General features: G+C 66.1%; 57 protein-coding genes, 1 tRNA gene and 1 riboswitch (1 of these 59 only partly in view). Of the genes, 36 read left to right on the top strand and 22 right to left on the bottom strand.

Translation table 11 applies throughout. The annotated features are described in order from the left end of the window. The 3 genes in view from C8J45_RS16380 to phbB are tightly spaced (at most 30 nt apart) and all read left to right on the top strand, a layout consistent with a single transcriptional unit that may run on beyond the window. Window positions 1–1,598: the 3' portion of a xanthine dehydrogenase family protein molybdopterin-binding subunit gene (locus C8J45_RS16380; RefSeq protein ID WP_107964190.1), read on the top strand. Its footprint begins 589 nt before the window's first position; only the last 1,598 of its 2,187 coding nucleotides appear in the window; its start codon lies off the left edge, out of view; its stop codon occupies window positions 1,596–1,598. After that, window positions 1,595–2,602: a ferrochelatase gene (hemH, locus tag C8J45_RS16375; RefSeq protein ID WP_107954106.1), complete on the top strand. Its 1,008-nt coding sequence runs from the start codon at window positions 1,595–1,597 to the stop codon at window positions 2,600–2,602. The genes C8J45_RS16380 and hemH overlap by 4 nt, the downstream gene beginning before the upstream one ends. Window positions 2,603–2,632: 30 nt before the next feature. Beyond that, window positions 2,633–3,355, top strand: coding sequence for an acetoacetyl-CoA reductase (phbB, locus tag C8J45_RS16370; protein ID WP_056066403.1), 723 nt, complete (start codon window positions 2,633–2,635; stop codon window positions 3,353–3,355). A 403-nt stretch (window positions 3,356–3,758) separates the two neighbouring features. Here phbB and murA read toward each other — a convergent pair whose 3' ends face one another. Further along, window positions 3,759–5,042 (bottom strand): UDP-N-acetylglucosamine 1-carboxyvinyltransferase, encoded by a 1,284-nt coding sequence (murA, locus tag C8J45_RS16365; protein WP_056053418.1) that lies wholly within the window; start codon window positions 5,040–5,042, stop codon window positions 3,759–3,761. 251 nt (window positions 5,043–5,293) lie between these two features. Here murA and C8J45_RS16360 point away from each other — a divergent pair, with 251 nt between their 5' ends. Next, window positions 5,294–5,977, top strand: a complete 684-nt coding sequence (locus C8J45_RS16360) for a Crp/Fnr family transcriptional regulator (RefSeq protein WP_243643303.1) — start codon at window positions 5,294–5,296, stop codon at window positions 5,975–5,977. A gap of 151 nt (window positions 5,978–6,128) precedes the next feature. On the opposite strand, the gene clpS is transcribed toward C8J45_RS16360, so the two are convergent. From clpS to C8J45_RS16345, 3 genes are all read right to left on the bottom strand, one after another. After that, entirely contained in the window at window positions 6,129–6,467 is a 339-nt protein-coding gene (gene clpS / locus C8J45_RS16355; RefSeq protein WP_107964222.1) for an ATP-dependent Clp protease adapter ClpS, read from the bottom strand. Window positions 6,468–6,660: 193 nt separating this feature from the next. Beyond that, a complete protein-coding gene (locus C8J45_RS16350) occupies window positions 6,661–7,377 on the bottom strand; it encodes a phasin family protein (RefSeq protein ID WP_107964188.1) in 717 nt (238 codons plus the stop codon). Window positions 7,378–7,479: 102 nt separating this feature from the next. Further along, window positions 7,480–9,198, bottom strand: coding sequence for an alpha/beta hydrolase (locus tag C8J45_RS16345; protein WP_107964187.1), 1,719 nt, complete (start codon window positions 9,196–9,198; stop codon window positions 7,480–7,482). Window positions 9,199–9,527: 329 nt separating this feature from the next. On the opposite strand from C8J45_RS16345, the gene C8J45_RS16340 reads away from it, so the two are divergent. From C8J45_RS16340 to C8J45_RS16330, 3 genes are read left to right on the top strand one after another with little or no spacing between them, the layout of a single operon-like run. Further along, a complete protein-coding gene (locus tag C8J45_RS16340) occupies window positions 9,528–10,736 on the top strand; it encodes an LL-diaminopimelate aminotransferase (RefSeq protein ID WP_093398371.1) in 1,209 nt (402 codons plus the stop codon). Between the two features lie 9 nt (window positions 10,737–10,745). Beyond that, window positions 10,746–11,522, top strand: coding sequence for a sulfite exporter TauE/SafE family protein (locus tag C8J45_RS16335; RefSeq protein ID WP_107964186.1), 777 nt, complete (start codon window positions 10,746–10,748; stop codon window positions 11,520–11,522). Between the two features lie 17 nt (window positions 11,523–11,539). Further along, window positions 11,540–11,965 carry a thioesterase family protein gene (locus C8J45_RS16330; RefSeq protein WP_107964185.1) on the top strand — a complete coding sequence of 142 codons (426 nt, stop codon included), beginning with the start codon at window positions 11,540–11,542 and terminating at the stop codon, window positions 11,963–11,965. A gap of 149 nt (window positions 11,966–12,114) precedes the next feature. Here C8J45_RS16330 and C8J45_RS16325 read toward each other — a convergent pair whose 3' ends face one another. Continuing rightward, a complete protein-coding gene (locus tag C8J45_RS16325) occupies window positions 12,115–12,537 on the bottom strand; it encodes a helix-turn-helix domain-containing protein (protein WP_107964221.1) in 423 nt (140 codons plus the stop codon). 182 nt (window positions 12,538–12,719) lie between these two features. Between C8J45_RS16325 and C8J45_RS16320 the strand changes: the two genes are divergently transcribed. Genes C8J45_RS16320 through C8J45_RS16310 form a run of 3 tightly spaced genes read left to right on the top strand, consistent with a single transcriptional unit; the run spans window position 12,720 to window position 16,272 of the window. Next, on the top strand, window positions 12,720–13,049 hold the full coding sequence (locus C8J45_RS16320; protein ID WP_107964184.1) for a hypothetical protein: 330 nt from the start codon (window positions 12,720–12,722) through the stop codon (window positions 13,047–13,049). A 47-nt stretch (window positions 13,050–13,096) separates the two neighbouring features. Then, window positions 13,097–15,202: a bifunctional (p)ppGpp synthetase/guanosine-3',5'-bis(diphosphate) 3'-pyrophosphohydrolase gene (locus tag C8J45_RS16315; protein ID WP_107964183.1), complete on the top strand. Its 2,106-nt coding sequence runs from the start codon at window positions 13,097–13,099 to the stop codon at window positions 15,200–15,202. A gap of 47 nt (window positions 15,203–15,249) precedes the next feature. Next, window positions 15,250–16,272 carry a glycosyltransferase family 2 protein gene (locus tag C8J45_RS16310; protein WP_107964182.1) on the top strand — a complete coding sequence of 341 codons (1,023 nt, stop codon included), beginning with the start codon at window positions 15,250–15,252 and terminating at the stop codon, window positions 16,270–16,272. Between the two features lie 360 nt (window positions 16,273–16,632). On the opposite strand, the gene C8J45_RS16305 is transcribed toward C8J45_RS16310, so the two are convergent. Further along, window positions 16,633–17,361 carry a bifunctional 2-polyprenyl-6-hydroxyphenol methylase/3-demethylubiquinol 3-O-methyltransferase UbiG gene (locus C8J45_RS16305; RefSeq protein WP_107964181.1) on the bottom strand — a complete coding sequence of 243 codons (729 nt, stop codon included), beginning with the start codon at window positions 17,359–17,361 and terminating at the stop codon, window positions 16,633–16,635. 28 nt (window positions 17,362–17,389) lie between these two features. Continuing rightward, window positions 17,390–17,815: a GtrA family protein gene (locus tag C8J45_RS16300; protein WP_181321246.1), complete on the bottom strand. Its 426-nt coding sequence runs from the start codon at window positions 17,813–17,815 to the stop codon at window positions 17,390–17,392. Window positions 17,816–17,939: 124 nt separating this feature from the next. Here C8J45_RS16300 and C8J45_RS16295 point away from each other — a divergent pair, with 124 nt between their 5' ends. Further along, window positions 17,940–19,742: a hypothetical protein gene (locus C8J45_RS16295; RefSeq protein WP_107964180.1), complete on the top strand. Its 1,803-nt coding sequence runs from the start codon at window positions 17,940–17,942 to the stop codon at window positions 19,740–19,742. A gap of 42 nt (window positions 19,743–19,784) precedes the next feature. Here the strand turns inward: C8J45_RS16295 and C8J45_RS16290 are convergent, their stop codons facing one another. The 3 genes from C8J45_RS16290 to C8J45_RS16280 form a co-directional block, all read right to left on the bottom strand. Continuing rightward, complete coding sequence (locus C8J45_RS16290) at window positions 19,785–20,405, bottom strand: MarC family protein (protein WP_107964179.1); 621 nt, start codon at window positions 20,403–20,405, stop codon at window positions 19,785–19,787. After that, window positions 20,402–21,292, bottom strand: coding sequence for a bifunctional methylenetetrahydrofolate dehydrogenase/methenyltetrahydrofolate cyclohydrolase FolD (folD, locus tag C8J45_RS16285; protein WP_107964219.1), 891 nt, complete (start codon window positions 21,290–21,292; stop codon window positions 20,402–20,404). Before folD ends, C8J45_RS16290 begins: the two co-directional genes overlap by 4 nt. 117 nt (window positions 21,293–21,409) lie before the next feature. Continuing rightward, a complete protein-coding gene (locus tag C8J45_RS16280; protein ID WP_107964178.1) occupies window positions 21,410–21,589 on the bottom strand; it encodes a hypothetical protein in 180 nt (59 codons plus the stop codon). A gap of 177 nt (window positions 21,590–21,766) precedes the next feature. On the opposite strand from C8J45_RS16280, the gene C8J45_RS16275 reads away from it, so the two are divergent. Then, window positions 21,767–22,069, top strand: a complete 303-nt coding sequence (locus C8J45_RS16275; RefSeq protein WP_107964177.1) for a hypothetical protein — start codon at window positions 21,767–21,769, stop codon at window positions 22,067–22,069. 81 nt (window positions 22,070–22,150) lie between these two features. Here the strand turns inward: C8J45_RS16275 and C8J45_RS16270 are convergent, their stop codons facing one another. Further along, window positions 22,151–22,741 (bottom strand): hypothetical protein, encoded by a 591-nt coding sequence (locus C8J45_RS16270; protein WP_107964176.1) that lies wholly within the window; start codon window positions 22,739–22,741, stop codon window positions 22,151–22,153. 75 nt (window positions 22,742–22,816) lie between these two features. On the opposite strand from C8J45_RS16270, the gene C8J45_RS16265 reads away from it, so the two are divergent. From C8J45_RS16265 to C8J45_RS16230, 8 genes are all read left to right on the top strand, one after another. Then, window positions 22,817–23,629, top strand: a complete 813-nt coding sequence (locus C8J45_RS16265) for a sterol desaturase family protein (protein ID WP_107964175.1) — start codon at window positions 22,817–22,819, stop codon at window positions 23,627–23,629. After that, the gene (locus C8J45_RS16260) at window positions 23,595–23,984 is read left to right on the top strand and encodes a DUF2141 domain-containing protein (protein WP_107964218.1); all 390 of its coding nucleotides are present in this window, start codon (window positions 23,595–23,597) and stop codon (window positions 23,982–23,984) included. Before C8J45_RS16265 ends, C8J45_RS16260 begins: the two co-directional genes overlap by 35 nt. 69 nt (window positions 23,985–24,053) lie before the next feature. Beyond that, window positions 24,054–24,917, top strand: a complete 864-nt coding sequence (locus C8J45_RS16255; RefSeq protein WP_107964174.1) for a MipA/OmpV family protein — start codon at window positions 24,054–24,056, stop codon at window positions 24,915–24,917. A gap of 205 nt (window positions 24,918–25,122) precedes the next feature. Then, complete coding sequence (locus C8J45_RS16250; protein ID WP_107964173.1) at window positions 25,123–26,142, top strand: ferritin-like domain-containing protein; 1,020 nt, start codon at window positions 25,123–25,125, stop codon at window positions 26,140–26,142. 61 nt (window positions 26,143–26,203) lie between these two features. Beyond that, window positions 26,204–27,217 carry a ferritin-like domain-containing protein gene (locus C8J45_RS16245; protein WP_107964172.1) on the top strand — a complete coding sequence of 338 codons (1,014 nt, stop codon included), beginning with the start codon at window positions 26,204–26,206 and terminating at the stop codon, window positions 27,215–27,217. A 78-nt stretch (window positions 27,218–27,295) separates the two neighbouring features. Continuing rightward, the gene (locus C8J45_RS16240; RefSeq protein WP_107964217.1) at window positions 27,296–28,174 is read left to right on the top strand and encodes an outer membrane protein; all 879 of its coding nucleotides are present in this window, start codon (window positions 27,296–27,298) and stop codon (window positions 28,172–28,174) included. A 398-nt stretch (window positions 28,175–28,572) separates the two neighbouring features. Continuing rightward, window positions 28,573–28,682, top strand: a riboswitch (TPP riboswitch). Between the two features lie 39 nt (window positions 28,683–28,721). After that, entirely contained in the window at window positions 28,722–30,653 is a 1,932-nt protein-coding gene (gene thiC, locus C8J45_RS16235) for a phosphomethylpyrimidine synthase ThiC (RefSeq protein ID WP_107964171.1), read from the top strand. A 238-nt stretch (window positions 30,654–30,891) separates the two neighbouring features. After that, window positions 30,892–31,422: a hypothetical protein gene (locus C8J45_RS16230; protein ID WP_107964170.1), complete on the top strand. Its 531-nt coding sequence runs from the start codon at window positions 30,892–30,894 to the stop codon at window positions 31,420–31,422. A 69-nt stretch (window positions 31,423–31,491) separates the two neighbouring features. Here C8J45_RS16230 and C8J45_RS16225 read toward each other — a convergent pair whose 3' ends face one another. Together C8J45_RS16225 and ung are read right to left on the bottom strand one after the other, a co-directional pair. Next, window positions 31,492–31,791 carry an alkylphosphonate utilization protein gene (locus C8J45_RS16225; protein ID WP_107964169.1) on the bottom strand — a complete coding sequence of 100 codons (300 nt, stop codon included), beginning with the start codon at window positions 31,789–31,791 and terminating at the stop codon, window positions 31,492–31,494. Further along, complete coding sequence (gene ung, locus C8J45_RS16220) at window positions 31,788–32,486, bottom strand: uracil-DNA glycosylase (RefSeq protein ID WP_107964168.1); 699 nt, start codon at window positions 32,484–32,486, stop codon at window positions 31,788–31,790. Before ung ends, C8J45_RS16225 begins: the two co-directional genes overlap by 4 nt. 173 nt (window positions 32,487–32,659) lie before the next feature. Here ung and aguB point away from each other — a divergent pair, with 173 nt between their 5' ends. Then, window positions 32,660–33,508: an N-carbamoylputrescine amidase gene (gene aguB / locus C8J45_RS16215; RefSeq protein ID WP_107964167.1), complete on the top strand. Its 849-nt coding sequence runs from the start codon at window positions 32,660–32,662 to the stop codon at window positions 33,506–33,508. Between the two features lie 31 nt (window positions 33,509–33,539). Here aguB and C8J45_RS16210 read toward each other — a convergent pair whose 3' ends face one another. Next, a complete protein-coding gene (locus C8J45_RS16210) occupies window positions 33,540–34,115 on the bottom strand; it encodes a DUF4337 domain-containing protein (RefSeq protein ID WP_107964166.1) in 576 nt (191 codons plus the stop codon). Window positions 34,116–34,183: 68 nt separating this feature from the next. Between C8J45_RS16210 and C8J45_RS16205 the strand changes: the two genes are divergently transcribed. Further along, a complete protein-coding gene (locus tag C8J45_RS16205) occupies window positions 34,184–35,221 on the top strand; it encodes an MBL fold metallo-hydrolase (RefSeq protein WP_107964165.1) in 1,038 nt (345 codons plus the stop codon). A gap of 113 nt (window positions 35,222–35,334) precedes the next feature. On the opposite strand, the gene C8J45_RS16200 is transcribed toward C8J45_RS16205, so the two are convergent. Next, a complete protein-coding gene (locus C8J45_RS16200; protein ID WP_107964164.1) occupies window positions 35,335–36,069 on the bottom strand; it encodes a uracil-DNA glycosylase in 735 nt (244 codons plus the stop codon). A gap of 22 nt (window positions 36,070–36,091) precedes the next feature. On the opposite strand from C8J45_RS16200, the gene folK reads away from it, so the two are divergent. The 3 genes from folK (at window position 36,092) to C8J45_RS16185 (ending at window position 37,423) form a co-directional block, all read left to right on the top strand. Beyond that, entirely contained in the window at window positions 36,092–36,601 is a 510-nt protein-coding gene (gene folK, locus C8J45_RS16195; RefSeq protein WP_107964163.1) for a 2-amino-4-hydroxy-6-hydroxymethyldihydropteridine diphosphokinase, read from the top strand. Window positions 36,602–36,622: 21 nt separating this feature from the next. Further along, window positions 36,623–36,698 (top strand) — tRNA-Lys (locus C8J45_RS16190). 227 nt (window positions 36,699–36,925) lie between these two features. Further along, on the top strand, window positions 36,926–37,423 hold the full coding sequence (locus C8J45_RS16185) for a phosphatase PAP2 family protein (RefSeq protein ID WP_181321245.1): 498 nt from the start codon (window positions 36,926–36,928) through the stop codon (window positions 37,421–37,423). On the opposite strand, the gene galE is transcribed toward C8J45_RS16185, so the two are convergent. Then, complete coding sequence (galE, locus tag C8J45_RS16180; protein WP_107964161.1) at window positions 37,420–38,433, bottom strand: UDP-glucose 4-epimerase GalE; 1,014 nt, start codon at window positions 38,431–38,433, stop codon at window positions 37,420–37,422. The two genes, C8J45_RS16185 and galE, sit on opposite strands and share 4 nt — an antisense overlap. 59 nt (window positions 38,434–38,492) lie before the next feature. Here galE and msrA point away from each other — a divergent pair, with 59 nt between their 5' ends. Beyond that, complete coding sequence (gene msrA, locus C8J45_RS16175) at window positions 38,493–39,035, top strand: peptide-methionine (S)-S-oxide reductase MsrA (RefSeq protein ID WP_107964160.1); 543 nt, start codon at window positions 38,493–38,495, stop codon at window positions 39,033–39,035. Between the two features lie 124 nt (window positions 39,036–39,159). On the opposite strand, the gene C8J45_RS16170 is transcribed toward msrA, so the two are convergent. After that, window positions 39,160–40,179 carry an L-threonylcarbamoyladenylate synthase gene (locus tag C8J45_RS16170; protein ID WP_107964159.1) on the bottom strand — a complete coding sequence of 340 codons (1,020 nt, stop codon included), beginning with the start codon at window positions 40,177–40,179 and terminating at the stop codon, window positions 39,160–39,162. A 46-nt stretch (window positions 40,180–40,225) separates the two neighbouring features. On the opposite strand from C8J45_RS16170, the gene C8J45_RS16165 reads away from it, so the two are divergent. Next, entirely contained in the window at window positions 40,226–41,938 is a 1,713-nt protein-coding gene (locus C8J45_RS16165) for an acyl-CoA dehydrogenase (RefSeq protein WP_107964158.1), read from the top strand. Between the two features lie 608 nt (window positions 41,939–42,546). Then, the gene (locus tag C8J45_RS16160; RefSeq protein WP_107964157.1) at window positions 42,547–43,362 is read left to right on the top strand and encodes an arylamine N-acetyltransferase; all 816 of its coding nucleotides are present in this window, start codon (window positions 42,547–42,549) and stop codon (window positions 43,360–43,362) included. 223 nt (window positions 43,363–43,585) lie between these two features. On the opposite strand, the gene C8J45_RS16155 is transcribed toward C8J45_RS16160, so the two are convergent. Both C8J45_RS16155 and C8J45_RS16150 read right to left on the bottom strand, forming a co-directional pair. Then, on the bottom strand, window positions 43,586–43,942 hold the full coding sequence (locus C8J45_RS16155; RefSeq protein ID WP_056053547.1) for a GntR family transcriptional regulator: 357 nt from the start codon (window positions 43,940–43,942) through the stop codon (window positions 43,586–43,588). A 37-nt stretch (window positions 43,943–43,979) separates the two neighbouring features. After that, window positions 43,980–44,555: a nitroreductase gene (locus C8J45_RS16150; protein WP_107964156.1), complete on the bottom strand. Its 576-nt coding sequence runs from the start codon at window positions 44,553–44,555 to the stop codon at window positions 43,980–43,982. Window positions 44,556–44,664: 109 nt separating this feature from the next. On the opposite strand from C8J45_RS16150, the gene C8J45_RS16145 reads away from it, so the two are divergent. Beyond that, complete coding sequence (locus tag C8J45_RS16145) at window positions 44,665–46,260, top strand: peptide MFS transporter (protein ID WP_107964155.1); 1,596 nt, start codon at window positions 44,665–44,667, stop codon at window positions 46,258–46,260. Window positions 46,261–46,376: 116 nt separating this feature from the next. On the opposite strand, the gene C8J45_RS16140 is transcribed toward C8J45_RS16145, so the two are convergent. Further along, window positions 46,377–47,369: an aldo/keto reductase gene (locus C8J45_RS16140; protein ID WP_107964154.1), complete on the bottom strand. Its 993-nt coding sequence runs from the start codon at window positions 47,367–47,369 to the stop codon at window positions 46,377–46,379. Further along, window positions 47,344–48,618, bottom strand: a complete 1,275-nt coding sequence (locus C8J45_RS16135) for a dicarboxylate/amino acid:cation symporter (protein WP_093398346.1) — start codon at window positions 48,616–48,618, stop codon at window positions 47,344–47,346. The genes C8J45_RS16140 and C8J45_RS16135 overlap by 26 nt, the downstream gene beginning before the upstream one ends. Before the next feature lie 69 nt (window positions 48,619–48,687). On the opposite strand from C8J45_RS16135, the gene glmM reads away from it, so the two are divergent. The 7 genes from glmM to C8J45_RS16100 all read left to right on the top strand — a co-directional run bounded on the left by glmM (window position 48,688) and on the right by C8J45_RS16100 (window position 55,528). After that, window positions 48,688–50,028, top strand: coding sequence for a phosphoglucosamine mutase (gene glmM / locus C8J45_RS16130; protein WP_107964153.1), 1,341 nt, complete (start codon window positions 48,688–48,690; stop codon window positions 50,026–50,028). Next, on the top strand, window positions 50,028–50,243 hold the full coding sequence (locus C8J45_RS16125) for a DUF1272 domain-containing protein (protein WP_107964152.1): 216 nt from the start codon (window positions 50,028–50,030) through the stop codon (window positions 50,241–50,243). Before glmM ends, C8J45_RS16125 begins: the two co-directional genes overlap by 1 nt. Window positions 50,244–50,547: 304 nt before the next feature. Then, window positions 50,548–51,408 (top strand): bifunctional hydroxymethylpyrimidine kinase/phosphomethylpyrimidine kinase, encoded by an 861-nt coding sequence (locus C8J45_RS16120; protein WP_107964151.1) that lies wholly within the window; start codon window positions 50,548–50,550, stop codon window positions 51,406–51,408. Next, complete coding sequence (locus tag C8J45_RS16115; RefSeq protein ID WP_107964150.1) at window positions 51,396–52,034, top strand: ribonuclease HII; 639 nt, start codon at window positions 51,396–51,398, stop codon at window positions 52,032–52,034. Before C8J45_RS16120 ends, C8J45_RS16115 begins: the two co-directional genes overlap by 13 nt. 176 nt (window positions 52,035–52,210) lie before the next feature. Beyond that, window positions 52,211–53,350 carry a site-specific DNA-methyltransferase gene (locus C8J45_RS16110; protein WP_107954219.1) on the top strand — a complete coding sequence of 380 codons (1,140 nt, stop codon included), beginning with the start codon at window positions 52,211–52,213 and terminating at the stop codon, window positions 53,348–53,350. Window positions 53,351–53,504: 154 nt separating this feature from the next. Continuing rightward, complete coding sequence (folP, locus tag C8J45_RS16105) at window positions 53,505–54,563, top strand: dihydropteroate synthase (protein ID WP_107964149.1); 1,059 nt, start codon at window positions 53,505–53,507, stop codon at window positions 54,561–54,563. 80 nt (window positions 54,564–54,643) lie between these two features. Then, a complete protein-coding gene (locus C8J45_RS16100; protein WP_107964148.1) occupies window positions 54,644–55,528 on the top strand; it encodes a bestrophin family protein in 885 nt (294 codons plus the stop codon). A 99-nt stretch (window positions 55,529–55,627) separates the two neighbouring features. On the opposite strand, the gene C8J45_RS19425 is transcribed toward C8J45_RS16100, so the two are convergent. Next, window positions 55,628–55,854: hypothetical protein (locus tag C8J45_RS19425; RefSeq protein WP_219907397.1), on the bottom strand; the 227-nt coding region annotated here is incomplete at its 5' end.

The following is a 55,854-nucleotide window of genomic DNA, read 5'->3' as shown; positions in this document are numbered from 1 at the left end:
TCGGCATCCAGGGTGCAGGCAAGCTGGTCGGCAAATCCGTCCCCCGCCTCGACACCCCCTCGAAAGTCGACGGCTCGGCCAACTTCGCAAGCGACGTCCGCCTCGCCGACATGGTCCACGCCGCAATCCGCCAAGGCCCGGTCGGCAGTCGCCTGACTAGGGTCGACCGCGCCGCCGCCGATCGCATCCGCGGCGTGCTGTCGGTGGTCGAGAACCCGCGCTGGGTGGCGGCCGTCGCGACGACAGGGTGGGCCGCGCAAAAGGCGCTCGACGCCCTCGCCCCGCGGTTCGAGAACGACGCCCCGCTCCCCGATATTAGGTCGATCGACGCAGCACTCGACGCCGTGCTAGCCCGTCCCGGCACGCAGATGGCCTCAGCAGGCGACGTCGCCGCGACGTTCCAGGGTGCCAAGCTCGTCACTGCGACCTACCGCGCCGGCCTCGGCCTGCACGCAGCGATCGAGACGCGCAGCGCAACCGCCTCCTTCTCCAACGGCCGCCTCGAACTCTGGCTGGCAACGCAAGCACCGGGGCTCGCACGATCGGCAGCGGCGCGCGCGACGGACCTCAGCGAAGACGCCGTCGTCGTCCACCCGATGCTGATCGGCGGATCGTTCGGCGCCGCACTCGAACACGACGTCGCCGAACAGGCGGCGGTGCTCGCGGTCAAACTCAGCCGCCCGGTCAGCCTAGTCTGGTCGCGCGGCGAGGATTCGCTCCACGATCACTACCGCCCACCTGCCGTCGCGAAGATGGCCGCGCGGCTCGCTCCCAACGGCGCGATCATGGGCTGGTCCGCCAACATCGCAGCCCCCTCGACCGGCACCGAGATGGCGCGCCGGATGATGCCGGGCCTTGCGACCGAAGCCGCGCTGATCGGCGTCAAAGGCGACCGCTACGCCGTCGCGGGCGCGGCGCCCGTCTATCGCATCCCAGCCTACGCGATCGAGCATCACCCCGCCAAGATCGGCATACCTACCGGCCACCTCCGCGGCGGCGCGCATGGCTACACCGCATTCTTCACCGAATGCTTCCTCGACGAACTCGCGCGCACTGCTCAGTCCGAACCGATGTCGTTCCGTATCGCCATGCTCGGCGGCGAACCGCGACTCGCGCGCTGTCTCTCGACCGCGGCGGCGCTCGGCGGCTGGGACGGCGGCGTCGCCGGCAGCGGCCAGGGCATCGCAGCCCACGCCTTCCGCGGCAGCTACATCGCCGTCATGGCGGAGGCGCACATGGGGCCCGACCAGCGCCCGGTGGTCGACCGCCTCGTCGCCGCGGTCGATTGCGGCGCGCAGATCAACCCCGACATCGTTCGCCAGCAGATCGAGGGCGGGCTGATCTTCGGTATGGCCGCCGCACTCGGCGCCTCGACCGGCTTCACCCGCGGCCTCGCCGAGGCGCGCGGGTTCGACACGATCGGCCTGCCCCGCCTCGCCGACACGCCCGACATCACCGTCGAGGTCATCCGCAGCGACGAAGCGCCCGGCGGCGTCGGCGAACTCGGCGTCCCCGCAGTCGCACCGGCGATCGCCAACGCGCTCTATGCGTCAACGGGCTTCCGCATCCGCAATTTGCCTTTAAGACCAGCGCCATGACCCTGCCCCCCGATCATCCCCCGATTCCGAAACCCAAGATCGGCGTATTGCTGATGAACCTCGGCACCCCCGATGGCCCCGATGCGAAATCGGTGAAGCGCTATCTCGGCGAGTTCCTGTCCGATTCGCGCGTGGTGGAGATCCCGCAGATCGCGTGGCAGCCGATCCTGCGCGGCATCATCCTCAACACCCGCCCGAAAAAGTCCGCGCACGCCTATTCGCAGGTCTGGCGCGAGGATGGCTCGCCGCTCGCCGCGATCACGCGGTTGCAGGCCGCCGCGCTGAAGGATTCGTTCGGTCCGGAAGTGCTGGTCGACTGGGCGATGCGCTACGGCAATCCGTCGATCTCGGACCGGCTGACCGCGATGAAGGCGGCGGGCTGCGAACGCATCCTGCTCGCGCCGCTCTACCCGCAATATTGCGCAGCAACGACCGCCACCGCGAACGACAAGGCGTTCAAGCACCTCGCCGGTCTGCGCTGGCAGCCGGCGATTCGCACGCTGCCGCCTTATTACGACGACACGCTCTATATCGACGCGCTGAAGGACTCGCTCGAAGAGGGGCTCTCCGCGCTCGATTTCACGCCCGATGCGATCGTCGCCAGCTTCCACGGGATGCCGAAGCGGACGTTGCAGCAGGGCGATCCGTATCACTGCCACTGCCAGAAGACTGCGCGGTTGCTCGGCGAGCGGATGGGGCGCGAGTTGACGATCGCGTTCCAGTCGCGGTTCGGGCCGCAGAAGTGGCTGGGGCCGGCGACCGACGAGACGCTCGTCGCGCTCGCCAAGGCGGGCAAGACCAAGGTGGCGATCTTCGCGCCGGGCTTCTCCGCCGATTGCCTGGAGACGCTGGAGGAACTGTCGATCCGCGGGCGCGAGAGCTTCGAAGAGGCTGGCGGCACGCACTTCGCGTATCTCCCCTGCCTCAACGACAGCCCGGTCGGCGTGGAAATGTTGCGCAGCATTTTGGCGCGCGAGCTTGAAGGATGGGTACGGGCTGGTTAGCCTCCCACATAACACTGAGGAGAGAGACTGATGGCACGCGTCGCAATTGTAACCGGTGGTACGCGCGGAATCGGCGAAGCGATCAGTCTCGCATTGCAGGACATGGGCCTGACCGTCGCTGCCACCTATGCCGGCAACGATGACCGCGCGCGCGAGTTCACCGAGCGCACCGGGATCAAGGCATACAAGTGGGACGTCGCCGACTACGACGCGTGCCAGGCCGGCTGCGCGCAGGTCGCCGCCGATCTGGGCGACGTTGATATCGTCGTGAACAACGCCGGCATCACCCGCGACGGCACCATCCTGAAGATGACGTACCAGGATTGGAAAGAGGTGATGGACACCAATCTTGGCGGTTGTTTCAACATGGCCAAGGCTGTCTTCCCCGGCATGCGCACGCGCAAATGGGGGCGGATCGTCAACATCGGCTCGATCAACGGGCAGGCCGGGCAATACGGCCAGGTGAACTATGCCGCGGCCAAGTCCGGCATCCACGGCTTCACGAAGGCCTTGGCCCAAGAGGGCGCACGCGCGGGCGTGACGGTCAACGCGATCGCGCCGGGGTATATCGATACGGACATGGTGGCGGCGGTGCCGGCCGACGTGCTGGAGAAGATCGTCGCGAAAATCCCGGTCGGACGCCTAGGCCAGGCCACCGAGATCGCGCGCGGCGTGGCGTTCCTGTGCTCGGAGGAGGGCGGGTTCGTTACCGGGTCGACGTTGAGCATCAATGGCGGGCAGCACATGTACTGACGGGCGCAGGTGCGGCAACGCCCGCGCCGTTGACCGCGAGCAAAGCGAAGCGGGCAGCGCCCGGCACGGCCGGCGGGTCGGCTAGCCGAACCCGTCCGACGGCGGCTTTGCCGGCGGCGCTGAGTAGATGTCTGCCGGATTACCGAGGACAGCATTGCCTGATCCTGGGCCCCCGCCTTCGCGGGGGAACTGGGGAGTGTAGCCCTGCCTAGACCGAACCCCGCAGCGTCCGCGACGAACAAGGATGCCACCGCCAAACGCCCGGCACTCCACTCCCTCTCCCCTCCGGGGAGAGGGTCGGGGTGAGGGGCCGTTCCAAACGCTGTCGCCCGTGGAGCCCCTCACCCAACCCTCTCCCCGAAGGGGAGAGGGCTACCCCGGCTCAAACTAGGACGGCAAACCCTCACCCATCGCTAGCCCGCTCGATATCCGCACCCACCGCGCTCAGTTTCTCCTCCAACCGCTCATACCCACGATCCAGATGATACACCCGGCCCACAGACGTCTCGCCATCTGCCGCCAACCCCGCCAAGATCAAGCTCATCGAAGCCCGCAGGTCGGTCGCCATAACCTGCGCCCCTACCAGCTTGTCGACGCCGCGGACCATCGCGGTGCGGCCGTGGACCTGAATGTCCGCGCCCATGCGTGCCAGTTCGGGCACGTGCATGTAACGGTTCTCGAAGATCGTTTCGGTCAGCATGCTGGCGCCGTCGGCCATGCAAAGCATTGCCATAAATTGGGCCTGCATGTCCGTCGCGAACCCAGGGTAGGGCGCGGTCGAGAGGGTCAGGGGTTGCAGCTTGCCGTCCGAGGCCACGCGCACGCCGTCCTTGGTCGGCGTCACCGACACGCCCGCCTCGACCAGCGCATCGATCGTCGCACCCATGTCCGGGATAGACACGCCGACCAGCTCCAGGTCGCCGCCGGTGATCGCCGCGGCGCATGCATAGCTGCCCGCCTCGATCCGGTCGGGCATCACCGCATAGGTCGCGCCGTGCAGCCGATCGCGGCCTTCGATCGTCAGCGTCTCTGTGCCGATCCCGTCGATCGACGCGCCCATCGCGACGAGGCAGTTGCAGAGGTCGACGATCTCGGGCTCACGCGCGGCGTTCTCGATCACCGAGGTACCCTTGGCGAGCACCGCCGCCATCACGACGTTCTCGGTCGCGCCCACGGACACGATCGGGAAGCGGAAGCGTCCGCCCGGCAGGCGGCCACCCGGCGCGATCGCCTTCACATAGCCCGCCGCCATCTCCAGCTCGGCGCCGATCGCTTCCAAAGCACGCAGGTGGAGATCGATCGGGCGATTGCCGATCGCACAGCCGCCCGGCAACGACACCGTCGCCTCGCCGCCGCGCCCGAGTAGCGGCCCGAGCACCAGGATCGACGCGCGCATCTTCCGCACGATATCGTAAGGCGCCTCGGTCGAGGTCAGGTTACCCGCGCGGATCGTCATCACCCGGCCGAAATCCTCGGGCCGCGTGCCCTGGATCGCGGTCGACGCGCCAAGCTGGTTGAGCAGATGGCCGAAGCCGTCGACATCCGCCAGCCGCGGCAGATTGCGCAGCGTCAGCGGCTCTTCGGTCAGCAACGCGCACGGCATCAGCGTGAGCGCGGCGTTCTTCGCGCCGGAGATGGGCAAGCGCCCGGACAGGCGATTGCCGCCGCGAATGAGAATACGGTCCATCCCGGGTGTCTATCGCGGCTGGCGTTCTGCGCAAGGGCCGCGCATCGATCGGGCGACAGGCGGACGTTGCCCGGGGACAAGTCCCGCGCTGGGATCGGTTCGCGTCCCCCGTAGCGCTAACACCCCCCGCTTGATCGACTTTAATGCGCGGAAATCCTAGCTTTGCTCTGTGGTTCTTGAACATTGGGGACCATTACAGAGTGCCGGACAGCTGCTTCGCCGACCGCGTCGGCGATCTCATCGACCTGTCGATGAACGAAAAGGCTGCGTTAGCGCGGTTGGAGGAGCGCCCGCGGGACTTGCGTCGCGGTGCCGTCCTCGTGCGCGAAAATGATCCGCAGGCCGAACTCTTCATCCTGCAACGTGGCATGGCGATGAGCTATGTGCTGCTCGACGACGGCAGCCGCCAGATTTTGCGCTTTCTCTATGCCGGCGACATGCTGGCGGTCTCAGCGCTGGTCTATCGCGATTCGCCCGAGACGGTGGTCGCGCTGACCGACTGCACGGTGTGTTCGTTCGATCGCTCGGCGATGACCGGGCTCGTCACCGATCATCCGCGGCTGTCGGCGCTGATCATGGTGATGAACCAGATGGAGAAGGTCGCGCTGACCGACCGGCTCGCCGCACTCGGTCGCACCTCGGCGAAGGCGCGGATCGCGGCGCTGCTGCTCGAGATGCGCAACCGGATGCGGATGCGCGACCGCGCGATGGGCAACAGCTTCACGCTCGGCCTGACGCAGGAGGAGATCGGCGACGCCACCGGCCTCACCGCGGTCCACGTCAACCGGATGTTGCGGCAGTTGGAAGAAGACGGCCTGATCCGCCGCGAGACGGGCCGGGTTACGCTGCTCAATGAGGTGCAGCTCGCGCAGGCCGCGAACTATATCGACCGCTTCGAAGGGCTCGACCTGCGCTGGCTGCCACCCGCGCGGTAACCCCTTCCTTCAATCCTCACCTGCAAGGGGGAGGTGGCTGGCTCTTGCCAGACGGAGGGGGAGGATACGAAACAGGGGTGGCGCGTGCCGCCCCCTCCGTCACCTTCGGTGCCACCTCCCCCTGGCGGGGGAGGATCAGCAGACGGTTAGCTCAAGCCTTCTCGAGCGTGCACTGTAGCGGATGCTGGTTCTGCTTGGCGAAATCCATCACCTGGCTCACCTTCGTCTCCGCCACCTCGTAGCTGAACGTCCCACACACCCCGACGCCCTTCTGGTGGACGTGAAGCATCACGCGAGTCGCGGCCTCCATGTCCATGCGGAAGAAGCGCTGTAGGCACAGCACGACGAACTCCATCGGCGTATAATCGTCGTTGAGCATCAGCACGCGGTACGGCGTCGGCTGTTTGGTCTTCGCGCGCGTCTTCGTCGCGATTCCGGCGCCGGTTCCCCCGGGGCCATCCTCGCCACCATCGTCGCGGCGCTCGGCCATCTGCTCGCCCGTCCGCTGGGGAGTCGTCATTTCAGGGGTCAAAAGCATGCTGCCAAAATATGGCATGCCGGGGGGCAAGAGCAAGGGGGCCCCCGCAAACCTCGCGCGAAAACCGCAAACGCAAAAGGGGCGACCGTCGCACGACGGCCGCCCCTTTCTCGTCATCTGCCGCCCGAAGACGGCATCGGGTAACTTAGGCCGAGATCTTCATCTTGTCGGTCGCGACCGCAACGCGGTTCGAGATCGGCTGTGCGAACTCGCCGAACATCTTGAGCATCCGCTCGGTCGAGCGCGAGCCCTCGGCGATCATCGTGTCGAACGCGGTGCGCGCATAATCGCCCTGGAGCTTCATGAACTCGGTCGGCGACTTGGCGGCGGCGAGCGTCTTGGCGGCTTCGGTCGCGCTCTCGAACGAGGTCTTGGCATAGTCGGCCGCTTCCTGGCCGAGCGCCTCGACGTTCTTCGCGGCGATCTTCGACGACTCGACGAGCGCCTCGATGTTGCCCTTGCCGAATGCGACGAAATCTTCCGCCATCTTCGCCGACTTCTCCATCGCGCCCTTGGCCTGCTCGTTGAATTCGGCGGTGTTCGCGCCGCTGAAGAGGGCCTTGGTCTTCTCGGTGATGCTCTGGATCGTGTCCATCGTGGCGTCCTTTGTTTCGCTAGCAGGGGTCCCCAATGGCGCGCTGGCCTGAATCGGGGCGGGAATGTCCGTGTGCGGCGATACAAAAGCAGCCGCGAGAGGTTGAGATGCCGGCGTCTTGGCGATCGGCTCAGGTGCCGGTTTCGCCGGCTTGGCGACAGTCCGGGCAGAGGCTTTGGCAGGCGCGGCCTTGACGGCAGCGACCGGCTTCGCAGCGGCGGCAAGCTTCGAACCGGCCTTGGCCGTCCGTTTCACGATATCCACCATCCACGCACCTCTCTTCGGAGTTATGTCGCGGTCTTCATACACGAATTTTCGCAGCGCACAATTTAATTGTGCAGCGCACCATGACGTTTACGTAAGGTAGCGCTACCTGCTTTTCACATACTCACCGGGCGCGTCGCCAATCGCTTCGAGCGCCCCCTCGCCCGGCAGCCGCGCACCGTCCGCCGCCACCGTCTCGGCACCAAGCGCGCGCAACCAGCCGACCCAATCCGGCCACCAGCTGCCCTTCGTCTCCGTCGCACCGGCAACGAAGTCGGCGAGCGTCGTGTGCGCCCCCGGATTGGTCCAGTATTGATACTTCCCCGCAGCCGGCGGATTGACCACACCCGCGATGTGCCCCGAGCCCGCGAGCACGAACTTCAGCGGCCCGACAAATAATTGCGTGAGTTTCCATACGCTTTCGGCCGGCGCGATATGATCCTCGCGCCCCGCCTGGACATAGCTTGGCGTTGCAACCTTGGTCAGGTCGATCGGCGTACCGTCCACCGTCATCGTGCCCGTCACCAGCAGATTGTCGCGGTACAGGTCGGTCAGATAGCTCAGATGCCATTTCGCGGGCAGGTTGGTGGTGTCGCCATTCCAGTGGAGCAGGTCGAACGGTACGTAATCCTGCCCCAGCAGGTAATTCTGCGTGACGTAATTCCAGATCAGGTCGCGCCCGCGCAACAGGTTGAACGTCGTCGCCATGTACCGCCCGTCGAGGAAGCCCTCGGGTGACAGCGACGCGACCATCTTCAACTGCTCGTCATCGATGAAATGCTGCAGTTCGCCAGCCTGCGCGAAATCGACCTGCGCGGTGAAGAACGTCGCGCTCGCGACCTTCGCGGCCTCACCCCGCGCCGCGAGCAGCGCCAGCGTCGCGGCCAGCGTCGTTCCCGCCACGCAATAGCCGATCGTGTGCACAGCCGGCACGTCGAGCGCCGCGCGGACCGTATCGATCGCATCGACCTGCGCGCCGACATAATCGTCCCAGACCACGTCCTTCATGCTGCCGTCGGCCGACTTCCACGACACCATGAACACGGTGATGCCTTGCTCCACCGCCCAGCGGATGAAGCTCTTCTCGGGCGTCAGGTCGAGGATGTAGAACCGGTTGATCCAGGGCGGGAAAATCACGAGCGGCGTAGCGAGCACCGTCTCGGTGGTCGGGCCGTACTGAATCAGTTCGTAGAGCGGCGTGCGTTTCACTACCTTGCCCGGCGTCATCGCCAGGTTGCGGCCGAGCTCGAACGCGCCGTCGGGCGTATGCGTCACCTGCCCGCGGGCAAGATCCGCCATCATGTTCTGGAGACCTTTGAGTAAATTCTCGCCGCGCGTCTCGATCGTCTTCTCGATCACCTGCGGGTTGGTCAGCGCGAAATTGGTCGGGCTCATCGCATCGACGAACCCCTTGGTCGCGAACCGCAATTGCTCCTTCTGCTTGGGGTCGAGCCCATCCACCGCCTCGACGCCGCGGAGCATGTGGTCGCCGATCAGCTCGTAACTCTGCCGGATCAGGTCGAACACCGGCTCGCGCCATTGCGGCGCCTTGAAGCGCTTGTCGGTGACCGGCGCGGCCTCGGGCGCCTTGGCGGGATCGAGAAACCGCTGCCACAACGTCAGGCTCTCGGCCCAGAAATCGCGCGCGCGTTCCAGCGTGGCGGGGTCGGTGAAGCCTGGAATCGCCGGGATCCCCTCGGGCTTGGCCTGCATCGCCGCGAGCCCCTGCTCCATCATCATCTGCTGCGCACGCCCCATCACCCACGTCCAATGCTGGAGATCGGGGAGGGTCGGCGTGGAGGCGTCGGGAGGAGTATCGGCCATGGCATCCTCTGCTTTTTCGGGAGCTTAACGCAGACGCCGGCTCGGCGGAAGCATGGTCACATAGACGATTGTTGGTCGCAGGAAACTCAACGATCCTCCCCCGCCAGGGGGAGGTGGCTGGCCCTTGCCAGACGGAGGGGGAGGACCCGGAGCAGAGGTTGCGCCTGCCTCCCCCTCCGTCACCTTCGGTGCCACCTCCCCCTTGCGGGGGAGGATCGAAAATGGAGCCCAGCCAGAATACCCCAGCTTTCGTCCCCGCGACGAATGAGGCGGATGACGCCCCCGCTCACCTGCGGTACAGCACCCGCTCCTCCAGCTAGAGGCTGATCATGTCCGAAGACTTCTACCGCATCAAACGCTTACCCCCCTATGTCATCGCCGAAGTGAACGCGATGCGGGCGGCGGCGCGCGCGGGCGGGGAGGACATCATCGATCTCGGCATGGGCAATCCCGATTTGCCGCCCCCCGAGCACGTCATCGAGAAGCTCGTCGAAGTCGCGCGCAAACCCAGCGCGCACGGCTATTCGCAGTCGAAGGGCATTCCCGGGCTTCGGAAAGCCCAGGCGAATTATTACGGCCGCCGCTTCGGCGTCGACGTCGATCCCGAGACCGAGGTCGTCGTGACGATGGGTTCGAAGGAAGGCCTTGCGAGTCTGGCCACCGCGATCACCGCGCCCGGCGACGTCGTGCTCGCGCCCAACCCGTCCTATCCGATCCACACCTTCGGCTTCATCATCGCCGGCGCGACGATCCGCGCGGTGCCGACCACGCCAGACGAGGCGTATTTCGAGAGCCTGGAGCGCGCGATGGCGTTCACCGTCCCCGCGCCGTCGGTGCTGGTGATGGGCTATCCGTCCAACCCCACCGCCGAAGTCGTCGACCTCGCCTTCTACGAGCGCGTCGTTGCGTTCGCCAAGAAGCACAAGCTGTGGGTGATCTCCGATCTCGCCTATTCGGAGCTGTATTTCGACGGCAAGCCGACCCCCTCGATCCTCCAGGTACCGGGCGCGAAGGACGTCGCGATCGAGTTCACCTCGCTCAGCAAGACCTATTCGATGGCGGGTTGGCGGATGGGCTTCGGGGTCGGCAACAAGACGCTGATCGCGGCGATGACGCGCGTGAAGTCGTACCTCGACTACGGCGCGTTCACGCCGATCCAGGCCGCCGCCTGTGCCGCACTCAACGGCCCGCAGGACATCGTCGAGCGCAACCGCCAGCTCTATCACAAGCGCCGCGACGTGCTGGTCGAGAGCTTCGGTCGCGCCGGCTGGGACATACCGAGCCCTCGCGCATCCATGTTCGCCTGGGCCCCGCTCCCGCCCGCGCTCGCGCACTTAGGTAGCCTTGAGTTCACCAAACAATTGCTGACTCACGCGCACGTCGCAGTGGCCCCAGGGGTTGGCTACGGCGAAAACGGCGAGGGCTATGTGAGGATCGCGATGGTCGAGAACGAACAGCGGCTCCGGCAGGCGGCGCGCAACGTGAAGAAATATCTCCAGTCGATGGGCGTCAACACGCCCGCGCGTGGCGCTGGCTAACCCGCCAGCGTGGATATCAATCCGTTATATTCGGTGGCCGGCGTGCTCGTCGGCCTCATCGTTGGGCTGACGGGTGTCGGTGGCGGGTCGCTGATGACGCCGCTTCTGGTGCTCGTCTTCGGCTTCCACCCCGCCACCGCGGTCGGCACCGACCTGCTCTACGCGTCGGCGACCAAGACGGTCGGCACGACGGTGCATGGCTGGCGCGGCACGGTCGACTGGCAGGTCGTGCGCCGGCTCGCGACCGGCAGCGTCCCCGCGGCGATCGCGACGTTGCTCGTGCTCAACCATCTCGGCGAGAAATCGTCCGACACCGGCCATGCGATCACCGTCGTGCTCGGCGTGACGCTGATCCTGTCGGCGGTCGCGACCTTCTTTCGCGGCAAGATCGTCGCGTGGCTGACCCCGCGGATCGGTACGGTCGGGGGCGAGCGCCAGGCGATGCTGACCATCCTGCTCGGCGCGGTCCTCGGCGTGCTCGTCTCGCTGACCTCGGTCGGCGCCGGCGCGCTGGGAATGACCGCGTTGTTGATCCTGTACCCAACGCTGCCGATCAACCGGCTGGTTGGCTCCGACATCGCCCACGCCGTGCCGCTGACGCTGCTCGGAGGGATCGGCCACTGGATCCTCGGCTCGGTCGACGTCGACCTGCTCGTGTCGCTGCTGATCGGTTCGATCCCCGGCATCATCGTCGGCAGCCTGATCGCGACGCGCGTCTCGGACCGCGTGCTGGTCCCGGTCCTCGCAACCGTGCTGGCGCTGGTTGGCGTGAAGCTGATCTTCTGACATGCGGCAATTTTGAAATGAGGCCGGGCTTCGCCTTCTCGACCAGGTTCCGCGTGCGCTATGCCGAGATCGACGGCCAGCGCATCGTCTTCAACTCGCGCTATCTCGAATATGCCGACGTCGCGGTCACCGAGTTCTGGGAATGGACCGGGATCGCGGAGGCTCTGCCGGACGTCTGGCCGACCACCGAGTTCAACGTGCGGCGGACGGAGATCGACTACCTAAAGCCGTTCCGCCTGGGAGATACGATCGAGGCGTTCGTGCGGATCGAGAAGCTCGGCACGACGAGCCTGACGAAGCGGTTCGAATTGGCGCATGCAGAGACGGGTGAACTGCACACGGTGATCACGATGGTCAGCGTGCACGTCGACCTGGAGACCGGCCGCCCGGTGGCCCTACCGGATGCGATCCGCACCGTGCTGGCGGAGTTGCCTAACTCCTGAACGATCGCCCTGCACATGGTGCCTCCCCGGCGTAGGCCGGGGCCCAGTTGGAAAGGTCGCGGTAACGACGCGCAACGCTTATCAGCGCCGTTCCCCAACTGGACCCCGGCCTCCGCCGGGGAGGTGCCTGTCGGCAAGTTAGCCGTCTCTTACTCCGCCGCCTCAGCCTTCACCTCATCCCCGGCCACCTCGCCGGGAAGCGCCCAGATCAGGTCGCCCTTCCCCAGCACGCGCCCGTCATGCGACCGCACCGACACCGGCTGCAACGGCCGCCGATCGCGCGCGTCGACCAGGATCGGGAACGCCGGCACGCACGTCTCCCACCGCTCGCCCCATTGCCGCAGCGCAATCATCGTCGGTAGCAGCGCGAAACCCTTGTCGGTCAGGCCGTAGGCGATTTTCCGCCGATCCTCCGGGATAGGTTGCCGCTCCAGGATCCCGTGCTCGACCAGCCGGGCCAGTCGGTTCGCCAGGATATTGCGCGCAATGCCCAGTTCCGACTGGAACTCCTCGAAATGGTGCAGGCCGTTGAACGACGCGCGCAGGATCAGGAACGACCAGCGCTCGCCCATCGCCTCCAGCGCGGCGGGCAGGCTGCATTCGAGCAGGGGTTCGCGCAATTTTCCCACGGCGTCTTCCTTATTGGACAGCAACGGTACCGCATAAATGACCGAAGCGAAATGCCTCGGATTCCAGTTGCAACTCAAAACGTATCGAGATAAGTAGCAATTAGAAACCTTTTAGGAGTCGACCGATGTCTCGCATCACTCGCGCCCTTCTGACCGCCGTTCCCGCTCTGGCGACGGGGTTCGCCGCACTGGTCGCGACACCGGCATCGGCGCAGACCCCGATCAATTATTACGTCGCCGTCCCCGCCGCCGCGCCCACCTCCACGCGGCTGATCACCAACGGCACGCCGTGGCGCTGGGAGAATGCGGCATTCGTCTCCAGCAAGGCGCCCCAGCGCGACGTGATCCTCTGCGCCGCGGTCGCCAAGCGCGTCGGGCCGCTCGCCAGTTTTACGGTCGCGGGCAAGGCCTATGACGCCGAAGCGCTGGCCGCGTGCAACAACCACGCGAAATAACGAGGATTTTGTTGCAAAAGGGCGCGGCCCGGCCCCATCTACGGTCCGTGCTGCGCCAATATGAACTGGTCGATCGCGTCCTCGACTACGATCCCGACGCCGACGAGGCGATGCTGAACCGCGCCTATGTCTTCTCCATGCAGGCGCATGGGAGCCAGAAGCGCGCGTCCGGCGACCCGTATTTCAGCCACCCGATCGAGGTAGCCGGAATCCTCACCGACCTCCATCTCGATGCCGAGACGATCGCCACCGCGATCCTCCACGACACGATCGAGGACACGGTCGCCACGCCCGAGGAGATCGAGCGGCTGTTCGGTGCCTCGGTCGCGCGCCTCGTCGATGGTGTGACGAAGCTCAGCAAGATCGAAGCGCAGACCGAAAACGAGCGCGCCGCCGAAAACCTGCGCAAATTCCTGCTTGCGATGTCCGACGACATCCGCGTGCTGCTGGTCAAGCTCGCCGACCGCCTCCACAACATGCGGACGCTGCATCACATCTCGAAGCCCGAGAAGCGCCGTCGCATCGCCAAGGAGACGATGGACATCTACGCGCCGCTCGCTGAGCGGATCGGCATGTACGAGTTCATGCGCGAGATGCAGTCGCTCGCGTTCGAACAGCTCGAGCCCGAAGCCTCCGAATCGATCAACCGCCGCCTTGAACAGCTCAAGCAGGGCGACGGCGACCGCATCGCCAAGATCGCGTCTGGGCTCAAGCTGGTGCTGTCGCGCGCCGGGGTCGAGGCGGAAATTTCGGGACGCGAGAAGCATCCCTATTCGATCTTCCGGAAGATGTCGGAGCGGCACATCAGCTTCGAACAGTTGTCCGACGTGATGGCGTTCCGCGCGATCGTGCCGACCGAAGAGGATTGCTACCGCGTGCTTGGGATCATCCACCAGCGCTGGCCGATGGTGCCGGGCCGGTTCAAGGATTACATCTCGACGCCCAAGCGCAACGGCTATCGCTCGCTGCACACGTCGGTGATCCACGCCGACAGCGCGCGGATCGAGATCCAGATCCGCACCGCCGACATGCACGCACAGGCCGAGTTCGGGCTGGCGGCGCACTGGGCCTACAAGCAGCAGATCAACGGCAGCGACCGCCAGGTCAGCTGGATCCGCGATCTCGTCGAGATCCTCGATACCGCCGAGAGCCCGGAAGAGCTGCTCGAACACACGCGGATGGCGATGTACACTGATCGCATCTTCGCGTTCACGCCGAAGGGCGAGCTGATCCAGTTGCCCAAGGGCGCGACCTCGATCGACTTCGCGTACGCGGTGCACACCGATCTCGGCGACCAGGCGGTCGGCGCGAAGGTCAACGGTCGCGTCGTGCCGCTGTCGACGGTGATCGAGAATGGCGACCAGGTTCAGATCCTGCGCTCGAAGGGCCAGTCGCCGCAGCCGCAATGGCTGAATGTCGCGACCACCGGCAAGGCGCTGGCCGCGATTCGCCGGCACCTGCGCCAGAAGGAGCGCGTCGAGCAGATCGCGCTCGGCCAGACCCTGTACGAGGATATCGTCACCCGCCTGCCCGCGCAGATCGGCACCGATGCACTCAGCCACGCGCTGAAACGGCTGAAGCTGCCCGACGATTCGTCGCTTATGGTCGCGATCGCGCGGCGGACGCTGTCCGATGCCGCGGTGATGGAGGCGCTGATGCCGGGCTCGGCCGGCGCGGACGTGACGCATGCACTCGCGCCGCAATCGAGCGCGATCTCGATCAAGGGCCTGACCCCCGGCGTTGCCTACGATTTGGCGACGTGCTGCCATCCGGTGCCGGGCGACCGCATCGTCGGGTTGCGCCGGCCCGATGCGGGGATCGAGGTCCACGCGATCGACTGCAAGGTTCTCGCCGAACTCGCCGAGCGATCGGAAAACGAGACCGACTGGGTCGACGTGGCCTGGGGCGACGAAACCGAGGGTGCGGTCGCGCGGATATCGGTGATGGTGAAGAACGAACCGGGCTCGCTCGGCATCGTCTCGACGATCATCGGCGGGCACAAGGCGAACATCATCAACCTGCGGCTCGATACGCGCGACAAGAGCTTCCACACCAACGAGATCGACGTCGAAGTGCACGACGTGCAGCAACTCATGCGGCTGATGGCGGGCCTCCGCGCGGCGGATGCGGTGCACACCGTGGAGCGGGTGTAGAAACATCCGACGATGACGGCGGGCGCGACGGACGCTAGACGGGACAGATGAACCGTCCGTCCCTTTCGATAGTCGTCCCCTGCTATAACGAGGCGGCGTGCCTCGACATATTGCACGCGCGCATTTCCGGCGCTGCCAAGGTCGCGGTCGGCGACGATTATGAGATCGTCCTGATCAACGACGGCTCACGCGACGACAGCTGGCCGGTGATGCAGCGCCTCGCCGCCGCCGATCCGCGGCTGGTCGCGATCAACCTCTCGCGCAACCACGGCCACCAGTTGGCGCTCACCGCGGGTCTCGACCTGTGCGCGGGTGAGCAGATCCTGATCATCGACGCGGATCTCCAGGATCCGCCCGAACTCCTGTCCGACATGCGCGCGGCGATGGCGGCAAGCCATGCCGACGTCGTCTATGCCGTCCGCCGCCAGCGCGCGGGCGAGACGGTGTTCAAGAAAGCCACCGCCGCCGCCTTCTATCGCCTGCTGACTCGGATGACCGAGACGCCGATCCCGCTCGACACCGGCGACTTCCGCCTGATGAGCCGGCGGGCGCTGGATGCGTTCCTGTCGCTTCCCGAACAGGCCCGCTTCATCCGCGGCATGGTCGCCTGGATCGGCTTCAAGCAGGTGCCCTTCCCGTATGATCGCGCCGAGCGGCTGGCGGGCGAGACGAACTACCCGCTGGCGAAGATGATCCGCCTCGCGTTCGACGCCGTCACAGGTTTCTCGACCGCGCCGTTGCGGTTCGCCAGCCATGCGGGGCTCGCGCTGACCGGCGTGTCGCTGCTGCTGTTCGTCTATATCGCGATTGGTTGGCTATCGGGGAGCGCGGTGCAGGGCTGGACCTCGACGATGCTCGTCACCGTGTTCCTCGGCGCGGTGCAGATGTTCGTGCTGGGGATGATCGGCGAGTATCTCGGGCGGCTGTATGTCGAGTCCAAGCGCCGGCCGCTGTACATCGTCGCGGATGTCGCGGGGCCGATCCAGGGGAAGGCTACCTTGGGGTTTCGTGCGGAGCCGGTCGACGTGGTGCGGTTGCCTGACAGCCCCCTTCCCAGCCGCACCGACTGACGAACACCCCTCACCCCGATTCTCGCACCACCCCGGCGAAGGCCGGGGCCCAATTGGAAAGTACGCAGTAACGAAGCGCAGGCTTCAGTTGGCGACGTCCCCCAATTGGGCCCCGGCCTTCGCCGGGGTGGTGGTTGCGTGGTGCTTGCTTGCCAATTCGGGGGGGTGCACCACGCCCCTATTCCGTTCGTGCCGAGTAGAGACCGAGTAGCTCCGTAAGGAGCGTATCGAGGGCTCGTATCGAGGTATGGGCCCCGCGCGCCAACCTATCCCTCGATACGCCATCTCGATACGTGGCTTCACCACTACTCGACGGCTACTCGGGACGAACGGAAGTAGGACGCGCAGGCCCCTTGTTCGTTACCGCGGCACCGCCAATGTCACGATCGAAACCCCCGGCGTCATCGGCACGCGTCCGACCAGATGCCGCTCCAGCCGGAAAATCTTCTCGAACAGCGCATTCACCAGCTTCGGCGGCGGTGAATCGTCGCTGTCGTCGCGTCCGGTCATCCGCCCGGCGATCCGCGCCGCCGCCGCCAGCGGGAACAGCAGCGAGTTGAAATAGCCGAGTTTCTCCGGCTTCAACCCGGCGGTCTCGATCGCTGCCTGCAACGTCGCCTTCGAATAGCGCCGATGGTGATGGTTCACCACGTCGTGCGCGCTCCACAGCCACGCATGCGCCGGCACCGCGATCAGGATCTTGCCACCGGGCGCGAGGCAATCCGCCATCGCCTTCAACGCCGCAACGTCGTCCTCGATATGCTCGACCACGTCGAGAACGGCGATCAGGTCGTAATGCTTCCGCGGTACGCCCGGCAGTTCGGGCAAGGGCGCCGCGCCGACCGGCTTCCCCAGCCGCTCGCTCGCGATCTCTCGCGCCGCCGGATCGATCTCGATCGCATCGATCTCGCCGAACTCGGCCAGCATCGGCAGGTTGTGGCCGGTGCCGCAGCCGATCTCGAGGATCTTCGCATCCTTCGGCAATGCGCCGTAGCGGGTCAGGTAATCGGCCAGGATGTCGCGGCGCGCGCGGTACCACCAGTGGGTGGAATCGTGGGCGGCCATCCGGTCGTAGACGATGCGGTCCATCAGTAAGTCGCCCAATTCATTGGAAGCATCAGTTGAAAACCCAGAAACGGTTGAGCACGAACGTCACGATCGCGGCAAGAAAGACGGCGGGGACCAGCGGGATCCATGGGTGCAGATGCAACAACGCCGTGCCGATCCACGTGATGACGGCGTTGAGACTCAGCCCCGCGGCCTGGACGATCACGAACTTGAAATGCCGCCCTGCCCCCGGTTCCTTGGCGTGCCCCTTGAAGCTCCAGCGGCTGTGCAGGAAGAACCCGACCACCACCGCGACCGCAAACGCGAACGGCACTGCGGCCACCGCCTGGCGTGGCGGGAAGACATACGCCGTCAGCGGCAGGTAGACGAGCGAATAGACGACGCTGGAAATACCGCCGGCGATGCCGAAGCGCACGAGCTGGCCGAGCACGCCGCTCGCCCGCATCTGCTCCATCTGTCGCCAAATCGCCTGCATGCCCGCCTTGTTCTTTACCCTCCGGCGATCGCGCCGGTGCCTTGTTCTTTACGGGCACCGCGATAGAGCGGCCGCGAAGACAAGCCCGCGCATCTAGAGCGCGTGCGGGCTGGAGGAAAGCGTTTTGGATCAGGCACCCCCCCCCGAGCAGTCGACGCCGCGGAACACGCTGCTCGACGAACTCGATCGGCACTGGATCAAGCTGACGCTGCTCGCCTGGGTGGCGGTGGCGGCGTGGTCGATGTTCGATCGCTGGGGCCAGATCCGCTGGCTGTCGCTCGGCGATACCGACGACAACATGCGGCTGATGCAGGTCCGCGCGTTGCTCGACGGCCAGGGCTGGTACGATCTACGCAACTACCGGATGAACCCGCCGGTCGGGTTCGACATCCACTGGAGCCGGATCGTCGACCTGCCGATCGCCGGGTTGATCCTGTTCTTCCGCCTGTTCACCAGCAACAGCTGGGCGGAGCGGCTCGCGTGCGGGATCGCACCGTTGCTGCCGCTGTCGATCGCGATGCTCGGCATCGGCGCGACCGTGCGGCGGTTGATCAGCCCCTATGCGTGGCCGCTGGCGATCGTGTTCCTCGTCGGCGCGGTCGGCACGATGCTGATGTTCATGCCCGAGCGGATCGATCATCACGGCTGGCAGCTGGCGATGCTGAGCCTCACGGTCGCGGGGCTCTGCGATCCGAACGGCCGCCGCGGTGGCGCGATGGTCGGTATCGCGAGCGCGGTGTCGCTGTCGATCGGGCTCGAACTGCTGCCCTATGCGGCGATGGCGGGGGCGATCATCGCGCTGCGCTGGGTGTGGGACCGGTCGGAAGCCGAGCGCCTGTCGATCTATGCGTTGACGCTCGGCGGCGGCAGCACGCTCGGGTTCGCGCTGTTCGCGTCGAATGCCAACCAGGCGATGCGGTGCGATGCGCTGACGCCCGTGTGGTTGAGCGTGATGATCGCGGCGGGGATGCTGCTGTTCCTGCTCGCGCGGTTCGGGCCGGCGTCGCGCGGGATGCGGCTGGCGCTGGCGGTCGCGGCCGGGGCGGCGATCGTCGTCGGGTTCGCGCTCGTCTTCCCGCAGTGCCTGGGCCGGCCCGAGGGTATCTCGCCCGAGCTGCAACGCAACTGGCTGGACAATGTCCGCGAGGCCAAACCGATCTACAAGCACAGCTTCCGGGTCGGCTTCTCGCTGGCGACGCTGCCGATCATCGGCCTGATCGGCGCGATCCTCGCGGCGTGGCGCGCGCGTCGCGACACCCGCGCGGTCGGTTGGGCGGCGGTCGCGCTGTTCACCGCGTTCGCCTGCGCGATGCTGTTGTGGCAGGTTCGTGCAGGCCCCGCCGCGCAGCTGCTGGCCGTTCCCGGCGCGACCGCGCTGGGCTGGCTGATCCTGCCACGACTGCTCGGCAACCGATCGATTGCCGTCCGCGTGCTGGGGACGGTGAGCGCGTTCCTGATCGTCTCCGGGTTGTTCGCCGGGATGGTGATCCGATACCTGCCGATCGACCGGCCGAAGCCCTATGAGAAGCGCGTCAATTCGGCGACCGGCAATTGCCTGCGCACGACCGTGCTGCTCGCTCTTAACAAATACCCCGCGCAGACCGTGTTCACCTTCGTCGACATGGGCCCCCGGCTGATCACGATCACGCATCACGACGCGATCGCGGGGCCGTACCACCGCAACGGCGATGCGATCCTCGACGTCCAGCACGCGTTCGGCGGCACCGCGGACCAGGCGCATGCGATCATCAAGCGCCACGGCGCGACGATGCTGCTGCTGTGCCCGAACGCGGCGGAATCGACCAACTACAAGGCGCGCAGCCCGAAGGGGTTCTATGCCGAGCTGGCGAAGAACGAGGTGCCGGCATGGCTGACGCCGCTACCGCTGCCCGCAAAGTCGCCGCTGCGACTGTTCAAGGTGGATTGAACCTCCGTCATCCCGGGTCGAGCCCGGGATGACGGACGGTCTTCAGCGCAGCACCACCGACAAGCCGTCGAGCACGAACTGCACCGCCAGCGCGGCCAGCAGCACGCCGAGCAACCGCGTGATCACCGCCTCGATCTTCGCGCCCAGGATCCGCATGATCGGCCCCGCCGCGAGCAGCGCTACCAGCGTCAGCAGCAGGATCGTCACCATCGCGGCCAGCACGACCGCCGAGCGCTCGATCCCGCTGTTGCGGCTCATCAACAGCATTACCGACGCGATCGAGCCCGGCCCTGCGATCATCGGCATCGCCATCGGGAAGATCGAGACGTCCTCGACCTCGGGATCGCTCGCGACCTTGGCGGCACGGTCCTCGCGGCGTTCGGTGCGCTTTTCGAACACCATTTCGAGCGCGATCAGGAACAGCATGATGCCGCCGGCGATGCGGAAGCTCGCCAGGCTGATCCCGAGGCCTTTCAGCAACGCCTCGCCGAACAGCGCGAACACGAACAGGATCGCCGCGGCGACTCCGACCGCACGCATCGCCATCGCGCGCTTCTGCAGCGTCGACGCGCCCGCCGACAGCCCGGCATAGATCGGCGCGCAGCCCGGCGGATCGATCACCACGAAGAAGGTGATCAGCGACGAGATATAGAGTTCGATCACAGGCCCGTCCGATCCAGCGCAGCCTCATCGATCGCGACGCCTTCGCGGCGCCCTGCGGAGACCAGAGTGTTGCGCAGCAGGCAGGCGATCGTCATCGGTCCGACGCCGCCCGGCACCGGCGTGATCGCGCCCGCGACCGCGACCGCACTCGCGAAATCGACGTCGCCGACGAGGCCGGCATCGGTCCGGTTGATACCGACGTCGATGACGGTCGCGCCGGGCTTCAGCCAGTCGCCCTCGATCATCTCGGGGATACCCACCGCCGCGACGACGATATCGGCGCGGCGGATATGCGCGGGGACATCCTTGGTACGGCTATGCACGACGGTCACGGTGCAGCTCTCGCGGAGCAGCAGTTGCGCCATCGGCTTGCCGACAATGTTCGAGCGACCGACGACCACCGCCTCGAGCCCGCTCAGGCTCGGCAGCACGCTCTTCAACAGCATCACGCAGCCGAGCGGCGTGCACGGCACGAACCCGGCCAAACCGGTCGCGAGTCGTCCCGCATTGATCGGATGAAAGCCGTCGACATCCTTGTCGGGATCGATCGCGGCAATGACCGCCTGCTCGTCGATGTGCCTGGGCAACGGCAACTGGACGAGGATCCCGTCGATCGTCGGATCGGCGTTCAGCGTCGCGACCAGCGCGAGCAGGTCTTCGGCCGGCACGTCGGCGGGCAGCCGGTGCTCGATGCTCTCCATCCCCGCCTCGCGCGTCGCCTTGCCCTTCGACCGGACATAGACGTTGGACGCGGGATCCTCGCCGACCAGCACCACGGCAAGGCCGGGCACACGGCCCGCCTCGGCGCGAAAGGCGGTGACGCCGTCTGCGATACGGGCCCGGAGGCCGGCGGCGAAGGCCTTGCCGTCGATGATGGTCGCGCTCATGCCCGCGGCCATAGAGCGCGGACGCGATTTCCGCCAGCACAGCGACGTCGCTTGCGACTCGACGATGATCGACCGCCTACACCCCCATCGACATCCCCGACAGGTGCGTCGCCGGTCCTAGCGCTGGGCGGTGACGATCGCCTTCTGCGCGGACGCGAACGGCACGGGATCACCGCCACGATCGTAGAACGCCATCATCAGAACCCCTGCTGCGAGGATCACGCCGGTGATCGCGTAGATCAGGGGTTTACGGTCCCTGGTATGATCCCTGGGCGCAACATCGATGCGGTTTGCCATTCATCACTCTCCGAAGTCCGGCAGGTCGTCCTGCTCTGATGTCGAGGCTAACAGCTTTCATCGCACTGCATAGGGGCTATCGCGATCCGACCGTCGCCGACGGATCCGTCGACGATACGCCACCGTTGGACGGGTAGCGTCTGGCCGCCGCGCCTGCTTTTCCGTTAGCATCGCCGCATGATCTTGATCGCAATCGCGTTGGCGCAGGCTTCGGCACCGTTCGGTGGCGAATTTCCTGTGGAAGCTCTCGATATCTGCGCGGCCAACCGTGCGTTGAGCGGCAAGGAGCTGGACAAGGCGCTGCGCGACGCCGCCAGGCAACGCGGATGGACCGATGTCGAGACGGCCATGCTGATCCAGGGATGCGCCTCCTATGCGGAGGGCATGGAGGAGGGTCGCAAGAGCGTCGAGGCACGGATCAAGGCCGAACAACGCCAGAAGCAGATGGCCCGGCAGCAGCAGCTGAACCAGCAGCAATGACATAGCCGCGACCTGCGGGTCCCCGTTCTCCCATGATGCGTTCTCGCACCCCGCGTTCTCCCAAGACGCGACCGCGACACGTCAGCCCTTCCACTCCGCCAGCGCATCGTCGTAGCGCTGCTTCTCGTCTTCTACCGCCGCCCGCGCCTTTTCCACGGCCCTGTCCCGCGATCGCTCCAGCTCGCGGCGTTCGCGCGCCAACGCCGCCTCGCGATCGGCGATCTTCCGCAACGTGCGGCGAAACTCGGATTCGCACGCCTCGAACGCTTCCTCAGCGGCCTCCAGCGCACGCCGGCTCGGTTTGGGCTTGGGTTTGGGTTTCGGAGCCGCCGCTGGAGTTGGCGTTGGAGCCACCTTCGCCCGCGAGCGCCGTGGTCCACCCTCATCCTCGTCGGCGACCTCAGTCTTGCGCGCCGTCGCCGGGGCACGCGCCGGCAGTGCCGCGATCTGTTCGGCGGTCGTGCCGCGCGATCGCTTGATCACCACGCCGGGCGACGCCAGCGGTTCGGCGGACAGATCCGCATCGGTCACCAGTTCGGCGATCCCGCGCGCGAACAGGTCGTGGTCGCTGCCCCACGCCGCCAGCGCGGCCTTCTGGCTCGGCGCCGCGACATAGGCGTCGTGGAAGCCCGCCGCCGTCCGATATACCTTCAGCTTGCCCGCGCGTGCCATGCATCATGGCTAGCGTGGCCATTTCCGTGGCGCCACCCCATTACGTCTCACGGCAAACCTCCCTATAAGCGCCTCATGTGGCTTGCGATCCTCCTGTCCGCGCTGGCGATGACCGCGATCGTCGGCGTCCGCTATCTCATCGTCTCGGGCGCGTTCGCCGCCGCGACGCGCGCGCGGCATCCCGGCCTGTACCGCGGGCTCGACAGCCAGATGCGGCGAGAGATCGGCTGGAGCATCGCCTCGGCCGCGATCTACGGCGTGCCCGCGGGCATCCTCGCCTGGGGCTGGCAGAATCGCGGCTGGACGCAGGTCTATGCCGACGTCCACGCCTACCCGCTCTGGTACCTGCCGGTCTCGGTGCTGCTCTATCTCTTCGCGCACGATACCTGGTTCTACTGGACTCACCGCTGGATGCACTGGCCACGGCCGTTCAAGCTCGCGCATGCGGTCCATCACGCCAGCCGCCCGCCGACGGCTTGGGCGGCGATGGCGTTCCACCCGATCGAGGCGATCACCGGCGCTGTGATAATTCCGCTACTGGTGCTCCTGATTCCGATCCATGTCGGCGCACTCGGTTTGGTCCTGACCATAATGACGGTTATGGGAGTGACCAATCACATGGGATGGGAGATATTCCCCAGGTTCATGTGGCGGGGAGCATTGGGGGGATGGCTGATAACGGCCAGCCACCATCAGCGACATCATGAACAATACGGATGCAATTATGGGCTATATTTCCGAGTCTGGGACCGGCTCTGCGGCACCGACCGAGGCCTTGGCGATTTCGCCAAATCGCATGCCAAGGCGCGCGCGAAAGCCGCAGCTGGTGGCGGCGGCCGCGATCGCGTGGGCGATGCTGGCAGCGACGGCGCCGGTCACGCGGCTTGACGTAGAGGTCGACAATCTCCGCTCGGCAAAGGGCATGATCCGGATCTGCCTGACCGCCGATCCCGACAATTTCCCCGCCTGCGTCGACGATGCCAACGCGCTGACGCGTTCGATCCCGGCCAGCGTCCACACCACCAGCTTCCCCGGCCTGCCGCAGCGCGGCTATGCGCTCGCGATCATCCACGACGAGAACAGCAACGCGAAGCTCGATACGATCGCGGGCATCCCGCGCGAGGGCTATGGCTTCTCGCGCAATGCCGCGGTGCGGTTCGGTCCGCCGCGCTTTTCCGCCGCCCGGTTCATGCTGGCGGGTGATGCCGAATTGCAACAGGTGAAAATGCGTTACATCTTCTGACCGATCGTGACGGACCGAAAACGGTTTTACCGCGTTTGGCCGTGGAACCTTTTTGTCCGGAGCATTTCCTTGCGCGCATTCACTCTCTTCACGTCTGCCGCAACCGCGGCGCTCGCCATCGCCACGCCGGCTTTTGCCCAGACCGATCCCAACCCGTCGCCGACGATCACCGACCCTCGCGACAACAACCGTATCACCATTGCGCTCGGCGCGGTGTCGATGCCCGACTACGAGGGTGCGGACAGCAATTCCTTCACCCCCGCCGGCGCCATCGTCGGCTCGGTGCGCGGGCATGACTTCTTCCTCCGCGGTACGCAGCTCTATTTCAACCTGATCCCGAACACGGGTGAAGTCGGCATCAACTACGAGATCGGTGTCATCGGTGGCGTCCGTCGCGATCGCACCGGCGATATCGACAACCGCCAGGTCCGTGCACTCGGCAAGATCGATACCGCGTACGAGCTCGGCGGCTATGTCGGCATCGGCAAGACCGGCGTCATCACCAGCGACTACGACACGATCACCGCGCGCGTCGCGTACGTTCACGACGTCTCGGGCACCTATGACAGCTACGTCATCACCCCGCAGGTGAACTACACCACGCCGCTGTCGGTCCGTACGCTCGTCTCGCTCGGCGTGTCGGCGGATTACGCCGGCAAGGGCTTCGGTCGCACCTACGCGGCCGTGACGCCGATCGGCTCGCTGAACAGCGGCCTGCGCACCTACGACGTCAACGACAGCGGCTTCCGTCGCGCGAACGCCTCGCTGTTCGTCGTGCAGAGCCTGTCGGGCGACCTGCGTCACGGCTTCGGCGTCGGTGCCGGCGTGCTCTACGGTCGCATGCTCGGCAAGTACAAGAACACCCCGATCGTCGCCGACGTCGGCGATGCGGACCAGTGGCTCTATGCCCTTGGATTGACCTACACTTTCTGATCTGAATTATTTTTTCGGCAGGTCTTGAAACCCTGCATCTAAAAGCCGTCTGCAGTCGTTACTCGACGCGGACGGCTTTTTTTATGTCCGTAACAGAGCGGCTTACGAATGAGTTCCGGTAAACGGGACCGGTCGGAGACTGGAATGTTGCGCCATCGCCGCAGACGATTTCGACGTCCGAAACAACAAGGGGAGGACCCTGAATATGACCGAGAGCGTGCACCTGATCGAAGCCCTCGATGCCCGCGTGGAGCGGCGCAACGACCGACGTGATTTCTTCAAGAACGCACTGGGCGCAGCCGCCATCACCGCCGCCGGTGCGACCGCGCTGTCGATGTCCAGCGCCGCCGCCGCGCAGTCGGTCAGCGAAGCCGACATCCTGAACTTCGCGCTCAACCTCGAATATCTCGAGGCGCAGTTCTACTCCTACGCCGCCTACGGCACCGGCCTCGACAACGCGCTGCTCACCGGCACCGGTACGCAGGGTGCGGTTCGTGGCGGCCGTCGCGTCAACTTCACCGATCCGATCGTCGCACAATATGCGCGTGAGATCGCCCAGGACGAGATCGCGCACGTTCGCTTCCTGCGCACCGCGCTCGGCACCTCCGCCGTCTCGCAGCCGGTGATCGACGTCAGCGTCTCGCCGAGCAGCGCCTTCTCGGTCGCCGCACAGGCTGCAGGGCTTGTCCCCGCCGGCACCGCGTTCGATCCCTATGCCACCGACGAGGCGTTCCTGCTCGGCGCGTTCATCTTCGAAGACGTCGGCGTGACCGCGTACAAGGGTGCAGCGCGCTTCCTCAGCACCCCCGCGACGCTCGAGGCCGCTGCCGGCCTGCTCGCGGTCGAGGCGTATCACGCCGCGATCGTCCGCACGACGCTGTACGGCAAGGGTATCGACACCCCGTCGCTGCGGACTTCGGCCGACGCCATTTCGCGTGCGCGCGACAGCCTCGACGGCGGCGGTGCCAACACGACGATCTTCGGCACGAACGATATCGATCAGGGCATCTCGTCGTATCAGGCAACGCCGATCAACCTTTCGGCCACGCAGGCGGCCGTCACCGTGTCGAACATCGTTCCCCTCGACGCGGACGGTGTCGCCTACAGCCGCTCGGCCAGCCAGGTGCTCAACATCGTGTACCTCAACGGCGGCGCCGCATCGGCAGGCGGTTTCTACCCGTCGGGCATGAACGGCAACATCAGGACGAGCGTGGCGGCAGGCTGATCCGCCAGCCTAGCCCATAGCCCGATCTTACGCCTTCATCGATATTCAGGGGATTCACCCAATGACCGATATCAATACCAAGCTGGAAGTATTCGACGCGATCGCCAGCCGTCGCAACGAACGTCGTAGCTTCCTCCGCTTCGCCGGCGGTTCCGCGCTCGCCATCGGTGGCGCCTCGCTGTTGTCGGCATGCGGCAGCGACGACGAGGATCTTGCTCCTACGCCAACCCCCGGCCCGACGCCGACCCCGGCATTGAACGACGCCGACGTGCTCAACTTCGCGCTCAACCTCGAATATCTCGAGGCGCAGTTCTATGCGTTCGCGGCATTCGGCGTCGGCCTCAACGCCAGCCTGCTGACCGGTACCGGTACGCAGGGCGCGGTCACTGGCGGCGCGCAGGTGCCGTTCCAAGATGCCGTGGTGCGTGAATACGCCCGCGAGATCGCGATCGACGAAGTCGCGCACGTCGCGTTCCTGCGTCGCGCGCTCGGCAACGCCGCCGTCGCACAGCCCGCGATCAACATCTCGGGCGGTACCGCAGCAGCACCAGGCGCCTTCACTGCGGCGGCGCGTGCGGCCGGCGTCATCCCGGCAACCGGCGTGTTCAATCCCTATGCGGACGACAACAGCTTCCTGCTCGGCGCGTTCATCTTCGAGGACGTCGGCGTCTCGGCCTACAAGGGCGCAGCACCGCTGATCTCTAACCCGACCTATCTCGAGGCGGCAGCGGGCATCCTCGCGGCAGAGGCCTACCATGCCGGTCTCGTCCGCACGGTCCTCTACCGCAAGGGTCTCGACGTCCGGAACCCGACCCCGGCGCTGATCACCGGTGCGAACCAGATCAGCAACGCCCGCGACAGCCTCGATGGCGCAAGCGATATCGATCAGGGCATCACCGGTACCGATGCGACGGTCTCGAACATCGTGCCGACCGATGCCAACGGCCTCGCCTACAGCCGCTCGACCGGCCAGGTGCTCAACATCGTCTATCTCAACAGCGCGGCCGTCGCGATGGGCGGGTTCTTCCCGGCCGGCGTCAACGGCAACATCCGGACCAGCGCCGCGAGCGCATGAGGCCCATCGCCGATTGAACATGAAACCATGGCCGCGGCGAATACAGGGATCGCCGCGGCCCTTGTTTGGGGAATGACCATGACCAACTTCACGAAGCTCATCATGCTCGCCGGCCTTGCCGCTGCGGGCATTTTTGCCGTTCCGGCCGCCGCGCAGGACATGACCACCGACGAAGATCGTAATCCGTTCTCGGGCGTCTATATCGGTGCGGCCGGTGGCTACGACGTCCAGCCCAACGACATCGGCTCGTCGATCCTGTTCGACCGTAACGGCGACGGCAATTTCAACGACAGCGTCAACACGATCCGCGGCGCCAACGCGTTCTCGCCGGGCTTCTGCAACGGTTCCGCTCGCACCGCGGTGCCCGCCTATGGCTGCCGCAACGACGACGACGGCTGGTCGTATTACGGCCGTGCAGGCTTCGACGTGCAGCGCGGTCCGTTCGTGGTCGGCATCGTCGGCGAATTCGGCAAGTCCGAGATCACCGACAGCGTCGCCGCCTTCTCGACCACGCCCGCCAGCTACACGATGGCGCGCAAGCTGAAGTGGGAAGGGTCGGCCCGCCTTCGCGCCGGTCTCGCCGCCAACAAGACCTTGTTCTACGCCACCGGCGGCGCCGGCTATGCCAAGATCGACAACCTGTTCTTCACCACCAACACCGCCAACGCGTTCGCGGCCACCGGCTCGAACAAGCGCTGGGGCTATGTCGGCGGCGGCGGCATCGAGCAGAAGCTGACCAAGAACATCTCGATCGGCATGGAATACACCTACCACCAGTACAAGGACGACGACGCCCGCGTCTTGGTCACCGCCGGCACCGCGCTCGCCGGCAGCCCGGTCCTGCTCGCGAACAACCCGTTCGTCCTCGCCCCCAACACCGCGGGCACCACCTTCCGCCGCAGCGACGACCAGTTCCGCTGGCACTCGCTGCGCGGCACGGTGTCGTTTAGGTTCTGAGGCGAAGGGCGGCCTGCACCAAGCTGGTGTAGGACTCGCCCAAGCCCGGCCAGCGCAGCAAAGCACGCCACAAGGCGTAGCTTAGCTACGACTGACGGCGCGCGGAGTGACAGAAAAGGCCGTTGCCCCGAACCGGGCAGCGGCCTTTTCTCGTCAAAGGACCCCACCCCAACAAACAAACACCACCCCGGCGAAGGCCGGGGCCCAGTTGGAAAGGTGGAAATAATGGAGGACCGCCGATCGTTACCGCCGTCCCCCAACTGGGCCCCGGCCTCCGCCGGGGTGGTGAACTCTCGATCGGCAGGATGCCCAACCGAATCCCAGGCGCAATCGCCTCGTCCCCGCACACCCCGCACCCCCAAATTCCCCATTGCACCCCACCTTAACCCCCCTATGCTCACCCCACCCCGGGGGAGCGCTTATCCGCGCTTGAGAGGAAGGCAGGAGCCTTCGACCCGCTGAACCTGATCCGGTTGATACCGGCGGAGGGAGGGAGCGGTCGCCACAGAACCGCGATCCTTGCTCCGAGACCCGTAGGAGCAAGCGCATGGCCGATTACGAAGCACGCACCGAAAAGCCCGCAGCAACCGCAGACATCGGCGTAACCACCGGCCCGATCCGAGGCTCGCGCAAAATCCACGTAGCCGTCCCGACCAGCCCCGACGTCCGCGTCGCCATGCGCGAGATCGTCCTCGACCCAAGCTGCTCCGAACCCCCGCTACGCGTCTACGACACCAGCGGCCCCTACACCGACCCCCGCGCGCAAATCGACATCAACGCCGGCCTCCCCCAACTCCGCCGCGCCTGGATCGAAGCTAGAGGCGACGTGGAATCCTACGAAGCCCGAGAACTCCGCCCCGAAGACAACGGCCAGCTCGGCCCCGACCGCTCCGGCGGCGTCCCCCAGTTCCCCGCCACCATCAAACGCCCCCTCCGCGCGCGCGCCGGCGCAAACGTCAGCCAGATGCACTACGCCCGCCGCGGCATCATCACCCCAGAAATGGAATACGTCGCCACCCGAGAAAACCTCGGCCGCGCCATGCTCAAAGACTACGTTCGAGACGGCGAATCCTTCGGCGCAAGCATCCCCGACTACGTAACCCCAGAATTCGTCCGCGACGAGATCGCCCGCGGCCGCGCGATCATCCCCAACAACATCAACCACCCCGAATCCGAACCGATGGCGATCGGCCGCAACTTCCTCGTCAAGATCAACGCCAACATCGGCAACTCCGCGGTCGCCAGCAACGTCGCCGCCGAAGTCGACAAGCTCGTCTGGTCGATCCGCTGGGGCGCCGACACGGTGATGGACCTCAGCACCGGTCGCAACATCCACGACACCCGCGAATGGATCCTCCGCAACTCGCCGGTCCCGATCGGCACCGTCCCCATCTACCAGGCGCTCGAAAAGGTCGGCGGCGTCGCCGAGGACCTCACCTGGGAGATCTTCCGCGACACGCTCATCGAGCAGGCCGAACAGGGCGTCGATTACTTCACGATCCACGCCGGCGTGCGGCTGGCGTACATCCCGATGACCGCGAAACGCGTCACCGGCATCGTCTCGCGCGGCGGCTCGATCATGGCGAAATGGTGCCTCAGCCACCACAAGGAGAGCTTCCTCTACGAGCGCTTCGACGAGATCACCGAGATCATGAAGGCGTACGACATCGCCTACAGCCTCGGCGACGGCCTGCGCCCGGGCAGCATCGCCGACGCCAACGACGAAGCCCAGTTCAGCGAACTCTACACGCTAGGCGAACTTACGCATCGAGCATGGAAGAGCGACGTCCAGGTCATGATCGAAGGCCCCGGCCACGTGCCGATGCACAAGATCAAGGAGAACATGGACAAGCAACTCGAAGTCTGCGGCGAAGCCCCCTTCTACACGCTAGGGCCACTCACCACCGACATAGCCCCCGGCTACGACCACATTACGAGTGGTATCGGCGCCGCAATGATCGGCTGGTACGGCACCGCGATGCTCTGCTACGTCACGCCGAAGGAGCATCTAGGCCTCCCCGACCGCGACGACGTCAAGGTCGGCGTCGTAACCTACAAACTAGCCGCCCACGCCGCCGACCTGGCGAAAGGCCACCCCGCCGCCCAGATGCGCGACGACGCCCTGTCCCGCGCGCGCTTCGAGTTCCGCTGGAGAGACCAGTTCAACCTCTCCCTCGACCCCGACACCGCCGAGCAATACCACGACCAGACGTTGCCAGCCGAAGGTGCCAAGACCGCCCACTTCTGCTCGATGTGCGGCCCGAAGTTCTGTTCGATGAAGATCACGCAAGAAGTCCGAGACTTCGCGGCGAAGCAGAACGCGCCGGCGGATACGTTTCTGGCCGCAGACGTCGATCAGACCGACACAGACCGAGCGATTTTCGCCAAGGGCAGCCATGCCGATGCGGAAAAGGGCATGGCCGACATGAGCGAGCGCTTCCGCGAAAAGGGCAGCGAAATCTACCTGCCAGCGGAGTGACCCATGCGGGGCGCCGAGCTTAAGACCCGGCGTCCCGGTCATAGCGATCATGCCCCCTTAAAGCCGCGTTGCGCAAAACGGTCCGCCATCGAACTGGACATATCTTCATCCCCCAGTCGCCATATCGGAGCAGCTTGATCACGTGCCTGTTCCGGTCGGGGCTATGTTCCAGCTACTGTATCGGTCTGGGGAGCATTCATCCCGCCGAGTAGCGACACGATAACGGAGGGATGGCGACATGGCATTAATCGACAATATTGCGGTCGAAGTGAACGACTTTCAGCGCACACGAATTCAGGCGATCGACGATTTCGATTACTCGAAGGTCAGCATGAAAGTGGCTAACGATCTCGATGGTGTGACGTCGAACTACCTGGCCGCAGGCATCGAAAATCTCAAGATGTACTATGTGGTCGCGCTGCTTGATCCATTAAACGCGCATGCCGTGTCGCGGTCGGTCGATCCGTTCTGGCACGCCCATGTCTTGTTCACGCGCGACTACGGCAAATTCTGTCGTGACGTTTACGACCAATATGTCCACCATGAACCGCTCGACGAAGAGGACACGGGGAAGGTCGAGACGGTCAAGGCACTCTATTCCTACACGCTCACGCAATATGACAGTATTTTCAAATCGGTGGATCGCGATTGGTGGGGAAGTCAAACCCCGCTGGCTTCTCGGCCTATCTGCTTCCACTATTTGATCAGCGATCCGGAAGTGTCGAAGCATGCACTGTTCGAGCGCAATCCGGCCTATCAGGTTCACTGAGGCAGAACGATCATGGGGTGCGTCGAAACCGCATCCCATGATCTCCCTTCCGTGCGATCCCCCCGCGACTCACCGCTTCCGAACGAACTCCGCGCGCAGCACCAGTCCCTTGATCCCCTCGTACCGACAGTCGATCTCCTGCGCGTCGCCGGTCAGCCGGATCGACTTGATCAGCGTGCCGCGCTTGAGCGTCTGCCCTGCACCCTTCACTGTCAGGTCCTTGATCAATGTCACCTGGTCGCCGTCCGCGAGCACGTTGCCGACCGAATCCCGCACCACGACCGCGCCGTCCTTCGCCGCAACCGCGGTCGCCGCACCGCCCGCAACCCACTCGCCGGTCGCTTCGTCGTACACATATTCGTCGCTCATTGGTCGGTCTCCGGCAGCGCCCAGTCGATCGGCGGGCGGCCCTTGGTTTCAAGAAAGTCATTCGCCCGGCTGAACGGCCGCGATCCGAAGAACCCGGTCCGCGCGGCCAGCGGCGACGGGTGCGCGGACTGGATCACCAGATGGCGTCCCCCCTTGCTCACATCATCGACGAACGCCGCCTTCTTCTGCGCATACGCTCCCCACAGCAGGAACACGACCGGTTTGTCCTGCGCGTTCACCGCCGCGATGACGACGTCGGTAAACCGCTCCCATCCGCGCTTCTGGTGCGACGCCGCCTCGCCCATCCGCACGCTCAGCACCGCGTTGAGCAACAGCACGCCTTGTGCGGCCCAATGATCGAGCATTCCGTGGCGTGCCCGCGGGATCCCGAGATCCGCCTCCAGCTCCTTGTAGATATTCACCAGGCTAGGCGGCGTCCGCACGCCCTCCCGCACCGAGAAACTGAGCCCATGCGCCTGCCCCTCACCGTGGTACGGATCCTGCCCCAGGATCACGACCCGCACCTGATCGAGCGGCGTCAGTTCGAGCGCGCGAAACCGGTCCGCATCCTCCGGAAACACCCGAGCCCCCGCCGCCCGCTCGGCTTCCAGGAACGCATCGAGCGCCTGCATGTACGGCGCCTCGAACTCGGCGGCGAGCGACTGCCAGCTTGGCGGGAGCGTATGATCGATCATTCCCGCCGCATGTCGGACAGGGCAGGGGAGTGTCAATTGCCGCTCCTAGTTCCCCCGCGAAGGCGGGGGCCCAGGATCACAAACGATGCCCCCCGTTACCCTGGCCCCCCGCCTCCGCGGGGGAACAGCAAGAAGGCTCGCACTCCATGGCGCGTCACCTTATATGCGCCGCCATGACCGAGATCACCGTCGCCGCGCTGCAGCTGGGCTTCACGCCCAACATCGACCGCAACATCGCCAACGTGTCGCGCCTCGTCCACGAGGCCGCCGCGAAAGGCGCGCAGGTCATCCTGCCGCCCGAGCTGTTCGAAGGCGAGTATTTCTGCCGCGTCGAGGACGAGGGGCTCTTCGCCAACGCCGCACCCGTAGGCGAGCACAAGGCGGTGCTCGCGATGCAGGCGCTCGCCGAGGCGCTCAAGGTCACGATCCCGACCAGCTTCTTCGAGGCGGACGGCCCGCACCATTACAACAGCCTCGCCATGATCGGCCCCGACGGCAACGTGCAGGGCGTCTACCGCAAGAGCCACATCCCCGACGGCCCCGGCTATGAAGAGAAGTTCTACTTCCGCCCCGGCAACACCGGCTTCAAGGTCTGGCCTCATCCCGCGGGTAAGCTCGGCGTCGGCGTCTGCTGGGACCAATGGTACCCCGAGACGGCCCGCGCGATGATGCTGATGGGCGCGGAAATCCTGTTCTACCCGACGGCGATCGGTAGCGAGCCGCACGACACCTCGCTCGACACCGCGCGACTGTGGCGGCGCGCCATGGTTGGCCACGCAGTCTCGAACGTCGTCCCGATCGTCGCCGCCAACCGCGTCGGCGTCGAGCACGGCCAGACCTTCTACGGCACCAGCTTCATCGCCGACGAGCGCGGCGACATCCTGGCGGAGCTAGGCCGCGACGACGAGGGCGTCATCACCGCGACGATCGACCTCGACATCGTCAAGCGCCACCGCGCCGCCTTCGGCTTCTTCCGCGACCGTCGCCCGGATCTGTACGGCCGCCTGGTGCAGGACATCTGACGCTCCGATCCTCCCCCTGGCGGGGGAAGGATTAGAACCACGCCAGCCCAGCCAGCAACGCCCCCACCAGCGCAGCAACCCCCGCAACCCACAGCAACCACCGCCGCCCGGTCAGCGCGGTAATCGACGCCAGCGCGATCGCCACCTGGATCGCGGTCACCGCCAGCGCCAGCTTCGTATGCGGCCGCAGCGCTTCGTCCGACTCGCCATCCGCCGCCGCCGATCGCCGATCGAGCGTCTCCGCCTCCCGCTTCAACGCCGTCCCCCGCGCCTTGTACCGCGCGATATCCGCCCGGTGCGTCGCCATCTGCGTGGCGCCGAACCCAGGCGGCGCAAGATCGACCTCCATCTGCGCGATATGCCGCTTCAGGTCCTCTGCCTGGTAATAGCCCCACGCATCCGACGCCTGCGCCTTGATCAGCACCGCCTCGTTCTTGTGAAGCAACGCCTCGTTCTGCGTATGCCCGCCGAGGAAACTGGTCACCGCCGCCAGCGTCGCCAGGATCGCAGTGAACAGCGCGATCCGCTGGTCGAACGCCTCACCCTTGGCCGCGCGCTCCTCCGATAGTTGCTCATGCAACCCGCGCACTTCGAAATCATCGTCCATGCTGGTCGCTCTGGCCCTCCGCGCGTGACTGGACCCTGATGATCGGGTGACATATTCGTCAGCGCGAAATGATCCGCACTCGCTCGATACTGCTCGCGCTCACGCTTCTCGCCGGCTGCGCAACGCCGTCGACAAAGACCATCCCGCCGAGCGATCACTTCAACGGAACGCGCTTCTTCAACCCCGACGGCGTGCAGGGCAGTACTGGCGAGCAGAAGCAGGGCCCGGTTGCGCTGCTCCGCAATCTGGTCAAGCCGCCCTACCGAAGCTGGCCAGAAGTCCCCGTAACCCCGACGCGGCCCCCGGCGCGTGTCGAAGGCCAGACGATGCGCGTCACCTGGATCGGCCATTCGACCGTGCTGGTGCAGACCCAGGGGCTCAACATCCTGACCGATCCGATGTGGCTCGAACGATCGTCCCCTGTCCAGTTCGTCGGCGTGAAGCGCGTCCGCGAACCCGGCGTGCGTCTCGCGGACCTGCCGAAGATCGACCTGATCCTGCTCAGCCACGACCACCGCGACCACCTCGACATGACCGCGATGCGAAAACTCTGGCACCGCGACAAACCACTGATCGTGACCGGCCTCGGCAACGACCAGATCCTCGCGCGCAGCGGCATCCATGCGGTCGCCCGCGACTGGGGCGGCCGCGTGACGCTGCGTCCCGGCATCGACGTGATCGTCGACCGCGCGCATCACTGGAGCGAATACGACCCCGGCGACCGCGACAAGACGCTCTGGGCAGGCTTCACCGTGACGCTGCCCGGTGGGAACCTGTATTTCGCGGGCGACACCGGGCCGGGCGACATGCGCTGGGCGACCGAAGCGCGCGCCGCCGGCCCGGTCCGCCTCGCGATCCTGCCGATCGGCGCCTATCATTTCGCAGGCCACGAAACCGACAACCATATCGGCCCGGACCAGGCGGTGACCGCGTTCGAACAGCTCGGCGCGGCCTATGCGATCGGCGTCCACTGGGGCACGTTCGAGCTGACGTCCGAGGGTATCAACGAACCGCCCGAGCGTCTCCGCGCCGCGCTGACCCGCGAACACATCCCGATCAACCGCTTCCGCACCCCAGAGGCCGGCGAGCCCTGGGTGATCGAGTAAAAGCGCTGCCAACCCACGCCGTCATCCTGACGAAAGTCAGGATCCAGAGCCAACCAGCGCCGTGTACTGTTACCCTGGGTCCTGACTTTCGTCAGGATGACGGGGGAGGCGTTTCAAACCGCCCCGCGCAACTCCAGCGCCCGCGTGAATACCGCGTCGAACATCTCCGCCGTCAGTACGCCCGTATTCACGTTGTACCGCGAGCAATGGAAGCTATCGATCAGGATGCGGCCGTCGGGCATCACATGCTCCGCACCATGTGCAAAGCGCGCCTTGGGCAACCGACCGCCGAGCATCTTCACCGCCGACTGATGCGCGATATGCCCCAGTGCCAAGAACACGCGCGCGGTCGGCACCGCATCCGCCTGCGTCTCGAGGAACGGCCGGCAGGTGCGGATTTCCTCCGGCGTCGGCTTGTTCTCGGGCGGCAGGCACTTAACCGCGTTGAGGATGATCGCGCCGTCCAGCGCCAGCCCGTCCTCGGCTTTGGCGCCGTACGTGCCCGTCGCAAGCCCGAACCGCCCGAGCGTCTCGTACAGGAACTGCCCCGAATAATCGCCGGTGAACGCGCGGCCCGTACGGTTCGCGCCATGCTTCCCCGGCGCGAGGCCGATGATGCCGAGCCACGCGGCGGGATCGCCGAACGCAGGGACCGGCGCGTTCCACCAAGTCGGGAACTCGGTCCGCAACTGCTCGCGCACGGCAACGAGGCGCGGGCATAGCGGGCAGTCATGCGGCGGCTCGGTCTCGGGCAGCGCGGAGACGGGGACGAAGACCGTCGTGACGTCGACTTCGCCGGTCTCTTCGACGGTTTCGGGAAGCTCGGAAGTGTAAGGTGTGGAATCCATGGGATTGCGCTAGGCGGACGAAATGTCGCCTGCAACCCCGCTCCCGCCGATCGCGCAGGCCGCAACCACCTACGCGATCGCGCTCGGCTCGAACCGACGTGGTCGCCACGGCGCCCCAGAACGCGAGATCGCCGCCGCTTTGGAAACCCTCGGCACTGTCGTCGCACGGTCGCCGACCGTAGCTAGCGCGCCGCTCGGCCCCTCGAACCGCCGCTACGCCAACGCCGTCGCGCTGATCGAGACGCTCGAAGACCCCGCGACGCTGCTCGTCCGCCTCAAACACATCGAGCGCACGTTCGGCCGCCGCCCCGGCCGCCGCTGGGGCAGCCGCGTGCTCGACCTCGACATCGTCCTCTGGTCGGGCGGCGCGTGGTCGTCGCCCGGGCTCGCCGTACCGCACGCAGCGTTCCGCACCCGCAGCTTCGTCCTCGGCCCCCTCGCCAGCCTGATCCCGCAATGGCGTGATCCGCTGACCGGACGAACGATACGGCAATTGGCGCAATCGGTTGACCGAAAGCGGCCACGCGATTAGGTGCGCGGTCCACGATGGCGGGGGTCCGTAGCTCAGTTGGTAGAGCAAGCGACTTTTAATCGAGAGGTCCCGGGTTCGAGCCCCGGCGGACCCACCATCGATGCCTCGGGCGTTGCGCCGGGCAGGCGGAGGCATGTCCCGGCGATTCTCGCGGGCGCATCAGTCGCGGCCGTCGGCATCATCTTCATCCTGCTGGTCGGTCTCGCGGTCGATCATTGGCCGTTCGCGTTCGATCGCGCGATCATCCTCGGCCTGCGCGCCTGGCACGGGCCGTCCTGGCTGCCGAACGTCGCGATCGACGTCACCGCGCTCGGCGGCGGCATCGTGCTGACGATCGTGGTGGTCGTCGTCACCGGTCTGTTGATCGTCCAGCGGCTATGGCTGACCGCGCTGGCGACGCTGGCCGCGAGCATCACCGGCGGGCTGATCGTCGATTTCGTCAAGGCGCAGGTCAACCGCCCGCGCCCCGACATCGTCGAGCACCTCGTCACCGTCTCGAACATGAGCTTCCCCAGCGGGCATTCGGCGAACAGCGCGATCGTGTATCTCACGCTTGCCGGGCTCGCCTCGCAGGTCACCGAACACCGCGCGACCCGGCGCTATCTGCTGATCGTCGCGATCCTACTGGTCGGCGCGATCGGCTGCAGCCGCGTGTATCTCGGCGTCCACTGGCCGAGCGACGTGCTGGCCGGGTGGAGCTTCGGCACGCTCTGGGCGCTGGCCTGGTGGCTCGCCACCGCCCGCGCGCGACGGGCGATCGGCGGCGAGCGCCACGCATTCGGCACCCCGCCCGCCGATCCGCCCGCCGACGCGGCCTCTTAGCGACCCTTCTCGGCGAGCGCGCGCTCCCACGCCAGCGCGTCGCGGACGATGCCGTCAAGATCGGCATGGCGCGGCGTCCAGTCGAGCGTCTCGAGGATCGCGCGATTGTCCGAAATCAGCATCGCCGGATCGCCTGCGCGACGCCCTTCCAGGCGACGCTCGATCGTCCGGTTGGTGACCTTATCGACCGCGTCGAGCACCTCGAGCACCGAGAAGCCCTTGCCATAGCCCGCGTTGAGCGTGTGGCTCTTGCCGGGGTCCGCGACCAGGACTTCCAACGCGGCGACATGCGCAGCGGCGAGGTCGGTGACGTGGATGTAATCGCGCACGCCGGTGCCGTCTGGCGTGGCGAAGTCGGTCCCGTAGACGCCGACATGGCCGCGCTTGCCGGTCGCGGCCTCGACCGCGATCTTGATCAGGTGCGTCGCGCCGACCGTCGACTGGCCGCTGCGTCCCTGCGGATCCGCACCCGCGACGTTGAAGTAGCGCAACGCCGCATAGTTCATCGGATGCGCTGCGGCGACGTCGCGCAGCATCGCCTCGGTCATCAGCTTCGACATGCCGTAGGGGTTGATCGGCACGGTCGGATCGCCCTCCGCCACCGGCACCTTCTCCGGCGTGCCATAGGTCGCGGCGGTCGACGAGAAGATGAAGTGGGGCACGCCTTCGACGACCGCGCTCTCGATCAACGCGCGGCTCGCGGCGGTGTTGTTACGGTAATATTTGAGCGGATCGCTGACCGATTCGGGCACCACGACCGAGCCCGCGAAATGCATGATCGCCTTGACGCTATGCTCGCGGATCGCCGCGCGGACCTTCGCGTCGTCGGCGACGTTCGCCTCGACCAACGCGGCGCGAGGATCGACCGCCCAGTCGAACCCGGTGACCAGATTGTCGAGCACGACGACGTCATATCCGGCATCGAGCAGCGCCAGCACGGCATGGCTGCCGATATACCCGGCGCCTCCGGTGACCATCACCTTGCCGTCGAGTTTCAGACCATCGATCATATGTGTCTCCTCTTTGTTGCGGGGTAGCGACTTCCTACATTGGGAGAAAGGAGATCGTTATGACGGATTATGTGACACTGGCCGGCGGCTGCTTCTGGTGCACCGAGGCTGTGTTCAAGGACGTGATCGGCGTCGAGTCGGCCGAGAGCGGGTATATCGGCGGGCATGTCCCTGATCCGACGTACAAACAGGTTTGCGGTGGCGACACCGGCCATGCCGAGGCAATCCGCATCGGCTTCGATCCGGAGCAACTGAAGCTCGGCGATCTGCTCGACATCTTTTTTGCGACGCACGATGCGACGACGCTGAACCGGCAGGGCAACGACGTGGGGACTCAGTATCGCTCGGCGATGTTCCCGGCGGACGATGCGCAGAAGGCCGAGATGGAAGCCGCACTGGCGCGCGCGCAGGCGGATTCGCCGAAGCCGATCGTCACTACGATCGAGCCGATGGACACGTGGTACGAAGCCGAGGGCTATCACCAGGATTACTGGGAAACCTCGGGCCGCTCGAATCCGTATTGCATGGCGGTGATCCCGCCGAAGCTGCAGAAGCTGCGCAAGAGCTTCGCCGCACGGTCGAAGGCGGCGGTGAACGCTTAAGACAGAATGGGTTCACGCGAAGGCGCGAAGGCGCAAAGATGATGAAATCCGACATGCCGTTCCGGCCTATCGAAAGATTGAAAATCTCTTCGCGCCTTTGCGCCTTCGCGTGAATCACTCTTATTTAGCGGTGTGCAGCACGGCGAAGGCGGTCGTTGATCGCTTCGCCGATGCCGTCGAATGGGATCGGCGCGATGGCGATCTTTGAGCGATCGTTTGCGTCCGCTGCATGGAGCAGGTCGAACAGTTTCGCGGCTGCTTCGAGCAAGTTGCCAGATGCTGAAAGCGACACGTCGCCAGCCATATCACCAAACCCGATTAGCCACTCGTCTGAACCTGCCTCGGTCGCATTCAACCGGAGCGGCTTGCTCGGCGCATAATGGCTCTCTAGCTGCCCCGGCGCCGTCACCCCACTCCCAATCCCCCCCGGCGAAGGCCGGGGCCCAATTGGGGGACGGTCATGATGCAGGTCGTGCCCGGTTACATTCGACGTTCCAATTAAGCCCCGGCCTCCGCCGGGGGGTTGCTCTAAATACTGCCGGATAGCCTCCGCAGTCACCGGCCCCGGTCGCAGCACCGTCCGCCCAGCCACGATCGTCGACTCCAACCCAGCCTCGGTCGCGCCATCGTCGAGGATCAACGGCACGTTCCTCCCCAGACTCCCCGCAACATGTGCGGCCGTGGTCGGACTGATCCCCCCGCTCGCATTCGCCGACGGCGCCGCCAACGGCCGCCCCGACTCCGCGATCAACGCTTGCATCGCCCGATGCCGGGGCACCCGGATCGCGATCGTATCCAACCCCGCCGTCACCAGCGCAGCGATCCCCGAATCCTCCCTTACCGGCAACACCAGAGTCAAAGGCCCCGGCCAAAACGCCTCGGCCAGCGCCCGAGCCTCCGCATCGAACACCGCGATCCGCTCCGCCGCCGCCAGGTCCGCCACATGCACGATCAAAGGATTGAAACTCGGGCGCCCCTTGGCCGCGTAAATCCGCGCCACCGCCTCGGCATTGGTCGCGTCCGCCGCGAGCCCGTACACCGTCTCGGTCGGCACGGCGACGATGCACCCTGCGCGAATCAGTGCGGCGGCCTGCGCCAGCGCGGCCGTTCCGTAGCGGCGGATTTGTGGGTGTGGACGGACCATTTCCGAGGCGTATAGCGGGTCCAAACCGTAGCGATAAGAGGATGCGATGGCCTTCACTCCAGCAACCACCGAACAGCGTTTCGTGCTCGATCATGTCGTGCGGATCGGCGAGATCGCCGCGACCGAACGCTATGCCGCCGCCAGCGACGACGTCGTCGACGCGGTCCTCGAAGGCGTGGGGCAATTGGCCTCGGGCGAATGGGCCCCGCTCAACCGCACCGGCGACACCGTCGGCGCAAAGTGGACCCCCGACGGCGTGGTCATGCCCGACGGCTTCGCGCAGGCGTACAGGGATTATGTCGAGGGCGGCTGGGGCGGAATCGGCGTCGAGGAAGAATGGGGCGGGCAGGGCCTGCCGTTCGCGATCCAGACCGCGGTGCTCGACACATTGGGCTCGGCCAACATGGGCTTCGCGCTCTGCCCGACGCTGACCGTCGGCGCGATCGAGGCGCTCCAGCATCACGGCAGCCCCGAACAGCAGGCGCTGTACCTCCCCCATCTCGCGACCGGCGAGTGGACCGGCACGATGAACCTCACCGAGCCGCAGGCAGGCTCCGACGTCGGCGCTCTCCGCGCGACCGCCACCCCGCTCGGCGACGGCAAATGGTCGATCAAGGGCACCAAGATCTACATCTCGTTCGGCGATCACGACATGGCGCCGAATATCGTTCACCTTGTCCTTGCGCGGACACCGGGCGCACCGGCTGGCACGAAGGGCATCTCACTCTTCCTCGTCCCCAAGTACCGCCTCCAGGAAGATGGCACGCCGGGCGACTTCAACGACGTCCGCGTCGTTTCGATCGAGCACAAGATGGGCCTCCACGCCTCGCCCACCTGCGTGCTGAGCTTCGGCGACAACGACGACTGCATCGGCGAACTGATCGGCGCGGAGCTCGGCGGCATCCGCGCGATGTTCACGATGATGAACAACGCGCGGTTGAACGTCGGCCTCCAGGGCGTCCAGGTCGCCGAGGGCGCGACGCAGGGCGCCGTCGCCTACGCGCTCGACCGCGTCCAGTCGGCGCGCGCCGGCTCGCCGAACAAGGAGTCGGTCAAGATCGTCGAGCATCCCGACGTCCGCCGCATGCTGATGCGGATGAAGGCGCAGACGCAGGCGGCGCGCGCGCTCGTCTATTACGCGGCAGGGCAGGTAGATCGTGCCAATCTCGGCGACCACGCCGCGCGCAACCGCTTGGAACTCGTCACGCCGCTAGCGAAGGCGCACGGCACCGATCTCGGCAACGAAGTCGCATCGCTCGGCATCCAGGTCCATGGCGGCATGGGCTATGTCGAGGAAACCGGCGCCGCGCAGTATTTCCGCGATGCCCGCATCACGCCGATCTACGAGGGGACCAACGGCATCCAGGCGGCGGATCTGGTCGGGCGGAAACTCGGCCTCGACAATGGCGGCGCGTTCGCCACGCTGATCGCCGACATCCGTGCGGAAGCGAAGGACGATCGGCTCTTGGCGCTGGTCGACGCGTGCGAAGCGATCGGGCGTAAGCTCGCCATTGCGGACGCCGACGACAAGCTGGCGGCGAGCTATCCGTTCCTCACGATGCTGTCGGTCGCCACCTGTGGCTGGCTGATGGAACGACAGGGCGAAGTTGCCGGCACCGACGATTTCGGCCGGATGAAAGCGGCGGCGGTGCGCTTCTACCTCGACCAGATCGTCCCCGAGGCGATGGGGTTGAATGCGTCGGCAAATGCCAGCGCGGCGGTGCTCTACTCGATCGAAGCGGACCTGTTCGCGGCCTGATCTCGCCCCAATCCCCGTCATCCTGACGAAAGTCAGGATCCAGAGCCAAGCACGTTAGCCCCTTTGGCTCTGGATCCTGGGTCGAGCCCAGGATGACGAAATTGGAATGCCGGCCTCCTGCCCATTCGTGCAAACGCGCCGTCCCCCCTTGATCCTCCCCCGCAAGGGGGAGGTGGCACCGAAGGTGACGGAGGGGGAGGACTACGCAACCGCTGTGACCCTTTCCGCCCCCTCCGTCTGGCAAGCGCCAGCCACCTCCCCCTGGCGGGGGAGAATCGAGCGGGACGCCACTGATCGCGACAGCCCAAACCCCTCCATCATGCCGGGCTCGTTCCGGCATCCACCGTTCCGCAGATCCGAGAGCATAGAGAACGCGGAACGGTGGTCCCCGGAACAAGCCCGGAGTGACGGAGCAAGCAGGGATGGCGCCCCTTGTCCCGTTCGCCCTGAGCGTAGTCGAAGGGCATGCCCAACGCGCAGGTGCTTCGACTTCGCTCAGCACGAACGGGGGAGGGGCACTGCATCACATGCAACATCCGGTGCCCGCCACTCGACGTCCCTGCGCAACGAAAGGTAAGGGAGGGCGGAAATCTCTGAAAGCCCGACCGATGTTCGACCTCGAAGCCTATCTCCTCCGTGTCGCCATGCCCGCGCGGCCCACGCTCGACTCGATCGGCCTCGGCCGCCTGCAGCACGCGCACCGTCTCTCCATCCCGTTCGAAGACCTCGACGTCGTCCTCGGCCGCGGCATCGCGATCGACAGCGCGGCGGTCTTCGCCAAGCTCGTCACCGCACGTCGCGGCGGCTATTGCTTCGAGCACAACCGCCTGTTCCTCGACGCGCTCGCGGAACTCGGCTTCACCGCCCGCCCGTTGCTCGCCCGCGTCTGGATCGCCGCCACCGACGTGCCGCCGCTTACCCACACCTTCGCGCTGGTGACGATCAATGGCCAGGACTGGATCGCCGACACCGGCTTCGGCGGCAGCTACACGCCCGTCCTCCCGCTCGCCGACGGTGCCGAGGCAACCGCTCCCGACGGCGCCCGCTTCCGCCTCGAAGCGACCGAGCAAGGCTGGATGCTGCTCCGCGACGGCGATCCGATGACCACCGATGGTCGCGGCGAGACGGGAGGATTCCAGCCGCAATACAGCTTCACGCTCGCGCAAGTGTTCGACGCGGACCTGGCAATGTCGAACCACTGGACCTCGACCGCGCCGTCCAGTCGATTCACCCACACCCCGATTGCCAGTATCGTCCTGCCGAACGGCTTCGCATCGCTGATCGGGCGCAACTACCGCCGGCGTTCGGGCACCGATACGACCGTCGGCGAGATCACCGATCCGCGCGTGTACCGCATCCGCATGAGCCTGTTGTTCGGGATCGACCTGAGCATCGAGGATGTCGCCGCGCTCGGATTGTTCTGAAGTTCAACCCCACTTCCGTTCGTGCTGAGTAGCGACCGAGTAGCTGCGTCAGGAGCGTATCGAGGGTGCGTATCGAAGCATGGTTCCACGCGCCAACCTGTCCTTCGATACGTCCTCTCGATACGCGGCTTCGCCACTACTCGATGACTACTCAGGACGAACGGGGGAGGGTGAGGACAAACGCAAGGGGCAGGGGGAGGCGAAGGAAATGGCTAGCAGCGACTTAAGCCCGCTCACGCTCCAGCAGATCATGCGCATCCAACCCCAACAAATCGATATGCCCCAAGATCCGCGGCCACTGCGTCGTCACGAAATTCTCGCGCTCCGCTACACGCAAAGCTTCCGCCGCACCCGGCATCACGAACATCCCGACGCCGCGTCGCACCTCGACATAACCGTCGTCCTGGAAGCTCTGATACGCCTTGGCGACGGTCAGCGGATTTGCCCCCTGCTCGGCCGCGAACGCGCGCACCGACGGCAACTGATCGCCCGCACGGTAGTCGCCGCGAAGTATCCCCGCGGCGATCGTGCTGCGGAGGCGGATATATACGGGGCTGTCGTCGCTGCTGAGCGCTGTCATGCTGTTCTAATACAGCAATTAGCTCAAAAGTCGAGCCTTACGAGCCCCAATGGCTTACGAGCCGTGCCATTTCGGGGCGAGGCCGTTCGTCGAGCGCGCGCGACGGCGTGCCGATGAACATGAACCCGGCGATCCGCTCCGCCGCCGACCCAAACGCGTCGCGCACCAGGTCGGAATAGGCCGGCCATCCCGTCAGCCAGCCGCCCGCAAAGCCCTCCGCATGGACCGCGTGAAGCAGGTTCATGCACGCAGCCCCCGCCGAAAGCTCCTGCTCCCACACCGGAATCTTGCTCTCCTTCGGCGACGACAGCACGACCACCAGGGTCGGCGCCTGATGCGCGAACTGGTCGAGCGACTCGAGTTCGGTCCGCGACGCCGAAGGCCGCTCCGCCAGATACGCGTCGGTGATCAGCGTCGACAGCGCCGCGCGGTGCTCGTCCCCCACCACCACGAACCGCCACGGCGCCAGCTTACCATGATCGGGCGTCCGCGCCGCGATCTCGAGGATCGTCGCCAGCTGGTAAGAATCGGGGCCGGGCGCGATCAGATCGCGTGGCTTGCCCGAGCGGCGAGTGGCAAGCAGCGAGAGCGGCGTGGAGCGATCGTTGAGCATAGCCCCGCAGATAGGCCCTGATGTGTGATATTTACAGTCCGGGCTTTGTCGTTAAGTTGCGCGCGATCGAGCGCCCGTCAGCGGCGCACACACGGAGCATCACCACCACATGGCCAGCGCAATCCGAACCGGCGGCGTTCCTGCCGATGCGAAGACGTTTTTCGGGCACCCGCGCGGGCTGTTCATGCTGTTCTTCGTCGAGATGTGGGAGCGCTTTTCGTTCTACGGCATGCGCGCGATCCTGGTGCTGTATCTCACCAAGCATTTCCTGTTCGGCGATGAGCCGTCCTACGCGATCTACGGCGCGTATACCTCGATGGTGTACATCACGCCGATCATCGGCGGCTATCTGTCCGACCGCTTCCTGGGGCCGCGCAAAGCGGTGCTCGCGGGCGGCATCTTCATCACGCTCGGCCATCTGCTGCTGGCGATCGTCGAGGCGCCGCAGGGCGTGCAGGGCGCGGCACTCAACGGCTTCTATCTCGGTCTCGCCTTCATCATCGTCGGCACCGGCTTTCTGAAGGCGAACATCTCGGTGCTCGTCGGCAAGCTCTACGCGCGCGAGGACATGCGGCGCGATGGAGCGTTCTCGATCTTCTACATGGGGATCAACACCGGCGCATTCGTCGGCCCGATCGCGGTCGGCATCCTCGGCGAGACGGTCGGCTGGTCGTACGGTTTCGGCGCCGCAGGCATCGGCATGGCGCTCGGGCTGGTCATGTTCATCCTGTTCCAGCGCGAGCTGCACGGTGTCGGCGAAGCGCCCGACGCCGCCGTACTCGCGTCGAAGCCGATCGCCGGGCTGTCGATCGAATGGCTGATCTATCTCGGCGGGATCGTCGGGGTCGCCGTCTCGTGGTGGCTGGTGCGGAGCCAAGGCGTCGTCGGTACCGCGCTGATCGTCGCGTCGCTCGTCACCGTCGGCTACATCCTGTGGACCGCGGTCGCGAAGCTGCCGCGCGTCGACCGCGACCGGATCTTCGCCGCGCTGTTCCTGATCGCGCTCGCACCGCTATTCTGGGCGCTGTTCGAGCAGACCGGGTCGTCGCTCAACGTCTACACCGACCAGTCGGTCGACCGCGTCGTGTTCGGCTGGACTATCCCCGCCTCGGTGTTCCAGTCGGTCAATCCGTTCTTCATCATCACGCTCGCGCCGGTGTTCGCGGCGCTCTGGACCAGGCTCGGCAAGGCAGGGCGCGAGCCGAGCGCGCCGTTCAAGTTCGGCATCGGCCTGATCCTGGTCGGCGCAGGCTTCTTCGCGCTGACGCTCGGTGCGCCGGCACAGGGCCTGACCCCGGCGATCTTCGTCGTGCTGCTCTATATGCTGCACTCGATGGCCGAGCTCTGCTTCTCGCCGATCGGGCTGTCGTCGATGACGCGGCTGTCGGTGCCGAGCATGACCGGGTTGATGATGGGCACGTGGTTCCTCGCGACCGCGGGCGGCAATTTTCTCGCCGGGCTGATCGCGCAGGCGACCGGCGGCGAGGGCGCAGGCGTCGGGCGGGTGCTCGAAGTGTACGGTCGGATCGGCTGGTTCGCGATCGGCGTCGGCGTGGTCGTGCTGGTGCTCGCGCCGTTCGTGACCAAGCTGATGCATCTCGACCAGATGGGTGCGGTCGATCACGCGATGGCCGGCCAGAACACGCTGGCCGAGCCGGACGCGGCTGGGCTCGACACGCGCGGAGAGCAGGTGCCGCGAGGCTGACGCAAATTCCCCTCCCGCGCGCGGGAGGGGTTAGGGGAGGGGACGAAGTACGTACCGGCGTCCGGTCTATGAGGCACGCCCCTCCCCGACCCCTCCCGCAAGCGGGAGGGAGAAGATCAGATCCGCGTCATCGACAGCGCTTTCTCGCCGTAGCGCGGCCCAGCCGTCCCACCCCGCGGCGCGGCCGCATCGAGCTTCGCCAGATCGTCGGCCGACAGCGCAACGTCCGCCGCCTTCATGCTGTCCTCCAGCGTAACCCGGCGCTTCGATCCCGGGATCGGCACGATGTCGTCGCCCTGCGCCAGCAACCACGCAAGCGCCACCTGCGCCGGCGAAGCGCCATGCGTGTCGGCAATGGACTTCACCACCGCCACCATCTCCATGTTCTTGGCGAAGTTCTCCTCCGAATAGCGCGGATCGTTGCGCCGGTAATCGCCCTCCGGCAGATCCGACCGAACGGTGATCTGCCCCGTCAGGAAGCCCCGCCCGAGCGGCGAATACGGCACGAACCCGATCCCGAGTTCGCGACACAGCGGCAGGATCGCGTCCTCGACGTCCCGCTCCCACAGCGAATATTCGCTCTGCAACGCCGCGATCGGATGCGTCGCCGCCGCGCGGCGAATGGTGTCGAGCCCAGCCTCCGACAGCCCGAGATGCCGCACCTTGCCCTCGCGAACGAGGTCCGCCATCGCGCCGACCGTATCCTCGATCGGCACCCCCGGATCGACGCGGTGCTGGTACAGCAAATCGATCGTCTCGACCTCGAGCCGCTTCAGCGATCCCTCGCACGCCCGCCGCACATTGGCCGGCGTGGAATCGACCCCCGTCATCCCGTTCTCGTCATAGCGGAAGCCGAACTTGGTCGCGATCACGACGCCGTCGCGCTTGCCCCGGATCGCCTTGCCGATCAGCTCCTCGTTGACCAGCGGGCCATAGATCTCGGCGGTGTCGAACAGCGTCACGCCAAGCTCGATCGCGCGGTGGATCGTCGCGATGCTCTCGTCGGCGTTCGCCTCGCCGTACATGCCCTTGCCGATGCCGGCCATCGGCATGCAGCCGAGACCCAGCGCGGAAACCTCGAAATCAGGGCCGAGCGTGCGATACTTCATGCGGAATCTCCTGAGCGCCGTTCCCGTGATCGGACCGCGCTGCGACGGAGATGGTAACGGCGGTGTCCATCGTCACGTTCCCAACGGTCCGAAACAGGTCGGGTATGGTCTCGACTGCGATGAGCAGACCCAGCACCTCAAGTGGGATCCCCATCGCCAGCGCCACCGGCGCGACCGAGGCGACGAAGCTGATCGTACCGGGCAGCGAGATCGACCCCATCGTGGTGATCGCCGCGGTCGCCACGCCCGCCGCCATCTGGCCCGGCCCGATCGGCAGCCCCAGCCAGTGCGCGACGTACAGCGCGACCGCGAGGTTCATCGCCGGGCTGGTCGCGCGGAACACCGCGACCGACAGCGGCAGGACGATCCCGGCGGTGGCGGGCGACGCGCCGAGATCGGTCGAGGCCTTCAACATCGCCGGCAACGAGGCAAGCGACGACTGCGTGCTGATAGCCACCGCCTGCGCCGGCGCGACCGCACGCGCGAACCGGCCGAAGCCGACCCGCCCGCCGATCATTCCGATCGGATAGGCGGACAGCAGGACGATGAACCCGATCGCCGAGACGCAGACGATATAGTGCAGGAGCGCGCCGAACGCCGCCGTACCGGTGCGTGCGCCAACCCCGTAGGCGAGCGCGAAAATACCGATGGGGGCCAGCTTCAACACCCACTTGATGATGATCAACAGCGCGTCGACCACCGCCTGGAAGAACCCGGTCAGCACGCGGCGGCGATCGTCGGGCAGCTTCGTCACGGCAAAGGCGAAGGTCAGCGCGAAGACGGTGAGCGGCAGGAACGAGTCGCTAGAGGCTGCCGCGACGATGTTGGTCGGTACGATCGTGTCGAAGAACGCGCCGATCCCCGGCACCGGCCCGACCGGCGCGGCGCCGGTCAATGCGGCGCGCAGTGCAGTGGCGAGCCCGGCAGGCAGCGGGAACGCGTCGAGAATCAGCGGCGTCACCAGCGCGGACATGATCGTCGTGCTCCACAGGATGACGACGATCATCACCATCGCGCGTACGGTGATCCGCCCGGCGCGCGCCGCCTCGGTGGTCGCGCCGATCCCGGTCACGAGCAGCCCGACGACCAGCGGCACGATCACCATCTGCAACCCGTGCAGCCATGCAGAGCCAATTGGCTGCGTCACCGCCGTCGCCGCGATCGCGTTCGCCGGCGACCACGCCGCCGCGGCGATGCCGATCGCGATGCCGCCGATCAGGGCGGCAAGTATCCGTGTAGTCTGCGACATGCTCGCCCTTCGTGATGTACCGCGCTATCAAACCGATCGGACACCGATACGGGACGGAAAGCGGACGCGATGGCAAGAAAATACTTCGGCACCGATGGCATTCGTGGCGCCACCAACGTCTCGCCGATGACCGCACAGATGGCGATGAAGGTCGGCATGGCCGCCGGCGCGTATTTCCAGCGCGGCGATCACCGCCACCGCGTCGTCATCGGCAAGGACACGCGGCTGTCCGGCTACATGCTCGAATCAGCACTGGTCGCGGGTTTCACCAGCGTCGGCATGGACGTCGTCATGGTCGGGCCGATGCCGACGCCCGCCGTCGCGATGCTGACGCAGTCGATGCGAGCGGACATCGGCGTGATGATCTCCGCCAGCCACAATCCGTACGCCGACAACGGCATCAAGCTGTTCGGTCCCGATGGCTACAAGCTGTCCGACGAGGCCGAGGCGGCGATTGAGGCGCTGATCGACGGTGACATCCCGCTCGTCCCCTCCGACCAGATCGGCCGCGCGCGCCGGATCGAGGATGCGCAGGGCCGGTACATCCATTTCGCCAAGTCGACCTTCCCCGAAAATCTCCGCCTCGACGGCATGCGTGTGGTGCTCGATTGTGCGAACGGCGCCGCCTACAGGGTCGCACCGTCGGCCTTGTGGGAACTCGGCGCGGACGTGGTCGCGATCGGAGTCTCGCCCAACGGCACCAATATCAACGACGGCGTCGGCTCGACTGCCCCGCAGGCGCTCGCCGAGACGGTGGTCGCCAGCGGCGCGGATATCGGCATTGCGCTCGACGGCGACGCCGACCGTCTGATCGTCGTCGACGAGACCGGCACGATCGTCGACGGCGACCAGCTGATGGCGACGATCGCCGCCAGCTGGGCACGGCAGGGGCGGCTCGCCGGCGGTGGCCTCGTCGCGACCGTAATGTCCAACCTGGGCCTCGAACGCCATCTCGCCGCGCAAGGGCTGGGCCTCGTCCGCACCGCGGTCGGCGACCGCCACGTGCTCGAGAAGATGCGCTCGAGCGGCTATAATGTCGGCGGCGAACAGTCGGGCCACATCATCCTCAGCGACTATGCGACGACAGGCGACGGCCTCGTCGCGGCGTTGCAGATCCTCGCCGAGGTCAAGCGCTCGGGCGCCCCCGCCAGCGAAGTGCTCCACCGCTTCGAGCCCCTGCCGCAGTTGCTCAAGAACGTCCGCTTCGCCGGCGGCAAGCCGCTCGATCACGACGCGGTGAAGGCGGTGATCGCCGAAGCCGAGGCCGAACTCGCCGGCAAGGGACGGCTCGTCATCCGTCCGTCGGGCACCGAACCCGTGATCCGCGTGATGGCGGAGGGCGACGATCTCGCCCAGGTCGAGCGTGTCGTCGACCGCATCTGCGACGCCGTCCGGAAGGCGGCCGCCTGATGCTGGAGATGCGCCCCACCTGCGAACGCTGCGCCACCGACCTTCCGGCCGATGCACCCGGCGCGTTCATCTGCTCGTTCGAATGCACCTTCTGCGCGGAATGCGCGGACGCGCTCGACGAGCGTTGCCCGAATTGCAGTGGCGAATTGTTGGATCGCCCGACAAGGCTGGGCGAGGCACCGCCGCAAAAGCCGGGAGCGGGCAGGCGGCACTAGGCGCCGTTGAAGTAAACGCCACCTCACCGCTCACCGCCACCCCGGCGAAGGCCGGGGCCCAGTTGGAAAGGTCGAAGTAACGGAACGCAGTCCGCGGTTAGCAACGTCCCCCAACTGGGCCCCGGCCTACGCCGGGGTGGTGAGAGGAGAGCATACCCGCTGTCCTACATCCTACCGGTTATGACATAGCCAACCATATGACCGCCAACCTCGCCAAACCCCGCTCCGTAGCCCCAAACAGCCCCGCAACGAAACCGTGCGAGCGTCTACACTTCCTATACTTCACTTTTTCCGACGACCTCCGATGATCGCCAGAATCCTAATAATAGCCGGCTCGGATTCCGGCGGCGGCGCCGGAATCCAGGCCGATATCAAGACCGTCACCATGCTGGGCGGTCACGCGATGACCGCCGTCACCGCGATCACCGCACAGAACACGCTAGGCGTTCAGGCAGTCCATCAGATCCCGACCGACATAGTCCTCGCGCAGATCGAATCCGTCGTCTCGGACATCGGCGTAGACGCAATCAAGATCGGCATGATCGGTTCGGCAGAAACTGCCAATGCGGTCGCGGATATTCTCACTAGCTTGTTCTCCCGCGAAGGCGGGAGCCCAGACTGGGCTCCCGCCTTCGCGGGAGAACAAGGGGGGGCGGGCTGTCCTCAGAGTTCAAGCATCCCCATCATCTTCGACCCGGTGATGATCGCCACCTCCGGCTCCGTCCTCGCCGACGCCGCCACGATAGCCGCCTTCACCCGCCTCATGCGGATCGCCACGCTCGTAACCCCCAACCTCCCCGAACTGGCAGCCCTTGGCGGGGAAGCGGCCATCCGCGCACTAGGCCCAGCAATCCTCATAAAAGGCGGCCATGGCGAAGGCCCCCACGTCACCGACCGCCTCGTCACCAACGCCGGCGAAACCCGCTGGACCAACCCCCGCATCGAAACCCGCCACAGCCACGGCACCGGCTGCACGCTCGCCAGCGGCATTGCGACCGGGCTTGCCCAAGGCCTGCCACTCGACGCCGCAATCGAGCGCGCCATCGCGTTCGTCCGCGCCGCGCTTGCCAACGCACCGGGGCTAGGCGCAGGCCACGGCCCGATGGGCCACGCGCTCGGCACCAGCCCGTTCGACCAGTGGAAAGACCGCCAATGCCCGGCATGAAACACGAAAAGCTCTGCATTGGCCCCGTCGCCGGTGTCGACGAAGCCGGCCGCGGTCCGCTCGCGGGGCCAGTCGTCGCCGCCGCCGTGATCCTGCCCGCAAAAGGCGTCCCCCGCGGCATCGACGATTCGAAGAAGCTCTCCGCCTCCGAACGCGAACGGCTCTGCGCGCGTCTCAAAGGCTGCGCGATCGTCGGCATCGGCATCGTCCAGCCCGAAGAGATCGACACGCTCAACATCTACTGGGCGACGATGAAGGCGATGACGCTCGCGGTCGACGCGCTGGCGGTCGAACTCGGCCAGGCCCCCGGCCACGTCCTGGTCGACGGCAACCGCTTGCCTCGCTGGACCTACCCCGCCACGCCGCTGGTCGGCGGCGACGCGAAGTCGCTGTCGATCGCCGCCGCCTCGATCGTCGCCAAGCACACGCGCGACCTCATCATGATCGCCGCGGCGGACGTGCATCCCGAATATAACTGGCATTCGAACAAGGGTTACGGCTGCGCGCACCACATGAAGGCGCTCCGCGAACACGGCCCCACGCCGATTCACCGCCGCAGTTTCGCCCCCGTCGCCGCCGCCTATCTGGCGCGCGAGGGACTTTTCGCACAGGAAACGACGAGCTGAGTCTTTCGCGCCACACCCCAAGGGCTTGAGCCGCGAGTCTCCCACGACTCAACATCTGGGCAACCGCGACTCGATTGGTCGCAGCCGCGGATTCTCGCGAAAACGCCGTTAACGAATGTTTGCTTGACGGAGTCGGACAATTCCGCCGCTATGGGCGTCGATAAGGGGCGGTAAACATGGGTTTGATCGACACGATCGCACGTCCGCGTGCGAAAAAGGCAGTGGAGCCAGCGGTTCAAGCCGTGCTTCCGCTCGACCAGATCCTGCGTGGCGATTGCATCGAGCACATGAAGGCGCTCCCGTCGAATTCCATCGACATGATTTTCGCGGACCCGCCCTACAACCTCCAGCTCGGTGGCGAACTCTATCGTCCCGACGGATCGCATGTGGATGCGGTCACCGACGACTGGGACAAGTTCGACACCTTCGCCGCCTATGACCGCTTTACCCGCGCCTGGCTCAAGGAAGCACGCCGCATCCTCAAGGACGACGGCGCGCTCTGGGTCATCGGCAGCTATCACAACATCTTCCGCGTCGGCGCGGCGGTGCAGGATCTTGGCTACTGGATCCTCAACGACATCGTCTGGCGCAAGACCAACCCGATGCCCAACTTCCGCGGCACCCGCTTCACCAATGCGCACGAGACGCTAATCTGGGCGTCGAAGGGCGAGAAGGCGAAATACCACTTCAACTACCGCGCGATGAAGACGCTCAACGACGAGCTCCAGATGCGCAGCGACTGGGAATTCCCCACCTGCGGCGGCGCCGAGCGGCTGAAGAAGAACGGCACCAAGGTCCACCCGACGCAGAAGCCCGAAGCACTGCTCTACCGCATCCTGCTGGCGTGCACGAAGCCCGGCGACGTCGTGCTCGACCCGTTCTTCGGCACCGGCACCACCGGCGCGGTCGCCAAGCGTCTCGGCCGCAGCTGGATCGGCATCGACCGTGAAGGCGATTACATCGAAGCCGCTCAGGAACGGATCGAGGCCGCGCTGCCGCTCGACGAATCGGCACTCGCGACGATGATGAGCCCGCGCACGCAGCCCAAGGTCGCTTTCGGCGTGCTCGTCGAAAACGCGTATCTAGCTCCCGGCGCGGTGCTGACCGACTCGAAGCGCCGCTGGCGCGCGACGATCCGCGCGGATGGCTCGCTGCTCAGCGACTGCGGCACGATCGGCTCGATCCACAAGCTCGGCTCGACCCTCCAGAACGCCCCCGCCTGCAACGGCTGGAGCTTCTGGCATTACGAGAGCGACAAGGGCCTCAAGCCGATCGACGACCTCCGCCAGACGTACCTGCTGGCGAACACGATCTGAGCAAAGTTCCGTTCGTGCCGAGTAGAGACCGAGCGTAGTCGAGGGCTCGTATCGAGGTACAGGTCCCTCGATACGCCATCTCGACAAGCTCGATGCCTACTCGGGACGAACGGGGTGGGTTTGAACGTACGGTGGATTTGAGGAAAAGAGGATCATGACCCGCCTCCATCTCCGCCCTGTACAATTCGTAGACACCCCGATCGGCCAGGAAGACGGCACCGTCGCGCGCTTGGCAGGCGGCATGCAGTGGTTCGCCGCCTACGAAGTAATCGAGGGCCGCACCCGCCGCACCATCCCCGTCGCCGATGTTGCCACGCTGGGCGAGCGCGCCGCGCACCTCCACGCCGCCATCACCGCCGTTCGCCCCCCCCTCCGGCTCGGCGAACGTACGCTCCGCTTCGACCAGCCGATCGTCGCCGGCATACTCAACGTCACCCCCGACAGCTTCTCCGACGGCGGCAAGCATGTCGACGACCCAGCTGCAGCGGCCGCCGCCGGAATCGACATGGCGGCAGCCGGCGCGACGCTGATCGACGTCGGGGGCGAATCCACTCGCCCCGGCGCGCCCGCGGTATGGGAAGGCGACGAGATCGCGCGGCTTTTCCCCGTCGTCGAACGCCTCGCGCGCGCCGGTGCGATTGTCTCGGTCGACACCCGCAAGGCCGCCGTCATGGAAGCCACGCTCGCCGCCGGCGCGCACATCGTCAACGACGTCGCAGCCCTTCTCTGGGACGATCGCGCGCTGGACGTGGTCGCGAAAAGCGGCTGCCCGGTCGTCCTGATGCACTCGCCTGACCCCGGGAAAGGCGGCCACGGCGATGGCGGCTACACCAACGTCCTGACCGACGTCTTCGACTGGCTCGAAACCCGCATCGCCGCGGTCGTCGCGGGTGGCGTCGACCGGTCGCGGATCATCGTCGACCCCGGCATCGGCTTCGGCAAGACGCTCGCCGAGAACCTCGCGCTGCTCAACGGCCTCGCGATCTTCCACGGGCTCGGCTGCCCGATCATGCTTGGCGCGAGCCGCAAGCGGCTGATCGGCGCGCTCTCGAACGAAGCGCCGGTCGACCAGCGCCTCGCCGGTTCGCTGGCGCTGGCGCTGAAAGGTGCGGAGGCAGGCGTTCAGATCCTGCGCGTCCACGACGTCGCTGAAACGGTGCAGGCGGTGAAGATCTGGCGCGGCCTGCGCGATCAATCGCTCGTTGGCGGCTAAGCGGGGCGGCTGATCGTCGCTGCATTGCAGCGAAACGCCACTTCGCGCATTAAAAGCCCTGTAAACAAGGGAGCTTTCGTTTGATCGTCACTGCAACACCGCGCTTCAGTCAAATTCTGAGCGAGGTCTGGCGCCCGTTGCTCGGCCTGTTCGTCTGGGATGTGATCGTCACGATCACCTATTATGTCCTGCCGTTCCATGCGCCCGCGCTGCCCCTGACGCTGTTCGGTACCGCGCTCGCGCTGTTCCTCGGCTTTCGCGATAACTCGGCCTATCAGCGCTGGTGGGAAAGCCGTGGCCTCTGGGGCCTGATGATCAACGCCTCGCGCAACTTGGCGCGCATGGCGCGCAACATGCTGCCCGAGCCCGAGGGTCACGACATGAAGCGGACCATTGTGCTCCGCCAGATCGCGTATGTGAACGCGCTGCGCTGCCAGTTGCGCAAGCAGCCCGCACCGCCCGAGGTGCTCCGCTTCCTGTCGAAGGAGGAGGCATCGTTCGCGCTCGAGCGCACCAACATCGCCAACGGCCTGCTCGACGGCACCGGCCGCCGGATCGACATCGCGCGGCGTAACGGCTGGATCGACACCATCCAGCAGACGCAGTTCGAGGCGATCCTGGTCGACATCGCCAACGCGCAGGGCGGCATGGAGCGGATCAAGAACACGCCGTTGCCCAACCAGTACCGCTTCTTCCCGAGCCTGTTCACGCGGCTGTTCTGCGTGCTGCTGCCGATCGGCCTGGTCGAGACGCTGGGTTACGCGACGCCGGTCGGCTCGACGATCGCCGGGCTGATGTTTCTCGCGGTCCTGCAGATCGGCGACGATCTGGTCGATCCGTTCGCCGACACGATTCACGACGTGCCGCTGAACGCGATGTGCCGGACGATTGAGATCGACCTTCTCCAGGCGATCGGCGACGAAGCACCAGAGCCGCTTCAACCGGTCCACGGCGTTCTCTGGTAGCACACCAGGCGAGTCGACAGGATCCGATCGCGGCGTACCGACCGTTGCAAAACGGCGGTTTCGTCGCGAGGCGGCAAAAGAAGATCAGGCCGGGTTACGTCAACGTGCGCTGGGTCGTACGCAGTCGATCGACGACGGCATTGGCGATGGCAAATAGAGGCATCGGCGGATGCAATCGACCAGATGAGACTTCCCGCCCACAGCACGAAGCCGCTGCGCGGCAGTGGTGGTGGCGGTAAGGTAGCGCAGCCTCTCTGAGGTTTGGTCCTGCGGCAGCGGCGGCAGACGATGGAGTTCCTTCAACGAGAGGAACTCCCCATGGCGAC

The organism is Sphingomonas sp. PP-CE-3G-477 (assembly GCF_003050745.1).
GTDB lineage: Bacteria > Pseudomonadota > Alphaproteobacteria > Sphingomonadales > Sphingomonadaceae > Sphingomonas.
This window is presented reverse-complemented; position numbering and strand designations above follow the sequence as displayed.

Coding starts and splice junctions, on each gene's coding strand:
- hemH (WP_107954106.1), top strand. CDS start 1,595: ATGACCCTGCCCCCCGATCATCCCCCGATTCCGAAACCCAAGATCGGC.
- phbB (WP_056066403.1), top strand. CDS start 2,633: ATGGCACGCGTCGCAATTGTAACCGGTGGTACGCGCGGAATCGGCGAA.
- murA (WP_056053418.1), bottom strand. CDS start 5,042: ATGGACCGTATTCTCATTCGCGGCGGCAATCGCCTGTCCGGGCGCTTG.
- C8J45_RS16360 (WP_243643303.1), top strand. CDS start 5,294: ATGAACGAAAAGGCTGCGTTAGCGCGGTTGGAGGAGCGCCCGCGGGAC.
- clpS (WP_107964222.1), bottom strand. CDS start 6,467: ATGGCCGAGCGCCGCGACGATGGTGGCGAGGATGGCCCCGGGGGAACC.
- C8J45_RS16350 (WP_107964188.1), bottom strand. CDS start 7,377: ATGGTGGATATCGTGAAACGGACGGCCAAGGCCGGTTCGAAGCTTGCC.
- C8J45_RS16345 (WP_107964187.1), bottom strand. CDS start 9,198: ATGGCCGATACTCCTCCCGACGCCTCCACGCCGACCCTCCCCGATCTC.
- C8J45_RS16340 (WP_093398371.1), top strand. CDS start 9,528: ATGTCCGAAGACTTCTACCGCATCAAACGCTTACCCCCCTATGTCATC.
- C8J45_RS16330 (WP_107964185.1), top strand. CDS start 11,540: ATGAGGCCGGGCTTCGCCTTCTCGACCAGGTTCCGCGTGCGCTATGCC.
- C8J45_RS16325 (WP_107964221.1), bottom strand. CDS start 12,537: ATGGGCGAGCGCTGGTCGTTCCTGATCCTGCGCGCGTCGTTCAACGGC.
- C8J45_RS16320 (WP_107964184.1), top strand. CDS start 12,720: ATGTCTCGCATCACTCGCGCCCTTCTGACCGCCGTTCCCGCTCTGGCG.
- C8J45_RS16310 (WP_107964182.1), top strand. CDS start 15,250: ATGAACCGTCCGTCCCTTTCGATAGTCGTCCCCTGCTATAACGAGGCG.
- C8J45_RS16305 (WP_107964181.1), bottom strand. CDS start 17,361: ATGGACCGCATCGTCTACGACCGGATGGCCGCCCACGATTCCACCCAC.
- C8J45_RS16300 (WP_181321246.1), bottom strand. CDS start 17,815: ATGCAGGCGATTTGGCGACAGATGGAGCAGATGCGGGCGAGCGGCGTG.
- folD (WP_107964219.1), bottom strand. CDS start 21,292: ATGAGCGCGACCATCATCGACGGCAAGGCCTTCGCCGCCGGCCTCCGG.
- C8J45_RS16280 (WP_107964178.1), bottom strand. CDS start 21,589: ATGGCAAACCGCATCGATGTTGCGCCCAGGGATCATACCAGGGACCGT.
- C8J45_RS16275 (WP_107964177.1), top strand. CDS start 21,767: ATGATCTTGATCGCAATCGCGTTGGCGCAGGCTTCGGCACCGTTCGGT.
- C8J45_RS16270 (WP_107964176.1), bottom strand. CDS start 22,741: ATGGCACGCGCGGGCAAGCTGAAGGTATATCGGACGGCGGCGGGCTTC.
- C8J45_RS16265 (WP_107964175.1), top strand. CDS start 22,817: ATGTGGCTTGCGATCCTCCTGTCCGCGCTGGCGATGACCGCGATCGTC.
- C8J45_RS16260 (WP_107964218.1), top strand. CDS start 23,595: ATGCTGGCAGCGACGGCGCCGGTCACGCGGCTTGACGTAGAGGTCGAC.
- C8J45_RS16250 (WP_107964173.1), top strand. CDS start 25,123: ATGACCGAGAGCGTGCACCTGATCGAAGCCCTCGATGCCCGCGTGGAG.
- C8J45_RS16245 (WP_107964172.1), top strand. CDS start 26,204: ATGACCGATATCAATACCAAGCTGGAAGTATTCGACGCGATCGCCAGC.
- C8J45_RS16240 (WP_107964217.1), top strand. CDS start 27,296: ATGACCAACTTCACGAAGCTCATCATGCTCGCCGGCCTTGCCGCTGCG.
- thiC (WP_107964171.1), top strand. CDS start 28,722: ATGGCCGATTACGAAGCACGCACCGAAAAGCCCGCAGCAACCGCAGAC.
- C8J45_RS16230 (WP_107964170.1), top strand. CDS start 30,892: ATGGCATTAATCGACAATATTGCGGTCGAAGTGAACGACTTTCAGCGC.
- C8J45_RS16225 (WP_107964169.1), bottom strand. CDS start 31,791: ATGAGCGACGAATATGTGTACGACGAAGCGACCGGCGAGTGGGTTGCG.
- ung (WP_107964168.1), bottom strand. CDS start 32,486: ATGATCGATCATACGCTCCCGCCAAGCTGGCAGTCGCTCGCCGCCGAG.
- aguB (WP_107964167.1), top strand. CDS start 32,660: ATGACCGAGATCACCGTCGCCGCGCTGCAGCTGGGCTTCACGCCCAAC.
- C8J45_RS16210 (WP_107964166.1), bottom strand. CDS start 34,115: ATGGACGATGATTTCGAAGTGCGCGGGTTGCATGAGCAACTATCGGAG.
- C8J45_RS16205 (WP_107964165.1), top strand. CDS start 34,184: ATGATCCGCACTCGCTCGATACTGCTCGCGCTCACGCTTCTCGCCGGC.
- C8J45_RS16200 (WP_107964164.1), bottom strand. CDS start 36,069: ATGGATTCCACACCTTACACTTCCGAGCTTCCCGAAACCGTCGAAGAG.
- folK (WP_107964163.1), top strand. CDS start 36,092: ATGTCGCCTGCAACCCCGCTCCCGCCGATCGCGCAGGCCGCAACCACC.
- galE (WP_107964161.1), bottom strand. CDS start 38,433: ATGATCGATGGTCTGAAACTCGACGGCAAGGTGATGGTCACCGGAGGC.
- msrA (WP_107964160.1), top strand. CDS start 38,493: ATGACGGATTATGTGACACTGGCCGGCGGCTGCTTCTGGTGCACCGAG.
- C8J45_RS16170 (WP_107964159.1), bottom strand. CDS start 40,179: ATGGTCCGTCCACACCCACAAATCCGCCGCTACGGAACGGCCGCGCTG.
- C8J45_RS16165 (WP_107964158.1), top strand. CDS start 40,226: ATGGCCTTCACTCCAGCAACCACCGAACAGCGTTTCGTGCTCGATCAT.
- C8J45_RS16160 (WP_107964157.1), top strand. CDS start 42,547: ATGTTCGACCTCGAAGCCTATCTCCTCCGTGTCGCCATGCCCGCGCGG.
- C8J45_RS16155 (WP_056053547.1), bottom strand. CDS start 43,942: ATGACAGCGCTCAGCAGCGACGACAGCCCCGTATATATCCGCCTCCGC.
- C8J45_RS16150 (WP_107964156.1), bottom strand. CDS start 44,555: ATGCTCAACGATCGCTCCACGCCGCTCTCGCTGCTTGCCACTCGCCGC.
- C8J45_RS16145 (WP_107964155.1), top strand. CDS start 44,665: ATGGCCAGCGCAATCCGAACCGGCGGCGTTCCTGCCGATGCGAAGACG.
- C8J45_RS16140 (WP_107964154.1), bottom strand. CDS start 47,369: ATGAAGTATCGCACGCTCGGCCCTGATTTCGAGGTTTCCGCGCTGGGT.
- C8J45_RS16135 (WP_093398346.1), bottom strand. CDS start 48,618: ATGTCGCAGACTACACGGATACTTGCCGCCCTGATCGGCGGCATCGCG.
- glmM (WP_107964153.1), top strand. CDS start 48,688: ATGGCAAGAAAATACTTCGGCACCGATGGCATTCGTGGCGCCACCAAC.
- C8J45_RS16125 (WP_107964152.1), top strand. CDS start 50,028: ATGCTGGAGATGCGCCCCACCTGCGAACGCTGCGCCACCGACCTTCCG.
- C8J45_RS16120 (WP_107964151.1), top strand. CDS start 50,548: ATGATCGCCAGAATCCTAATAATAGCCGGCTCGGATTCCGGCGGCGGC.
- C8J45_RS16115 (WP_107964150.1), top strand. CDS start 51,396: ATGCCCGGCATGAAACACGAAAAGCTCTGCATTGGCCCCGTCGCCGGT.
- C8J45_RS16110 (WP_107954219.1), top strand. CDS start 52,211: ATGGGTTTGATCGACACGATCGCACGTCCGCGTGCGAAAAAGGCAGTG.
- folP (WP_107964149.1), top strand. CDS start 53,505: ATGACCCGCCTCCATCTCCGCCCTGTACAATTCGTAGACACCCCGATC.